The organism is Oceanospirillum sanctuarii, from assembly GCF_002150805.1.
Lineage (GTDB): Bacteria > Pseudomonadota > Gammaproteobacteria > Pseudomonadales > Halomonadaceae > Oceanospirillum > Oceanospirillum sanctuarii.
Genome location: NZ_MTBA01000008.1, coordinates 1 through 57,671 on the forward strand (window position 1 = coordinate 1; position 57,671 = coordinate 57,671).

49 protein-coding genes and 5 tRNA genes (1 of these 54 running past the window's edge) are annotated in these 57,671 nt (G+C 50.4%); 25 read left to right on the forward strand and 29 right to left on the reverse strand.

Features of this window, described 5'->3' with window-relative positions:
- Positions 1 to 75: 75 nt before the first annotated feature.
- The 5 genes from BV405_RS13985 to BV405_RS14005 form a co-directional block, all read right to left on the reverse strand.
- Positions 76 to 151 (reverse strand) — tRNA-Val (locus BV405_RS13985).
- Between the two features lie 46 nt (positions 152 to 197).
- Positions 198 to 274 (reverse strand) — tRNA-Asp (locus tag BV405_RS13990).
- A gap of 40 nt (positions 275 to 314) precedes the next feature.
- Positions 315 to 390 (reverse strand) — tRNA-Val (locus BV405_RS13995).
- A 16-nt stretch (positions 391 to 406) separates the two neighbouring features.
- Positions 407 to 483 (reverse strand) — tRNA-Asp (locus BV405_RS14000).
- Between the two features lie 37 nt (positions 484 to 520).
- Positions 521 to 596: transfer RNA gene (locus BV405_RS14005), tRNA-Val, on the reverse strand.
- A gap of 666 nt (positions 597 to 1,262) precedes the next feature.
- On the opposite strand from BV405_RS14005, the gene ccoN reads away from it, so the two are divergent.
- The 11 genes from ccoN (at position 1,263) to fnr (ending at position 12,573) form a co-directional block, all read left to right on the forward strand.
- Positions 1,263 to 2,681, forward strand: coding sequence for a cytochrome-c oxidase, cbb3-type subunit I (gene ccoN / locus BV405_RS14010; protein WP_086481516.1), 1,419 nt, complete (start codon positions 1,263 to 1,265; stop codon positions 2,679 to 2,681).
- A gap of 24 nt (positions 2,682 to 2,705) precedes the next feature.
- A complete protein-coding gene (gene ccoO, locus BV405_RS14015) occupies positions 2,706 to 3,314 on the forward strand; it encodes a cytochrome-c oxidase, cbb3-type subunit II (RefSeq protein WP_086481517.1) in 609 nt (202 codons plus the stop codon).
- 6 nt (positions 3,315 to 3,320) lie between these two features.
- Positions 3,321 to 3,506: a cbb3-type cytochrome oxidase subunit 3 gene (locus tag BV405_RS14020; protein WP_086481518.1), complete on the forward strand. Its 186-nt coding sequence runs from the start codon at positions 3,321 to 3,323 to the stop codon at positions 3,504 to 3,506.
- Positions 3,499 to 4,398 (forward strand): cytochrome-c oxidase, cbb3-type subunit III, encoded by a 900-nt coding sequence (ccoP, locus tag BV405_RS14025; protein ID WP_086481519.1) that lies wholly within the window; start codon positions 3,499 to 3,501, stop codon positions 4,396 to 4,398. Before BV405_RS14020 ends, ccoP begins: the two co-directional genes overlap by 8 nt.
- Positions 4,399 to 4,534: 136 nt before the next feature.
- A complete protein-coding gene (gene ccoG / locus BV405_RS14030; protein WP_086481520.1) occupies positions 4,535 to 6,001 on the forward strand; it encodes a cytochrome c oxidase accessory protein CcoG in 1,467 nt (488 codons plus the stop codon).
- A gap of 5 nt (positions 6,002 to 6,006) precedes the next feature.
- On the forward strand, positions 6,007 to 6,516 hold the full coding sequence (locus BV405_RS14035; protein WP_086481521.1) for a FixH family protein: 510 nt from the start codon (positions 6,007 to 6,009) through the stop codon (positions 6,514 to 6,516).
- Positions 6,517 to 6,531: 15 nt separating this feature from the next.
- Complete coding sequence (locus tag BV405_RS14040; protein WP_086481522.1) at positions 6,532 to 8,982, forward strand: heavy metal translocating P-type ATPase; 2,451 nt, start codon at positions 6,532 to 6,534, stop codon at positions 8,980 to 8,982.
- Complete coding sequence (ccoS, locus tag BV405_RS14045) at positions 8,979 to 9,218, forward strand: cbb3-type cytochrome oxidase assembly protein CcoS (RefSeq protein ID WP_086481523.1); 240 nt, start codon at positions 8,979 to 8,981, stop codon at positions 9,216 to 9,218. The genes BV405_RS14040 and ccoS overlap by 4 nt, the downstream gene beginning before the upstream one ends.
- A complete protein-coding gene (locus BV405_RS14050) occupies positions 9,218 to 10,087 on the forward strand; it encodes a sulfite exporter TauE/SafE family protein (protein WP_342743973.1) in 870 nt (289 codons plus the stop codon). The genes ccoS and BV405_RS14050 overlap by 1 nt, the downstream gene beginning before the upstream one ends.
- A 109-nt stretch (positions 10,088 to 10,196) precedes the next feature.
- Entirely contained in the window at positions 10,197 to 11,591 is a 1,395-nt protein-coding gene (hemN, locus tag BV405_RS14055; RefSeq protein WP_086481524.1) for an oxygen-independent coproporphyrinogen III oxidase, read from the forward strand.
- A gap of 196 nt (positions 11,592 to 11,787) precedes the next feature.
- Positions 11,788 to 12,573, forward strand: a complete 786-nt coding sequence (fnr, locus tag BV405_RS14060) for a fumarate/nitrate reduction transcriptional regulator Fnr (RefSeq protein ID WP_086481525.1) — start codon at positions 11,788 to 11,790, stop codon at positions 12,571 to 12,573.
- A 73-nt stretch (positions 12,574 to 12,646) separates the two neighbouring features.
- On the opposite strand, the gene ttcA is transcribed toward fnr, so the two are convergent.
- Complete coding sequence (gene ttcA, locus BV405_RS14065) at positions 12,647 to 13,489, reverse strand: tRNA 2-thiocytidine(32) synthetase TtcA (protein WP_086481526.1); 843 nt, start codon at positions 13,487 to 13,489, stop codon at positions 12,647 to 12,649.
- A 195-nt stretch (positions 13,490 to 13,684) separates the two neighbouring features.
- Here ttcA and BV405_RS14070 point away from each other — a divergent pair, with 195 nt between their 5' ends.
- The 3 genes from BV405_RS14070 (at position 13,685) to BV405_RS14080 (ending at position 16,555) form a co-directional block, all read left to right on the forward strand.
- Complete coding sequence (locus tag BV405_RS14070; protein WP_086481527.1) at positions 13,685 to 14,287, forward strand: DNA-J related domain-containing protein; 603 nt, start codon at positions 13,685 to 13,687, stop codon at positions 14,285 to 14,287.
- Positions 14,284 to 15,360: a polysaccharide deacetylase family protein gene (locus tag BV405_RS14075; RefSeq protein ID WP_086481528.1), complete on the forward strand. Its 1,077-nt coding sequence runs from the start codon at positions 14,284 to 14,286 to the stop codon at positions 15,358 to 15,360. Before BV405_RS14070 ends, BV405_RS14075 begins: the two co-directional genes overlap by 4 nt.
- A 241-nt stretch (positions 15,361 to 15,601) precedes the next feature.
- Positions 15,602 to 16,555, forward strand: coding sequence for a glutathione S-transferase family protein (locus tag BV405_RS14080; RefSeq protein ID WP_086481529.1), 954 nt, complete (start codon positions 15,602 to 15,604; stop codon positions 16,553 to 16,555).
- Between the two features lie 145 nt (positions 16,556 to 16,700).
- Here BV405_RS14080 and BV405_RS14085 read toward each other — a convergent pair whose 3' ends face one another.
- From BV405_RS14085 to BV405_RS14115, 7 genes are all read right to left on the reverse strand, one after another.
- On the reverse strand, positions 16,701 to 17,324 hold the full coding sequence (locus BV405_RS14085) for a 3'-5' exonuclease (RefSeq protein ID WP_086481530.1): 624 nt from the start codon (positions 17,322 to 17,324) through the stop codon (positions 16,701 to 16,703).
- A gap of 38 nt (positions 17,325 to 17,362) precedes the next feature.
- A complete protein-coding gene (locus BV405_RS14090; protein WP_086481531.1) occupies positions 17,363 to 19,198 on the reverse strand; it encodes a DUF294 nucleotidyltransferase-like domain-containing protein in 1,836 nt (611 codons plus the stop codon).
- A gap of 188 nt (positions 19,199 to 19,386) precedes the next feature.
- Entirely contained in the window at positions 19,387 to 19,893 is a 507-nt protein-coding gene (locus BV405_RS14095; RefSeq protein ID WP_086481532.1) for a hypothetical protein, read from the reverse strand.
- 110 nt (positions 19,894 to 20,003) lie between these two features.
- Positions 20,004 to 21,758 (reverse strand): sodium:solute symporter family protein, encoded by a 1,755-nt coding sequence (locus BV405_RS14100; RefSeq protein ID WP_086481533.1) that lies wholly within the window; start codon positions 21,756 to 21,758, stop codon positions 20,004 to 20,006.
- Between the two features lie 6 nt (positions 21,759 to 21,764).
- The gene (locus BV405_RS14105; RefSeq protein ID WP_086481534.1) at positions 21,765 to 22,025 is read right to left on the reverse strand and encodes a DUF4212 domain-containing protein; all 261 of its coding nucleotides are present in this window, start codon (positions 22,023 to 22,025) and stop codon (positions 21,765 to 21,767) included.
- 524 nt (positions 22,026 to 22,549) lie between these two features.
- The gene (locus BV405_RS14110) at positions 22,550 to 24,385 is read right to left on the reverse strand and encodes a sodium:solute symporter family protein (RefSeq protein WP_086481535.1); all 1,836 of its coding nucleotides are present in this window, start codon (positions 24,383 to 24,385) and stop codon (positions 22,550 to 22,552) included.
- A gap of 81 nt (positions 24,386 to 24,466) precedes the next feature.
- Positions 24,467 to 24,721 (reverse strand): DUF4212 domain-containing protein, encoded by a 255-nt coding sequence (locus tag BV405_RS14115; protein WP_086481536.1) that lies wholly within the window; start codon positions 24,719 to 24,721, stop codon positions 24,467 to 24,469.
- Positions 24,722 to 24,926: 205 nt separating this feature from the next.
- Here BV405_RS14115 and BV405_RS14120 point away from each other — a divergent pair, with 205 nt between their 5' ends.
- On the forward strand, positions 24,927 to 28,868 hold the full coding sequence (locus BV405_RS14120; protein WP_086481537.1) for a hybrid sensor histidine kinase/response regulator: 3,942 nt from the start codon (positions 24,927 to 24,929) through the stop codon (positions 28,866 to 28,868).
- A gap of 108 nt (positions 28,869 to 28,976) precedes the next feature.
- Here the strand turns inward: BV405_RS14120 and BV405_RS14125 are convergent, their stop codons facing one another.
- The 3 genes from BV405_RS14125 to BV405_RS14135 all read right to left on the reverse strand — a co-directional run bounded on the left by BV405_RS14125 (position 28,977) and on the right by BV405_RS14135 (position 32,671).
- Complete coding sequence (locus tag BV405_RS14125) at positions 28,977 to 29,639, reverse strand: LuxR C-terminal-related transcriptional regulator (protein ID WP_086481538.1); 663 nt, start codon at positions 29,637 to 29,639, stop codon at positions 28,977 to 28,979.
- Positions 29,640 to 29,801: 162 nt separating this feature from the next.
- Entirely contained in the window at positions 29,802 to 31,751 is a 1,950-nt protein-coding gene (acs, locus tag BV405_RS14130; RefSeq protein WP_086481539.1) for an acetate--CoA ligase, read from the reverse strand.
- A 344-nt stretch (positions 31,752 to 32,095) separates the two neighbouring features.
- Positions 32,096 to 32,671, reverse strand: a complete 576-nt coding sequence (locus BV405_RS14135) for a SprT family zinc-dependent metalloprotease (protein ID WP_217895669.1) — start codon at positions 32,669 to 32,671, stop codon at positions 32,096 to 32,098.
- 267 nt (positions 32,672 to 32,938) lie between these two features.
- On the opposite strand from BV405_RS14135, the gene BV405_RS14140 reads away from it, so the two are divergent.
- Positions 32,939 to 33,655, forward strand: coding sequence for a YecA/YgfB family protein (locus BV405_RS14140; protein ID WP_086481540.1), 717 nt, complete (start codon positions 32,939 to 32,941; stop codon positions 33,653 to 33,655).
- 134 nt (positions 33,656 to 33,789) lie between these two features.
- Here BV405_RS14140 and BV405_RS14145 read toward each other — a convergent pair whose 3' ends face one another.
- Positions 33,790 to 35,655 (reverse strand): ABC transporter ATP-binding protein, encoded by a 1,866-nt coding sequence (locus tag BV405_RS14145; protein ID WP_342743974.1) that lies wholly within the window; start codon positions 35,653 to 35,655, stop codon positions 33,790 to 33,792.
- 168 nt (positions 35,656 to 35,823) lie between these two features.
- On the opposite strand from BV405_RS14145, the gene plsB reads away from it, so the two are divergent.
- Both plsB and gvpU read left to right on the forward strand, forming a co-directional pair.
- The gene (plsB, locus tag BV405_RS14150) at positions 35,824 to 38,361 is read left to right on the forward strand and encodes a glycerol-3-phosphate 1-O-acyltransferase PlsB (RefSeq protein WP_176330170.1); all 2,538 of its coding nucleotides are present in this window, start codon (positions 35,824 to 35,826) and stop codon (positions 38,359 to 38,361) included.
- Positions 38,362 to 38,549: 188 nt separating this feature from the next.
- Positions 38,550 to 38,969, forward strand: coding sequence for a gas vesicle accessory protein GvpU (gene gvpU / locus BV405_RS14155; RefSeq protein ID WP_086481543.1), 420 nt, complete (start codon positions 38,550 to 38,552; stop codon positions 38,967 to 38,969).
- Between the two features lie 108 nt (positions 38,970 to 39,077).
- Here gvpU and BV405_RS14160 read toward each other — a convergent pair whose 3' ends face one another.
- From BV405_RS14160 to BV405_RS14180, 5 genes are all read right to left on the reverse strand, one after another.
- The gene (locus tag BV405_RS14160) at positions 39,078 to 39,926 is read right to left on the reverse strand and encodes a class I SAM-dependent methyltransferase (RefSeq protein ID WP_086481544.1); all 849 of its coding nucleotides are present in this window, start codon (positions 39,924 to 39,926) and stop codon (positions 39,078 to 39,080) included.
- A 33-nt stretch (positions 39,927 to 39,959) separates the two neighbouring features.
- Positions 39,960 to 40,757 (reverse strand): undecaprenyl-diphosphate phosphatase, encoded by a 798-nt coding sequence (locus BV405_RS14165; RefSeq protein ID WP_086481545.1) that lies wholly within the window; start codon positions 40,755 to 40,757, stop codon positions 39,960 to 39,962.
- Positions 40,758 to 40,877: 120 nt separating this feature from the next.
- Positions 40,878 to 41,585, reverse strand: coding sequence for a tRNA (adenosine(37)-N6)-threonylcarbamoyltransferase complex dimerization subunit type 1 TsaB (tsaB, locus tag BV405_RS14170; RefSeq protein ID WP_086481546.1), 708 nt, complete (start codon positions 41,583 to 41,585; stop codon positions 40,878 to 40,880).
- A 78-nt stretch (positions 41,586 to 41,663) separates the two neighbouring features.
- Entirely contained in the window at positions 41,664 to 42,434 is a 771-nt protein-coding gene (locus BV405_RS14175) for a hypothetical protein (protein WP_086481547.1), read from the reverse strand.
- Positions 42,431 to 43,642 (reverse strand): methyl-accepting chemotaxis protein, encoded by a 1,212-nt coding sequence (locus tag BV405_RS14180; protein WP_176330171.1) that lies wholly within the window; start codon positions 43,640 to 43,642, stop codon positions 42,431 to 42,433. The genes BV405_RS14175 and BV405_RS14180 overlap by 4 nt, the downstream gene beginning before the upstream one ends.
- A gap of 214 nt (positions 43,643 to 43,856) precedes the next feature.
- On the opposite strand from BV405_RS14180, the gene BV405_RS14185 reads away from it, so the two are divergent.
- Entirely contained in the window at positions 43,857 to 44,651 is a 795-nt protein-coding gene (locus tag BV405_RS14185; RefSeq protein WP_086481549.1) for a YdcF family protein, read from the forward strand.
- A gap of 87 nt (positions 44,652 to 44,738) precedes the next feature.
- Here the strand turns inward: BV405_RS14185 and BV405_RS14190 are convergent, their stop codons facing one another.
- On the reverse strand, positions 44,739 to 45,290 hold the full coding sequence (locus BV405_RS14190; protein ID WP_086481550.1) for a zinc ribbon-containing protein: 552 nt from the start codon (positions 45,288 to 45,290) through the stop codon (positions 44,739 to 44,741).
- 384 nt (positions 45,291 to 45,674) lie between these two features.
- On the opposite strand from BV405_RS14190, the gene leuS reads away from it, so the two are divergent.
- The 3 genes from leuS (at position 45,675) to holA (ending at position 49,886) form a co-directional block, all read left to right on the forward strand.
- On the forward strand, positions 45,675 to 48,125 hold the full coding sequence (leuS, locus tag BV405_RS14195; RefSeq protein WP_086481551.1) for a leucine--tRNA ligase: 2,451 nt from the start codon (positions 45,675 to 45,677) through the stop codon (positions 48,123 to 48,125).
- 217 nt (positions 48,126 to 48,342) lie between these two features.
- Entirely contained in the window at positions 48,343 to 48,858 is a 516-nt protein-coding gene (locus tag BV405_RS14200) for an LPS-assembly lipoprotein LptE (RefSeq protein WP_176330172.1), read from the forward strand.
- Positions 48,855 to 49,886 carry a DNA polymerase III subunit delta gene (holA, locus tag BV405_RS14205; RefSeq protein WP_086481553.1) on the forward strand — a complete coding sequence of 344 codons (1,032 nt, stop codon included), beginning with the start codon at positions 48,855 to 48,857 and terminating at the stop codon, positions 49,884 to 49,886. The genes BV405_RS14200 and holA overlap by 4 nt, the downstream gene beginning before the upstream one ends.
- A gap of 138 nt (positions 49,887 to 50,024) precedes the next feature.
- On the opposite strand, the gene BV405_RS14210 is transcribed toward holA, so the two are convergent.
- On the reverse strand, positions 50,025 to 50,312 hold the full coding sequence (locus BV405_RS14210; protein ID WP_086481554.1) for a CBU_0592 family membrane protein: 288 nt from the start codon (positions 50,310 to 50,312) through the stop codon (positions 50,025 to 50,027).
- Between the two features lie 177 nt (positions 50,313 to 50,489).
- Positions 50,490 to 50,855: a DUF2750 domain-containing protein gene (locus BV405_RS14215; protein ID WP_086481555.1), complete on the reverse strand. Its 366-nt coding sequence runs from the start codon at positions 50,853 to 50,855 to the stop codon at positions 50,490 to 50,492.
- A 332-nt stretch (positions 50,856 to 51,187) separates the two neighbouring features.
- On the opposite strand from BV405_RS14215, the gene BV405_RS14220 reads away from it, so the two are divergent.
- The gene (locus BV405_RS14220; protein ID WP_086481556.1) at positions 51,188 to 52,054 is read left to right on the forward strand and encodes a putative RNA methyltransferase; all 867 of its coding nucleotides are present in this window, start codon (positions 51,188 to 51,190) and stop codon (positions 52,052 to 52,054) included.
- Here BV405_RS14220 and BV405_RS14225 read toward each other — a convergent pair.
- The 4 genes from BV405_RS14225 to BV405_RS14240 all read right to left on the reverse strand — a co-directional run bounded on the left by BV405_RS14225 (position 52,051) and on the right by BV405_RS14240 (position 55,227).
- Entirely contained in the window at positions 52,051 to 53,016 is a 966-nt protein-coding gene (locus BV405_RS14225; protein ID WP_217895670.1) for an FAD:protein FMN transferase, read from the reverse strand. The two genes, BV405_RS14220 and BV405_RS14225, sit on opposite strands and share 4 nt — an antisense overlap.
- Before the next feature lie 129 nt (positions 53,017 to 53,145).
- Positions 53,146 to 54,483 carry a DUF3570 domain-containing protein gene (locus tag BV405_RS14230; RefSeq protein WP_245832341.1) on the reverse strand — a complete coding sequence of 446 codons (1,338 nt, stop codon included), beginning with the start codon at positions 54,481 to 54,483 and terminating at the stop codon, positions 53,146 to 53,148.
- Positions 54,470 to 54,691, reverse strand: coding sequence for a DUF4266 domain-containing protein (locus BV405_RS14235; protein ID WP_086481558.1), 222 nt, complete (start codon positions 54,689 to 54,691; stop codon positions 54,470 to 54,472). The genes BV405_RS14230 and BV405_RS14235 overlap by 14 nt, the downstream gene beginning before the upstream one ends.
- Before the next feature lie 11 nt (positions 54,692 to 54,702).
- Positions 54,703 to 55,227, reverse strand: a complete 525-nt coding sequence (locus tag BV405_RS14240; protein ID WP_086481559.1) for a TlpA family protein disulfide reductase — start codon at positions 55,225 to 55,227, stop codon at positions 54,703 to 54,705.
- A 161-nt stretch (positions 55,228 to 55,388) separates the two neighbouring features.
- Here BV405_RS14240 and dsbD point away from each other — a divergent pair, with 161 nt between their 5' ends.
- The gene (gene dsbD, locus BV405_RS14245) at positions 55,389 to 57,230 is read left to right on the forward strand and encodes a protein-disulfide reductase DsbD (protein WP_086481560.1); all 1,842 of its coding nucleotides are present in this window, start codon (positions 55,389 to 55,391) and stop codon (positions 57,228 to 57,230) included.
- 24 nt (positions 57,231 to 57,254) lie between these two features.
- A protein-coding gene (locus BV405_RS14250) for a response regulator (protein ID WP_086481561.1) crosses the window boundary here: on the forward strand, positions 57,255 to 57,671 show its 5' portion. The gene runs 249 nt beyond the window's last position; the window shows 417 of its 666 coding nt (coding positions 1-417); the start codon lies at positions 57,255 to 57,257; its stop codon lies off the right edge, out of view.

Below are 57,671 nucleotides of genomic sequence, written 5' to 3' on the forward strand. Positions count from 1 at the left end.
TGACAGGCCGGTATTCTAACCAACTGAACTACCGGTCCGCATATAAATCTGATCTCACTATCGCTTACGCGAAAGTGGTGGGTGGTACAGGGATCGAACCTGTGACCCCCAGCTTGTAAGGCTGGTGCTCTCCCGGCTGAGCTAACCACCCACGGGATATCTTTCGATATAGTTTTGCGCTCAACAAAGCAGCTTAATGGCGGACCGGACGGGACTCGAACCCGCGACCCCCGGCGTGACAGGCCGGTATTCTAACCAACTGAACTACCGGTCCACATATAAAGCTGTTTGCGTTGAAGCCAATTCAAATGAATTGGTGGGTGGTACAGGGATCGAACCTGTGACCCCCAGCTTGTAAGGCTGGTGCTCTCCCGGCTGAGCTAACCACCCAACGCAGCGATGAAATTGGCGGACCGGACGGGACTCGAACCCGCGACCCCCGGCGTGACAGGCCGGTATTCTAACCAACTGAACTACCGGTCCGCATATCATCAATCAAGTTACATAAGCCATTCGAAAATGGTGGGTGGTACAGGGATCGAACCTGTGACCCCCAGCTTGTAAGGCTGGTGCTCTCCCGGCTGAGCTAACCACCCCCGCAACTTGTGGCGCAAATTATAGGGAATTATCAAACCCTGTCAAATACTTTTTCAAAAAAATTTAAATTATTTTTCAGAGAGTTAGCTCACCAATAGACAGCCCTTCTAACAGCTCTTTCTAATCACTCAAAGCAAGACAGATATATAAAGCAGCAATAAAGATACTTCATCATCAGCGCCTCAAAGCGCTCTTTGCCACATTCATAAATTCACACCTTTCGTGGAACACCCGACACTCAGCCACGCCACCATCGGCATTACGACAAAGCACCAACCGAATATCCATATTCGAATTGCCCGATGAACAGCTAACCATCTACCTTCAGGTAAAAACCGGCCGCAAAGGCCAGACTAATAACAGGGTCATAATTGACGACTCAGATCAACAAACCCCTATCAGCACTAGGTTTTTACAACTTTCGGCTATGCCATCCCTATCTATTTGCTGTTAAAATCCCCCCGCCTGAAAGATTCGCTAGAGGAAGCGCTGACCTCAGGCATGACGCAAAAATATGTCTGGTTTTGCAACACAATCCAATGCCCACGGTACGGTGCGGCGGATTGTCGCGCATCCCTTGATATGCGTCATTGCCAAAAAAGCTGTTGTCCAAGAGACTTCGGCTGGATTCCTTCACTTAAACTCGCTGTTAATGGGAACCTGACATGAGCACAGCAACTGAACAACCGACCTACAATTACAAGGTGGTCCGGCAGTTCGCCATCATGACAGTAGTTTGGGGTATCGTCGGCATGGCCGTCGGTGTCCTGATTGCTGCTCAGCTGGTATGGCCGGCACTTAACTTTGATACTGCTTGGTTGAGCTTTGGTCGTCTTCGTCCACTGCACACTAACGCAGTTATTTTCGCCTTTGGTGGTAGCGCACTGTTTGCTACTTCTTACTACGTCGTACAGCGTACCTGTCAGGTTCGTCTGTTCTCCGACGGCTTAGCTTCCTTCACCTTCTGGGGTTGGCAGCTGATTATCGTTCTAGCAGCTATCTCTCTGCCACTGGGCTGGACGTCCGGTAAAGAGTACGCTGAGCTGGAATGGCCGATCGATATTCTGATCACTGTGGTGTGGGTTGCCTATGCAATCAACTTCCTGGCGACAGTTAAGATCCGTAAAACCTCGCACATCTATGTTGCGAACTGGTTCTACGCGGCATTCATTATCACTGTTGCAATCCTGCACCTTGTAAACAGCGCGGCTCTGCCAGTAAGCATGACTAAGTCTTACTCTGCATACTCCGGCGCTATCGATGCAATGGCACAGTGGTGGTACGGTCACAACGCTGTAGGTTTCTTCCTGACGGCTGGTTTCTTAGGCATGATGTACTACTTCGTTCCTAAGCAAGCAGAGCGTCCGGTTTACTCCTACCGTCTGTCTATCGTTCACTTCTGGGCTCTGATCTGTACTTATATGTGGGCTGGTCCTCACCACCTGCACTACACAGCTCTGCCTGACTGGACTCAGTCTCTGGGTATGGTTATGTCCCTGATCCTGCTGGCTCCATCCTGGGGTGGTATGATCAACGGTATGATGACTCTGTCCGGCGCATGGCACAAACTGCGTAACGATCCCGTTCTGCGCTTCCTGGTTGTATCTCTGTCTTTCTACGGTATGTCTACCTTCGAAGGCCCGATGATGGCAATCAAGACTGTGAACGCACTGTCTCACTATACTGACTGGACTATCGGCCACGTACACGCTGGTGCTCTGGGTTGGGTAGCGATGATCTCTATCGGTGCTATCTATCACCTGATTCCTCGCCTGTTTGATAAAGAGCAGATGCACAGCGTTAACCTGATTAACGTTCACTTCTGGCTGGCGACTATCGGTACTGTTCTTTATATCGCATCTATGTGGGTTAACGGCATCCTGCAAGGTCTGATGTGGCGCGCGGTTAACGCTGACGGCACCCTGACCTACAGCTTTGTTGAAGCACTGGAAGCAAGCCACCCAGGTTACCTGGTTCGCTGGTTAGGCGGTATGTTCTGGGTAGTTGGTATGCTGCTGATGGCGTACAACGTATGGGCTACTGTACGTAACGCTGAAGCCAAACCTGTTGCACAGACAGCCTGATGCTAAGGTAAGGAACGTATAGACATGAAACACGAAAATATTGAAAAGAACGTTGGCTTGATGATCGTACTGATCCTGGTAGCGGTCAGCTTTGGTGGCCTTGCCGAGATCGTGCCTCTGTTCTTCCAGAAGCAAACTACCCAACCTGTTGAAGGTCTGAAACCTCTGACTGCTCTGCAGGTTGAAGGTCGTGACATCTACATCCGTGAAGGCTGCTACGTATGTCACTCTCAAATGATTCGTCCGTTCCGTGCGGAAACTGAGCGTTATGGCCACTACTCTGTAGCTGGTGAGTCTGTATATGACCACCCGTTCCAGTGGGGTTCCAAGCGTACTGGTCCAGATCTGGCTCGTGTTGGCGGTCGTTACTCTGATGACTGGCACCGTGCTCACCTGTACAACCCACGTGACGTAGTACCTGAGTCTAAAATGCCTTCTTACCCTTGGCTGTTCAGCAACACACTGGATGGTCGCCTGACTGCAACTAAGCTGGAAACTCTGCGTTCTCTGGGTGTGCCTTACACCGATGAAGACATCGCAAATGCTAAAGCTGACGTTCAAGGTAAGACTGAAATTGAAGCAATGGTATCTTATCTGCAGCAGCTGGGTACTGTGCTGAAAGACAAACGGTAAGGGTTTATGGATATCAATGATTTACGCGGCGTTTCAACCATTTTCGTAATGGTTGGCTTCATTGGCCTGGTGATCTGGGCCTATAGCAAGCGTCAGAAGAGCAGCTTTGATGAGGCCGCCAATCTGCCTTTCGCCGACGAAGATACCCATAACTCGGGCAAATCAAAATTGGAGAATAAAGACCATGACTAGCTTTTGGAGCGCATGGATCATTGTTATCACTCTGGGTGTGATTGCAGGCTGCTGGTGGGTTCTGTTTGCCAACCGTGTCTCTGCCCCTAAGAGTGGTGATGTGAAGACTATGGGTCATAGCTTCGATGGAATCGAAGAGTATGACAACCCGATGCCACGTTGGTGGTTCATCATGTTCATCGCAACCATCATCTTCAGCCTGGTATATCTGGCGCTGTATCCTGGTCTGGGTACCTTTAAAGGTTTCCTGGGCTGGACTCAGGTGAACCAGTGGGAAGCTGAAATCAAGTATGCTGATGAGCACTACGCACCTATCTTCGACCAGTATGCAAGCATCCCAGTAACGGATCTGGCTCAGGACGAAGAAGCGATGAAAGTTGGTCAGCGTCTGTACGCGAACAACTGTGCACTGTGTCACGGTTCTGACGGTCGCGGCGCTTACGGCTTCCCGAACCTGACAGACACTGACTGGCTGTACGGCGGTTCTGCTGACGCTATCAAGCACACCATCGTTAATGGCCGTAACGGTCAGATGCCAGCTTGGGGTGAAGTACTGGGTGATGAGGGTGTAACCCAAATGACTCAATACGTACTGAGCCTGAGCGGTCAGGAAACTGACGCTGCTGCCGCTAAGACTGGCGGCGCAACCTTCACTGCGATGTGCGCTGCATGTCACGGTGCAGACGGTAAAGGCAACCAGATGCTGGGTGCCCCTAACCTGACTGACAACACTTGGCTGTACCTGAACCCTGAGTGGGGCGTAGCGAAGTCTGTTGAACAGTCTATTCGTCTGGGTCGTAACGGCCACATGCCTGCACAGGCTAAGTATATCGGTGAAGACAAAGTTCACCTGGTAGCTGCCTACGTTTACAGCCTGTCTCAAGGCAAGTAAACACCTGAAGGAATGCGACACAATGTCGCATTCCTTTTCCTCCCTCCCCCCCTAAAAATCCCGTAGAATCCCAGAAACCTGAACCTGTTATTTTTGGTTCCATCTATACCTATATTCAAAAAAAGGTTGGTTAGCGATGAAGGATAGAATTCCTACTCAGGACATCACGGACGCCGCCAAAAAGCGAGCCCACGCCGTTAAGTCTGCAAATGAGCGTAAAATCGAGAAGAAAGATGAGGGGGAAAATCTTTATCAGAAGCGTAAACACATCTATGTGCGTCGCGCGATAGGCTTTTTTACAAACCTGCGTACCTCTATTAACTGGGTTTTCCTGCTCGCCTACTTCTCTTTCTCCTGGCTGCAGTGGGATGGTAAACAGGCGATATTCTTCGACCTGCCGAACCGTCAGTTCCACGTTTTTGGTTTCACCTTCTTCCCCCATGACTTTATGCTGCTGTCGTGGGCGCTAATCATTGCCGCATTCCTGCTGTTCTTTATGACTGTTTTTGCAGGACGTGTCTGGTGCGGCTACGCCTGTCCTCAAAGTGTCTGGACCTTCTTTTATATCTGGGCAGAGCGTGTAACCGAAGGCTCCCGCAACCAGCGTGTGTCACTGGACAAAGCTCCGATGAGCGGCAATAAATTTGTCCGTAAAGCTGCCAAACACGCGATATGGCTGGTAATCGCACTGGCTACAGCTTTTGCATTTGTTGGCTATTTCTCACCGGTTCGCGACCTTGGGCCCCGCATTCTTGCAGGTGAACTAGGTCCATGGGAAACCTGGTGGCTGGTCTTCTTCACAGTAGCAACCTACGTCAATGCTGGCTGGATGCGTGAGCAGGTTTGTATGTATATGTGCCCATACGCCCGCTTCCAGAGTGTGATGTTTGACCGTGATACCCTTGTGGTCTCCTACGATGAGCAACGCGGCGAAGGCCGTGGCCCTCGTAAGAAAGGCGATGACACCTATAAAGAGCGCGGTCTTGGCGACTGTATCGATTGTGGTGTTTGTGTTCAGGTATGCCCGGTAGGTATCGATATTCGTGACGGCCTTCAGTACGAGTGCATCACCTGTGCAGCCTGTATCGACGGCTGTAACGAAATGATGGAAAAAATGGGCTATGAACGCGGTCTTGTTCGTTACACCACCGAGAATGAACTGGAAGGCAAGAAAACCCATATCATGCGTCCGCGCCTGATCGGCTACTTCGTCGCGCTAATGGCCATGATGATCGCTTTCGCCTTCGCAGTAACCGACCGTATCCCTCTGGAACTGGAAGTTCTGCGTGACCGTAACCAGCTTTACCGTATGGATGCGGAAGGCAATGTTGAAAACAGTTTCATCATTAAGCTGGCCAATATGGATCAGGTCACACGTTCCTACGAATTATCGGTAAAAGGCCTCAAAGGACTGGAACTGGTTGGCACAAAAGAAGTCTCAGTGAGCGCCGGTGAAGTGATCAACCTGCCTGTCCGTATGAAGATCAGCCGAGACGATATGTCTGTGCCAAGTGCAGATATCGAAGTCACCGTAAAATCCATCGACGGCTCAAACTATGAGCTGACTAAAGAATCACGCTTTATTGGAGCCGTACAGCGGTAATAACGATGCAGAATACCAATACAAAACCTACAGCATGGTACAAACAATTCTGGCCCTGGTTCCTTCTGGTGCCGCTGATTGTCACTGTGATCGTAGGTATGACTATGCTGACCTTCTCCATTCAGGTGTTTGACGGCACGGTTAACGACAACTACTACAAAGAGGGTCTGGCGATTAACCAGACCCTTGAGAAAGACCACAATGCAACCAAGCTGGGCATGGCTGCCGATGTAAAAGTTGATGGCGTGACCGGTGATGTGCTGGTTAGCCTGAGCGGTCAGCTGGACAGCTGGCCAGCAGAACTGAAACTGGACTTTATCAATCCGACCCGTGCGGCAAAAGACTACGGCATTACTCTGAGTCAGATTGCTGATAATCACTATCGCGGCCAGGTTGAAAAAGCACCTCTTAACCTCTGGTATCTGGATATCACAACGGAAGGTGGCAACTGGCGTCTGAAAGGCAGTGCTGAATTCCCTGTTGAAGAAAGCTTTACCCTGAAAGCTGGCCAATAATACCGGTGGATCGTTATGAGCTTATCCTGTTACCACTGTGGTGAGCCGGTTCCCGCCGGCTCTACCTTTTCTGTTGTTATTGATGATGAAAAACAATCCATGTGCTGCCTTGGCTGCGAAGCCGTAGCCCATGCGATTGTTAATGGCGGTCTTGAAAACTATTACCGCTTCCGTGAAGGTCCGGCGACACGACCTGATGATCTGACCGATGAACAACAGGCTGCTTTTGCCCTGTACGATCGTGACGATGTTCAGGAAAGTTTTGTCCGGGATCTGGGCAATGGAGTAAAAGAAGCTTCTCTTGCCATCGACGGGATCACCTGCGCTGCCTGCGTCTGGCTGATTGAACATCAGGTCAGTCAAAGCAACGGCGTCGATACCATTCGCGTGAACCTCAGTAACCACAGGGCGACCCTGCGCTGGTCTCCGGATAAGATCGCTTTAAGTAAGCTGATGGCGATGTTTGCTGCCATCGGCTTTCAGGCCTTCCCCTATCAGGCCGATGAACAACAGGAACGCCTGGTTAAGCAAGAGCGTAAAACTATACGTCGCCTGATTATCGCAGGCCTTGGCATGATGCAGGCGATGATGTTTGCCATCATGCTGTATGCAGGCGCCTTCGAAGAGATGGAAGAGCAGTATGTGCTTCTGTTCCGCTGGCTATCTCTTGTGGTTTCAGCACCTGTCATCCTCTACTCTGCACAGCCCTTTTTCAGAGCCGCCTTCCGGGATCTGAAAACCCGTCATCTGACGATGGATGTGCCGGTTTCTCTGGCGATTGGCGTAGCCTTTGCCGCCAGTGCCTGGGCAACCGTTACCAATAGTGGCGAAGTCTATTTCGACTCCGTCAGTATGTTTACCTTCTTTCTCCTCTTTGGTCGTTATCTCGAAATGCGGGCACGACATCGCATCGGCCGAAGCGGCAATGCACTGAACACTCTGATTCCGACCAGCACGACACGTCTTAAAAAAGATGGTGGTCAGGAACACGAAGAAGTTGTGCTGACACGTGAATTGCACGAAGGCGATATTCTGCTGATCAAGCCGGGTCACACCATGCCTGCAGACGGTGTCATCATTGAAGGTCAGAGCAGTCTGAATGAATCCGCCCTGACCGGTGAGTATATGCCGGTATCCAAAGCGGCTGGCGACAAGGTACTGGCTGGCACCATGAATGTGGAAAGTCCGCTGAAGATTCAGGTTGAACAAACCGGCCAGAATGCCCGGGTAGCAAATATCGTGCACCTTCTGGATCGAGCCTTTTCTGAACGCCCGAAAACCGCTGAAGTCGCTAACCGTGTCGCACACTGGTTTGTTCTGGCTGTGCTGGTATCTACCTTTGGTGTTGGCATGTACTGGTGGCAGCACAGCCCGGAAGATGCCTTCTGGATTGTACTGTCGGTTCTGGTAGTAACCTGCCCTTGTGCCTTGTCTCTGGCAACACCAACAGCGCTGACCACATCAACCAACGCTTTGCGTGAACAGGGCATTCTGGTAACCCGGGGGCATGTGGTTGAAAGTCTTGCTCAAGCGACGCGAATCGTCTTTGATAAAACAGGCACCCTGACCGAAGGCCGCCTGATTCTGACTCAGACCCGAACCCTGAATGATTCAGTTGACGAAGAAACAGCACTTAAACTGGCTGCAGCCCTTGAGCGTTCATCGGAACACCCTATTGCCCGGGCGTTTGATGAATACCGCGGCTTTTATATGGCCGAAGAGGTTCAGTCTGTACCAGGACAAGGGCTCAGCGGTGTGATTCTGGGTGAAAGCTATCGTATCGGTACGCCAGCATTTGCTACAGACGGCGATAATGCTCCGGCATTGCCTGACGATGGTCAGTGGTTACTTCTGAGTAAAAATCTGCAGCCTCTGGCCTGGTTTGCCATTGGTGACCGTATCCGACCGGGGGCAGAAGAAGCGGTTAGCGCGCTTCAGGCACTGGGACTTCAGGTTGATCTTCTCTCCGGTGACCAATCCGGCGCCGTCAATGCCGTCGCTCAGGCAACCGGTATCCGCAATATCCGCTCCGGTGCCTCTCCTGAAGATAAACTCAGCCATATCCGCAAACTGCAGGAACAAGGCGAGCGCATCATCATGGTCGGTGACGGTGTGAATGACATTCCGGTACTGGCAGGCGCTGATATCTCCATCGCTATGGGTAATGCCACCGATCTGGCGAAAACCAGCGCCGATGCCATTCTGATGTCAGGTCAGCTGCAACGCATCGCAGAAGGTATTACCCTGACCCGCAAAACACGACGGATTATTCGTCAGAACCTGGCCTGGTCAGCAGGTTATAACCTGACAGCTCTGCCACTGGCTGCAGCAGGTATTATCCCGCCTTATCTGGCAGCGATAGGAATGTCAGCAAGTTCTCTGATTGTCGTACTCAACGCACTGCGACTTAATGCTAAACTACCGCGTCTGAAATCTGCTGAGCGCCGCGAGGAGTTGCACGTATGAGTATTTTGTTTCTACTGATCCCACTGTCCCTGATTTTATTGGGCGTGGCGATCTGGGCATTCTTCTGGGCGGTAGACAGCAATCAGTTTGATGATCTGAGCGGCCCTGCTTACAGCATCCTCTACGATGATGATGTTAAGGCTGACAAAAAGCCGTCAGCTGCTGCTACCAAAGATCATCAGTCCGATGTTCAGCAGAGCACCTCAGCGGACTCTGAGGATTCAAAACAGGCGTAATGGACTCCTCTAACCTGCTTCACGTTATGGGGGCTGACTTCAGCCCCATGACTCTCCTTGCCGCTTTTGTTTTTGGCCTTATGGGCAGTGCCCATTGTCTTGGTATGTGCGGTGGCATCATGAGTACCCTGACACTGGCTCGTTCCCCCTCAGGTTCAGGATTCTCCCGACTTCTGGCCTATAATTCCGGGCGTATTTTCAGCTACACCACGGCAGGTGTCATTGTCGCATCCATTGGCTCTTTGCTCAGTGATAGCCTGCTAGTCATCGCCGATGTGATGCGGGTCGTTGCCAGCCTGATTCTGATACTGATGGCGTTTTATATTGCTAACTGGTGGAAAGGACTGGTCTATATCGAAAATGGCGGACGCTTTTTATGGCGCTATCTGCAGCCATTTGCCTCACGACTGATGCCGGTTCGGAACACCTCTCAAGCGCTGGCATTAGGATTGATCTGGGGCTGGCTGCCCTGCGGTCTGGTTTACAGTGTACTGATCTGGGCACTTTCTGTTGCACATCCGCTACAGGGCGCTGCCATTATGCTGTTTTTTGGTCTGGGAACCCTGCCCGCGATGCTGCTTACTGGCGTTTTAGCGAGCCAGATCAAAGATTTAAGCCGTTCATCTGGTGTACGCTCCCTCGCGGCTATCACGATCATAATTTTTGCGCTCTGGCAGCTCGCTCCCTTGTTTACCGGAAGCGACCATCACGGAACTCACAATGCCGGCGCAGACGTTACTTATCCGACAGGTTCGGCAACCCACGAACCTTCCGCTATGGAACAGCTATCGGATGACAGGGCACATTCAGGTGATCACGGTTCGGCAATGCCGAATGACTCAGAAGAATCATCCGCCCACCAGCATTAAGGTTCTGTTTCAGCAGCCGCTGGAACATTAGTGACGGGCCAAACCGAACTATTTTACAGATACCGCATTATCAGATGCACTGCACGGCGATGCCGAATAGGTTTTAACTATGAATACACGGACTCAGATCCAGTGGGATCACGACCTTATCCAGCGTTATAACATCTCTGGTCCCCGCTATACCTCATACCCAACGGCGGTTCAGTTTACCGATCAGTTTGGTGAAGCTGAGTACCGTGCAGCGGCACAACGTAGTGTTGAAGCAGACGGCCCGCTGTCGCTTTATTTCCATATTCCTTTCTGCGACACCATCTGCTTTTACTGTGGCTGCAACAAGATTGCCACCAAAGACACCGCCAAAGCAGAGCCTTATCTGGAACGCGTGTACAAAGAGATCGAAATGCAGGCGGCTCTGGCCAATGCTGAAAACCGTCAGGTAAAACAGCTGCACTGGGGTGGCGGTACGCCAACCTTCCTGAGCCATGACCAGATGCGTCAGCTGATGGCTAAAACCCGTGAAGCCTTCAATCTGCAAGGCAATGACGAGGGCGATTTCTCCATCGAAATCGATCCCCGTGAAGCAACCGGCGAAACCATGGAACTGCTGCGCGAGCTGGGCTTTAATCGTGTCAGCCTCGGCGTGCAGGACTTCAACCCAGCGGTACAGAAAGCGGTTAACCGCATCCAGTCTGAAGAGATGACTCAGGATATTCTGGATCACTCCCGTCGCCTGGGCTTCCGCTCCCTGAATATCGACCTGATCTACGGCCTGCCACTGCAGACTGTAGCGACTTTCAGCGAGACGCTGGAAACCATCATCAAGATGAGCCCGGATCGCATTTCGGTATTCAACTACGCTCACCTGCCAGAGCGCTTCAAGCCTCAGCGTCGCATCAAAGACGAAGAGATTCCTGAGCCAAGCGTAAAACTGCAGATTCTGGAACATACCATCAACCGTCTGGTTGAAGCAGGTTATGTTTATATCGGTATGGATCACTTCGCCAAGCCGGATGACAGCCTGTCCATCGCTCAGCGTGAAGGTAAGCTGCACCGCAACTTCCAGGGTTACACCACGCACTCTGACTGTGACCTGATCGCCATGGGCGTTTCCTCTATCAGTCAGCAGGCAAATACTTACAGCCAGAACTCCTACACTATCGACGAATACGAAGGCTTTATCGACAACGGCAAGCTGCCGGTTATTAAGGGGCTGGAACTCAGTGACGATGACCTTCTGCGCCGCAGTGTGATCAATCAGATCATCTGCCACTTTGAGCTGGATGGCGATGATTTCAGCCGTGATTTCAACATCGACTTTGACGCCTATTTCAAAGAGGAACTGGAGTTCCTGCAGCAGCATCACCGGGATGGTCTAATCGAGTTATCCGGCAACAAGCTGAAGGTGACCCCCGCTGGCCGCCTGCTGGTACGTGCCGTTTGTATGGCCTTTGATAAGTATCTGGATAAGAAGGCTCTGACTCAGTCTTACTCACGCATCATCTGATTTTTTAAATGCATAAAGACTAAAGGAGAAGGCTAAGGCTTCTCCTTTTTTTGCTTCAGATCAGATATTCTGGTAAATCTGATATGCATCAAAAAAACTTTGCGTAGTTAAGCAAAATGTTCATAATGAGCTACAGCCTTTGAATTTTAGAGGCGTCCGTGAGCCATTTCGTAAGTCATTAGCCCGGAGTTCTGATATGCCAAAGGGGCAACTTAAGGGAATATGTTTTCACCCAAGCAAGGAAACTAAGTGTGTAACCTGCAGCCTGAGTTCACTCTGCTTGCCAATCTCACTTAACTTTGAAGACATTGACCAGCTGGATAAAATCATCAAGCGACGTCAGCCGCTGAAAAAGGGTGAGCACCTGTTCCATCAGGGCGATCGCTTTGATTGTGTTTACGCAGTACGTTCCGGCAGTATCAAAAACTACGCCATGACCAATGATGGCGAAGAGCAGATCACCAATTTCCATCTGCCAAGTGAACTGGTTGGTTTAGATGGTATCGATTGCGAAACCTACCCTGTTTCAGCAAAAGCGCTGGAAACTACCACCGTTTGCGAAATTCCGTTTGCTCGCCTAGAAGAACTGGCGAAAGAACTGCCAGAGCTTCGTTCTCAGGTTCTGCGCATCATGAGCCGTGAGCTGCGTGATGATAAGCAGATGATGATGCTGTTAAGTAAGAAGAATGCTGAGCAGCGTGTTGCGACCTTCCTGACGAATCTCTCAACCCGCTTTAAGCGTCGTGGTTACTCGCCCTTTACTTTCCGTCTGCCGATGTCCCGTAACGAGATCGGTAACTATCTGGGCCTGGCGGTTGAAACGGTAAGTCGTGTCTTTACCCGTTTCCAGAACAGCGATCTGATCGCCGTAAACGGTAAAGAAGTTCATATCCTGAATATGGATGATCTGAGCGCTCTGGCCGGTTTGCCGGATCAGGAACAGAAGATTCCTCAGGAAGCGAAGTTGGCCAGCGAAGGCTAAACTGACGCAAAGAAGAGAATAAAAAAGAGAGCCTAGGCTCTCTTTTTTTATTCTATGGTCAGGTAAAACCTGATCAGCCTGCATCAACAATATCGATACGCTGCGCCATCATCTTCAGCTGCTTCTGCTCCAGATTTTTGAAATCAAACAGCTCAGTATCACCCAACTGGGAAGGCGCTACATTCTGCATCGCGCGGAACATAGTATCCAGACGCCCCGGATGCTGTTTTTCCCAGCTTTGCAGCATCTCTTTAACCACCTGACGCTGCAGACCATCCTGCGAACCACACAGATTACACGGAATAATCGGGAACTCTTTCAGCTCAGAGAAGGCTTCAATATCTTTTTCCACACAATACGCCAGTGGACGGATCACAATGTTCTTACCGTCATCGCTCAGCAGCTTCGGCGGCATCGCCTTCAAAGTACCGCCATAGAACATATTCAGGAACAGGGTTTCCAGCATGTCATCACGGTGATGGCCAAGGGCAATTTTGGTTGCGCCGATCTCTTCGGCAAAACCGTACAGAGAACCACGACGCAGGCGTGAGCACAACGCACAGGTGGTTTTACCTTCCGGCACTTTCTCCTGAACAATGCTGTAGGTATCACGCTCGAGAATATGGTATTCCACGCCGATAGACGCCAGATATTCCGGCAGCACATGCTCAGGGAAACCCGGCTGCTTCTGATCCAGATTCACCGCAACCAATTGAAAATTAACCGGCGCACTCTTCTGCAGACTCATCAGAATATCCAGCATGGTGTAAGAGTCTTTACCACCGGACAAACAGACCATCACCTTATCGCCTTCCTGGATCATGTTGTAGTCGGCAATCGCCTGTCCGACATGACGGCGTAAACGCTTTTGCAGTTTGTTAAACTCGCGTTTTTCTTTCGGTAATAGTTCCTGCATGGGGTCTCCTGTGGCATGGGAAAACTGAGGGGGTCTTTTACCCAAAATACGCAGACTTGTAAACTCGAAGCCGCGATAAAAAAGCACAAAAAATGACAACACTTTGATGTTTAAAGCGTTTATGATGATCTTTAATTTTTATACGCTTGGATAAGGTCCATCCCGGACAACAATGGATGACAGGTAAGGCGTTAGATGAACACTCTGCAGAGATCCCGTCTGCTGGATACGATTCAGCTGGTTCTTGAAGCTCACCCTCAGGGTCTGAATGAGCACGCCCTGATCAAAGCTCTGGGCGAAACCGGCGTTATTGAGGTAACTCCGGCAACTTTCTCCGATACCATGACGCTGTTCCGAACCCATTTTCTGGTCTATAACGCACTCTATGAACTGAAAGATGAGCTGATCAAAAAAGCTCACTGGATCATGGAGATCTCAGCGGTCAATATTCAGCTTCACCCCTACGAGTTCGGTCATGATCTTCTCGAAGAGAAAGATCCGATGCGCGACTATTATCTTGATCTGACAGCCCTTCAGGAAACCACTGAAGAGGAACTGGACGATATGTTGCGAAACTTCTGGAAGAAGATCGATATCGAAGAGGAAAAACAGGTCAAACGCGGCCTGAGCCAGCGGGCTCTGGAATGCCTAGAACTGTGCGAACCCATTACCTTTGCAGAAATTAAACAGCGCTATCGCAAGCTGGCGATGCAGCATCATCCTGACCGGGGCGGCGATCCGATAAAAATTCAGGAAATTAATGAAGCTATGGCGATTTTAAAGGCAGCTTTCCAATGAGAAAACTCACCGCACTGACATCATTTTTATTTGCAGGTCTGTTGCTGATTCAAAGCCCACTGAGTTTTGCAGCTAAACACGCAGTCGTACTTCAATACCAGCATATCAGTGACAGAACCCCTCCCAGCAAAAGCGCCAGTGAACGTGAGTTTTTGTCCCACCTGCGGTATCTGGAAACCAATGGCTTTAATGTCTGGCCATTAGAGAAGATTGTGGATCGCCTGAAGCGCAAGCAAACTATTCCGGATAAAACAGTGGCCATTACCTTTGACCACGCTTATATCAGTGTTTATGACACCGCCCTCAAGCATCTGTCGGCCCGCAAAATGCCCTTCACCGTTTTTGTAGCTGCAGCTCCGATCATGAAAGAACACCCTCTCTATATGAGCTGGCAACAACTACGGGAAGTACAAAAGGCTGGCGGAACCATCGGAAGTATGGGCATCACCTCCAGCAACCTCGCCAAAGGCCTGCCTGATGAGCGCCCGGAACAGCGCCAGACCCGAATCGCTAAAGAGATTGACCTGAACCAGGCCGCTCTGCAGAAATTTCTGGGGGTCTCACCAAAACTTTTTGCCTACGAAGAAGGTCAGGCCGATGAGATTGCCCGCAAAGTCATTCGCTCCAAGGGCTTAGCAGCCTTTGGCCTGCATCAGGGCCCAGTCAGTCGCTATACCAGCACCGATTACCTGCCTCGCTTTACCGCTACCGGCTCAGCCAGCAATGTGAATAATCTGTCAGTCAAACTGACCAGCCTCCCTTTGCCGGTGCGAAAGGTAAAAGCTCAACCAACCATTCTGGCAGCAGACAACAAACGACCTCAGGCACAGGTTGAGCTACTTTCCGGAAGCTATCAGCTAAGTGGCCTGCGTTGTAAAAATGGCGATGGGCTACCGGTAAGCACTTACACCAGCAGTGAAGAAGGTAAGCGTCCGGTCTTTATGATGCAGAGTAAACTCGGTGAAAAAGTGGGGCCGATCGAATACACCTGCCTGGCTCCTCACGATAAATCGACCCGTTTCTATTGGTTCTCCCACACCTGGATTCTGCCTAACCAGAAAGGCTACTGGTGATCAGAAGAGCACCTTACCTGACATTCAGAAACCGGAGTTCAGCTCCGGTTTTTTAGCTTTATCTCCAGCTGCACCTCCCCCATAACCCCTTCAAAAACCTACTCTCAAAACAAAAGAAGGCTTGGAGACTGTCAGCAACATTTCGACTTAATCGACAGAAAAACCCGGTTTCTTGTGCTTTTTATTCTCAGTTAAACGATTATTCTGTTAAGCGTTAATTTGAGAAGAAATGAGGTTGAAGATGGGCTTACTGGTTGAAGGTCAATGGCAGGACAAATGGTACGATACGAAAAAGAGCGGCGGACGCTTTGTTCGTGAAGACGCTCAGTTCCGTCATCAGCTCGGCGGGGATCAGCACTCTGCTGTAGACAACCGATACCACCTTTATATCTCTCATGCCTGTCCCTGGGCACACAGAACCATGATTGTCCGACATCTCAAGGGACTCGAAAACCTGATTCCTTTCACTGCTGTTTCACCCGATATGCTGGAAAACGGTTGGGTGTACGATACTCCGGAGCCAAACTACGGATATCAGTTCCATCACCAACTTTATACTCACGCCAAAAAGGACTATACCGGCCGTGTTACCGTGCCCGTATTATGGGATCTGAAGCAGGAAACGATCGTTAACAACGAATCCTCCGAGATCATTCGCCTGTTTAACACCGCCTATAACGCAGTTACAGGCAATCATATTGATCTTTACCCGGAGCATCTCAGGGAAGAAATCGAACAGTGGAATGAGCTGGTTTATCCCAATATTAATAACGGGGTGTATCGCTGTGGTTTCGCTACCACACAGCAAGCTTATGAAGAGGCCTTTACACCACTGTTTGAAACTCTGGATAAGCTGGAAGCCAGACTTGAAGAGACACCTTACCTGACAGGCGAATACCTTACCGAAGCAGATATACGTCTGTTTACAACGCTTATTCGCTTCGACCCTGTGTATGTCGGTCATTTTAAGTGCAATTTACGCAGAATAGCTGATTACCCGAATCTTTGGGATTACACCAAGGCGATCTACCAGTTCAAAGAAATTCGCGACACCGTGCATTTTGATGAGATTAAGCGGCACTACTATTTCAGCCATGCCAATATCAACCCAACTCAGGTTGTCCCCGCAGGGCCGGATATGACATCACTGAATACACCTGTTAAACGGCCTGCTCCCAAGCTGTTTCAGAGCTGAACAGCCAAAGTCCAGTTCACAATCTCACTCTTAAACAAAAAAGGCCTGCAATCATTATTGCAGGCCAACTCTACAGAGTAGCACTTGTCTAACGGGGAACCTGAAGCCGGGGTCGGCTTAATTCTTCATTAAAGAGGTCGGCACCTTAACTGGTTGGAACCGGCCCTTTCAGCAAACGAACGTACATCAGTGCTGTCGTGATCGCATCGCCCAAAGCACTGTGACGCTGACCGACCATAGGCACACCCAGCTTCTCAGCAATCGTTTCAAAATGCAGATCGGGTTGCAGCTCAGGATTAGCCCGCTTCACCTTAGTCAGATAGCGGTGAGACAGCTCAATGGTCTTATTCGGCAGACTGAAACCAAAACGAGGACGGATAAAACGGTTCAATACCGTAATATCGTAATCGATGTAGTACCCCATAATCGGACGATTGCCAATAAACTGCAGCAGCTGCTCCAGTGCATCCGGTAATACTTCACCGCCCCTCAGATCAACACCGCGAATACGGTGGATCTTTATAGAGTCACCAGTCAGGCTCTCAGGCTTCTGTAACTTGATATCCAGCTTGTCACTGGTCAGCACCTGAGTACCTTTAATTTTAACTGCAGCGATAGAAACCAGCTCTGCTTTTTGCGGATCAAGATCCGTCATTTCACAGTCCAGAGCGATCACTTCATCACCATCATAAGGCTCAAACATAAAGGCATAATCACCATCTTTATGAGCCCATTTATCGGTAGCAGTTCTTATTGTTTTTAAAACCATGTTGCTTACCTCACACGACGAATTTTTAAATTTTATTCTTATCTTTCAAGATGGTATCGGTGTGACATTCTCGATTTAAACTCTTTTACCATGTGCAGGGCTTCCCTGAGCAGATCCCGGTCAAGCTTGTTCAGCCCAACAGCACTGACCAGATTTCCCTCGCTCGCCGCAGCCTGACCATTAGCAACCTTAAGTTGCTGCTGAAGTCTCAGAGTGCTCAGCACCGCCAGAGCTTCAGCCAGATCATCGGCGAATTTGCGCTTCATCACACGCTTTTCTACCAGAGCCTCAATACGTTGAAAGGTATTGGTCTCTTTAATTTTGAACTGCAACGCCATCGTACGGATGCCATGAACAATCGGGAAAATCCCCCCCTTCTTGATATCCATACCATCTGAGTCTTTCAGGCCACCAAAGAAGGTCAAAGGTGTGCTGAAACGACGCAACGGCATTGCGAAGTAGGAATAAAACACTTCATTACCTTCCAGAGTCTGGAAGAGTTTATCCCTTAAATTGCTAAACAGGCGCTCATCACCGGCAACCGCATGAGCATCAACAAAGATCGCCAGATTCATCAGACCAGTGCCCTCAACGGAGCTGGTCCAGTGATTTAACGTCTTGCGCCATTCGGACTCACGCATCACCCACTCAGGGTTGGATACCATGATATTGCCCGGGCAAAGCGGATAACCAAAGTCCAGCAAGGTACTGGTGAACTTCTCCATCACCTTGCTGCATTCATCCCAATCCAGGTCGTCCGCAATAATCAGGGCATTATCCTGATCGGTTTTTAAAACCTGTTCACCGCGACCTTCACTACCCATAACAAGCAAGCAGGTCTTTTTACGTATCTCTTCCGGAACCAGTTGTTCGTAGGCCTTGGCAATAATACGGCCATTCAGTGCGGCCAGCAGGTCCATCGCGAACCGGACTTTGACCCCCTGCGCCACCAAGCCATTGATCAGCTCTGTAGTACCTTTCGCTGCTCGAGCCAGCTCTTCCAGATTACTGGCTCGCTCAATCTGCAGACCAATTACGTGAGACTGACTGGAGAAGAAACTCAGTACATCCGTCAGCTCAACCAAACCCGCCAGTTTATTGTGATCAAAGACCACAACACGCTGAATTTTGTGGCGGGTCATCAGTACCAGTGCGTTAAAGAGAAAATCATCACACTGAACCGTTAACAGGTCATAGCTGGCCAGGTCACAAATATCACTGTCCAGCCCCATATCCTGAAGTACAACACCTTCGAGAAGGTCCGTACGGGTTACCATGCCGTACTGACTGCCCTTCTGTACTAAAAGACAGTCAGAATGCTGTTCACGCATGGTACGGGTTGCTTCCAGAATTGTGGTTCCGGACTGCAGAATAACCGCTTCCCGTAAAACCGAACTCCCAACCTTCGCCAACATAAACGACGACATATCGCCGCTGCCCAGTTTTTCACTGCGGCGCTGTTCCAGCAGTCTGGCCTTTTCCGCCAACGTATTCTGAAAGTAGGCAGCAAAGGCTTCATTGGCCTCCATCAGGCCAAGAAAGACCTCTTTCGGTAACAACCAGGCTATCGTCTCTTCAAGGGTCTTGAAGGTATAGCGGCTGGAACCATTGATAATGCTGATCGCGCCAAAAAGATCTTCATGTGCATATTCGCGGATTACTCCGCCATCCGGGTCAGTATCTTTAGCTTTCGTGTCCAGCTCGACCACAGCCCCTTTAAGGACAACATACACTGACTCAGTAACCTGCCCGGCATCGATAATGACCTCATCCTGACCAAAGTAGCCAAGATCAAGACGGGATATCAGAAGTTGCTGCTCTTCCGTGGTCAGCAAATCAAAAGGCGGGTGAGAAAGATCAAACTCATTGCTCATAGATTTTTATCCTTGTTATCAGAGCTGAAGATCAGGGATGACACTTTCCGAATATGTACGCTAACAGCATTACCATTTATACGGTTAAAAAATGTTATGAAATGAATCTAGCAGACCCGCCAGTCAGCTGTAAGCCGTACTTTAGTTCAACGCTACAGCTGACGGGGATTTAAGTAATGAGGGGGGATTTATAAGCAAGCCTGAGACAACAGGCGGTCGCTTTGTAACAGTAGTTGCTTTTTATCGACTTCGAGGGCGCCTTTATCACTCACAGGTAAAAGCTCACGAGTATCACAGTTAAGTACAAAATGGTTATTTGCCACACGATCGGTGTAGTGCTTCTCAAAACGATACAGAGCAAATTCAGCAATACGCTGGTTTTCAATCACTCGGGTATTCAGAGTCTTACTGTCCAGCACAGTAAAGGCTGAAGTCATTGGAAAGATATAAGTCCATGGACGCCAGATCTTTCCCGGGGCTTCTGAAGACACAACAACAGATTCTGAAGGTAACTTTTCAAGCTTATGGCCGTACCAGCCGTAATCCATATTAATTTGATAAGCCAGCATTCCTGCACCGGCAAAAGCGGGAACAAACCACTTTGGAAGTTTTCCACGGCTAAGTTTACGTAGTATCAAAGCGATACCTGCGGCTGCCAAACCGGCCGAAAAAGCGGCTAATAAATGCCAGATCATAAAAAATCTATCCTCAAAATCTTATCCTGAAAGTAAAACGGGCTTCCTGTTATCCAGGAAGCCCGCTCTCACTTTATTTCCTTCTGTAGAAAGAGTCTACATCCGGGGAATTAGTGATCAACTGCAGCGCCAGCACCTTTAGGGTAACGAACGCTTTCTACCAGATCCTGAATCTCTTGTGGTGGCTCTTCAGTAGCAGAGGACACAACATAAGCAACTGTGAAGTTGATGATTGCACCGATTGCACCGAAGGACAGAGGAGAGATACCCATGATCCAGTTATCAGGATTATCAGGCAGGTTTGCAGTGCCTGGGATGAAGAACCAACCTTTGTACATGAAGATGTAAACCAAGGTTACGATCAGACCAGCCAGCATACCTGCAACCGCACCTTTATTGTTGATGCGCTTGGAGAAGATACCCATCATCAGCACTGGGAACATGGATGCCGCAGCAATACCGAACGCCAGAGCTACTACCTGAGCCGCGAAGCCAGGAGGGTTCATACCCAGATAAGTTGCAATGATAATAGCGACTGTCATAGAGGCACGAGCCGCCATCAGTTCGCCTTTCTCAGAAATATCAGGGTTGATAGAGTTCTTAATCAAGTCGTGACTGATTGCAGAGGAGATTGCCAGCAACAGACCTGCCGCAGTAGACAGTGCCGCAGCCAGACCACCAGCAGCGATCAGACCGATTACCCAACCCGGAAGCTGTGCAATTTCAGGGTTAGCCAGTACCAGAATGTCACGGTTATAAGTCAGCTCGTTACCGTTCCAGCCACGATCAGACATATCAGCCTTGTCGTTATAGAATTGGATACGGCCATCGCCATTCTTATCTTCAAACTTGATCAGCTTGGTTTCTTCCCAAGTCTTCATCCAGTCAGGACGGTCATCGTACTTGATGGACTCAGCCTTAACACCATCAGGGTAAACAGTGTTGATCAGGTTCAGACGTGCCATAGAAGCTACCGCAGGAGCAGTCAGGTACAGCAGAGCGATGAAGATCAGCGCCCAACCAGCAGACCAACGAGCGTCAGCAACTTTAGGTACAGTGAAGAAACGGATAATTACGTGTGGCAGACCTGCAGTACCGATCATCAGAGTCAGAGTAAACAGAACCATGTTCAGTTTATTCGGAACGTCAGCGGTATAGGCAGCAAAACCAAGATCTACAACGATCTGATCCAGTTTAGCCAGCAGAGGCATACCAGAAGCAGAGTGCTCACCGAACAGACCAAACGCAGGGATTGGGTTACCGGTCAGCTCCATAGAGATGAAGATCGCAGGAATGGTGTACGCGATGATCAGTACAACGTACTGAGCAACCTGAGTATAAGTAATACCCTTCATACCACCCAGTACGGCGTAGAAGAATACAACAACAGATGCGATAACCAGACCAGTGTCTTTATCTACTTCCAGGAAGCGCGAGAACGCGATACCAGCACCAGCCATCTGGCCGATTACGTAGGTTACAGAAGCAACGATCAGACAGGCTACTGCTACCAGACGAGCAGTTTTGCTGTAGAAACGCTCTGCGATGAAATCTGGCACAGTGAACTTACCAAACTTACGCAGATATGGAGCCAGCAGCATCGCAAGCAGTACGTAACCACCTGTCCAACCCATCAGGAAGGAAGAGTTAGCGTAACCACCAGCAGCCAGCAGACCAGCCATGGAGATGAAAGAAGCTGCCGACATCCAGTCCGCCGCAGTTGCCATACCGTTAGCAACCGGGTGAACACCACCGCCAGCTACGTAGAATTCTTTCGTTGAACCCGCACGGGCCCAAATTGCGATGCCGAAGTAAAGTGCAAAGGATGCACCTACAAACAGCAGGTTGATATAAAACTGATCCATTGCAGATTACTCCTCAAGTCCCATGTCACGATCCAGCTTATTCATTCTCCATGCGTAGTGGAAAATGATGCCGATGAAGGTAAGAATCGAACCTTGCTGAGCAAACCAGAAGCCCAGATCAGTTCCGCCTACTGTGACACCAGCAAGCATAGGACGCAGAAGGATTCCAAGGCCGTAGGACGCAATCGCCCAAACAACCAGACTGCCAACGATCAGACGAAGATTCGCCGACCAGTAAGCAGCTGCTTTGGATTTATCATCTACCATAGTGATGCTCTCCGTTTATTGTTATTAAGAGTTCAGGATAAAGCCTGAGCAATTATGAGAGGCCCGCAGCAGGTAAAGATCGACGACACTCATTGTCATCTTAAGCGATCGATACATGCCTTTCGCTTCGCCCTCACTTTATTGTTATTAATAATCCTGTTTTTCAGGCCTGATCGATTTTCAAAAATATCCCTTCCGATGTAATCCCCGACATTAGTAGTAGAAACAATACTCTTTGGTCACAAAAACAAAAAAACACTTATAAAACATAAAGATAGGATTTTATTTCGAGAGCTAAACGACTGTTTTTTTTTGCTGACTACTATAAAGGTCTAATAGTCCGCAGGCCTAAAAAGCCTGCTTCGGGACCCCTTGGTCACAGGAATGAAACCTAAGAGAGACAAAAGGCCACAAGTATTAATGCCCCTGCCTCTTTTTTGCTGCTTTGCATATAAAAAAAGGATGAGCTAAAGCCCATCCTTTTTACTATTCATACAAAGGGTATGACTTAATAACACTTCAAATTAGTGGTTCTGCGCAGCCCCCGCACCACGAGGAATTCGAATATCGTCCACCAGGGCCTGAATATCCTCAGGCGGCTCAGCAGTCGCGCTGGAGACGATAAAGGCCACCATAAAGTTCATCAGCATTCCCAAGGTACCAAAACCTTCCGGAGAGATGCCCATAAAGAGATCCTCTTTAGCGCCCCCCATAAACTTGAAGTAAACGATGTAAGCCATGGTTGAGATCAGACCAACCAACATACCGGCTATCGCCCCCTCCCTGTTCATACGCTTAACAAAGATCCCCATAAAGATCGCCGGGAAGAAGGTTGCAGCGGCCAGACCAAAGGCCAAAGCTACCGTTGCAGCGACATACCCCGGTGGATTCAGCCCGAAATACCCTGCGATACAGATCGCCGCAACAGAAGCCATGCGAGCCGCAACCAGCTCCTGCTTCTCGTTAATCTCAGGAAGCAATGTCTTCTTCAGCAGATCGTGGGAAATAGCAGTGGAAATCACCAATAGCAGACCGGCAGCAGTAGAAAGCGCTGCAGCGACGGCACCTGCGGCCACCAAAGCAATAACCCAGTCCGGCAGATTCGCAATTTCAGGATTGGCTAAAACCAGAATATCCCTATCGACAAACACCTCATTAGCGTACGGCTGCAACGCGGGATCAAAGCCAGGTGAGGCTTCTGTATCTATCATCGGATTAGCCGTCAGCCGCTGACCAAGGTCACCATACTTATCCGTCAGTACCGGCTTCCCCCCTAGGAAGGCATCGCCAGACGCATACTGAACGCGACCGTCACCATTACGATCATTCCAGGCGATCAGACCTGACTGCTCCCAGTTCTTAAACCACTGCGGCATCTGAGGATAAGGCGTCCCCTCTCCCTGCTGACCATTGATGGTATTAATCAGATTAAGCTGACCAACCGCACCCACGGCAGGAACTGTCAGATAGAGAATAGCGATAAACATCAGTGCCCAACCGGCTGATGCACGGGCATCCCTCACTTTGGGCACCGTAAAGAAGCGCACAATAACGTGTGGCAGACCCGCTGTACCCGCCATCAGGGCAGCAGTAATAAAGAACATATCAATTGTTGAACGGGTACCTGTGGTGTACTCATGAAAGCCGAGATCCTGAACAATTTCATCCAGCACAAAGAGCACCGGCTTACCCGCCCAGACAGGATTAACCGACTCCTGAATCGTCGCACCCAACCCTGTTTGAGGCAGGATATGACCCGTAACCTGCATCACCAGAAAAACGGCTGGTACGGTATAGGCAAAAATCAGAATGCAGTATTGAGCCACCTGCGTATAAGTAATCCCCTTCATACCCCCCATCACGGCATAGAAGAAAACAATCACCATACCGATCAGAACGCCGGTATCGATATCCACATGCAGGAAACGGGAGAAAACAATGCCCGTCCCCCGCATCTGTCCGGCGATATAGGTAAAGGAGATAAAGATCACACAAACCACAGCGATAGTTCGTGCGGTATTGGAGTAATAACGATCACCGATAAAGTCAGGAACAGTAAACTTACCGAACTTTCTCAGATAGGGGGCCAACAGCATTGCCAGCATCACGTAACCGCCGGTCCAGCCCATCAGATAGCCGGAGGCATCATAACCGGCAAAAGAAACAATACCGGCAAGGGAGATAAAAGAGGCTGCAGACATCCAGTCCGCAGCTGTCGCCATACCGTTTGCTGCCGGATGAACACCGCCACCTGCGACATAAAATTCCTGCGTCGACCCCGCCCGTGCCCAGATTGCGATGCCGATATAAAGAGCGAACGACAAGCCCACAAAGAGATAAGTCAGAACATCAAGGTTCATAGTGGGGATAATCCTCTGTATTGGTTCTTATTGTTTTAACGGACGTTGGTTTTCTGAAATCAAGTCTTTCCGCAGAAAGGCTTATTCATGCACGTCGTATTTGCGATCCAGCTTATTCATGCTGCGGGCGTACATCACCAGAAGGGCAAGGAAGATAAAGATAGAGCCTTGCTGCGCAAACCAGAAGCCCATCTTGAAGCCAAAGAAGTGGATTTTATTGAGTGCATCCACAAAGAGAATGCCGCAGCCATAAGAGGCCACAAACCAGATAATCAGGTAACGGATAATAAGACCGATATTTTCACGCCAATACGCGACCGCTTGATCTTCTTTCATAACACAACCTTACTTTTTTCTTGTTATTGATTTTTCTTATTATTCACAGAGAAACAGTCAATCTGACAATCTAACAAATCTGAAGGCTTTAAACCCTTAACTTTAGTCTTATCCGATTAAATCCTTCATAAAAAGCATATTTTGCCTTGATGACGACTGACAGCTACATGACAATGTTGCCTCATTTTCCATCAGGTGATCAGGTATGTTCCAAGGCTGGGTTTTAGTTGCTATCTCACTGATCTATATCGCGATTCTCTTTTCCATCGCCTGGTGGGGAGATGCTAAAGCCAAACGCAGCAAGGCACGGCTTACCTCCCGCCGCCCCTTTGTGTACAGCATCGCCCTTGGGGTGTACTGCACATCCTGGACCTTTTACGGCACGGTAGGGCAGGCAACCCATAGCAGCTGGACCTACCTCAGTATCTTCCTTGGCCCTATTATTATGTATGTACTGTTTTCCGGGCTGATCCGGAAAATTATCAGGGTCAGTAAAAAACAGAACATCACCTCCATCGCCGACTTTATCGCCTCCCGTTACGGCAAGACCCAGTCGTTGGCAATTCTGGTTACCCTGATTGCTCTCGTCGGTACTCTGCCTTATATCGCATTGCAGCTTAAAGCCGTGACCATGTCATACAATGTGATCACCAGTTACCCGGCACCCTTGACGGAAAAAAGCGTTGAGCTGTTCAGCGATACCGGCTTCTATGTCGCCATTATGATGGCAATTTTTGCCATCATCTTCGGCACCCGTAATGTTGATGCTACCGAGCACCATGATGGCCTGGTACTGGCGATCGCTTTCGAATCTATCATCAAGCTGCTGGCCTTTATGGTTGTTGGCGCTTCCATTACCTATGGCATGTTTAACGGTTTTAACGACCTCCTGACCCATGCCCGCTATTACCTTGAGATCGAAAAAGAGCTCAATAAGGACCCCATCAGCAACGGCTTCCTAGCCCAGACCCTGCTAGCGATGCTGGCGATACTCTGTCTGCCCCGACAGTTTCACATGGCGGTTGTGGAAAACACCCATGTGGAAGATGCCCGCACATCCCGCTGGGTGTTTCCGGCATACCTGGTGGCAATCTCTTTCTTCGTACTTCCCATTGCTGCAGCAGGTTTGCTGATATTCCCCGATGGTACGGTAGAGCCTGATACCTTTGTGCTGACACTACCGATGGCTGCCCAGCAGGGCGGCCTGACGCTACTGGCATTTATTGGCGGTTTCTCTGCTGCGACCAGTATGGTGATTCTGGCCACCATCGCCATCAGCATTATGGTGTCCAACGATATTGTAATTCCGTTGCTGCTTAAGTTCCGCTGGAGCGGTAACACCTCCCACCATGATTTTGGCCAGCTGGTCTTGCGCATTCGCCGGATCACCATCGTCGGTGTGTTAGCACTGGCTTACCTCACCTACCTTGCCATCGCTGAATTTAACTCTCTGGCTGCAACTGGCTTGCTCTCCTTTGCAGCGGTTGCTCAGTTCGGACCGGCAATGATCGGCGGTATGTACTGGAAACGGGGTAATCGCTTTGGCGCACTGGCAGGAATGACCAGCGGCATCCTGATCTGGGGCTACACCATGATGCTGCCAAGCCTTGCCAATGCAGGCTGGATTCAATCCAGCATCTTTGTTGACGGCCCTATGGGTATCTATTGGCTGAGACCTGAAGCACTCTTTGGAGCGGATCTGGACTTCCTTACCCACGGTGTTCTCTTCAGCCTAGGCATCAACCTGATCTGTTATATCGCGGTGTCCAACATCACCCGCCAGCGGGTAATCGACCGCATTCAGGCGTCTGCTTTTATCGACAGTATCGATACCCGTAACACAAAATCTGCGCGCCCCTGGATGGGCTCCACTTCTGTGGGTGATCTAATGGCGCTGTGTGAGCGCTTCCTTGAGCCTGATGCTGTGGATAAAGCCTTCTCGGACTACTTCCTCCGCAACGACAAAGACTCCTTTCGCCCGGATGACAGAGCCAGTATCGAGGTAATTCAGTTCACTGAGCGCTTACTCACCGGTGTTCTGGGAGCCTCCTCCGCCCGCATCGTGATCAACTCAGCACTGCAGGGTAAAGAGATTCAGATCAGTGATGTGATCTCCATTGTCGATGAAGCTTCTCAGGTACTGGAATTCAACCGGGCACTGCTACAGGCCACGATTGAGAACGTCAGCCAGGGGATTTCAGTTGTGGATCATAACCTGCGCCTGGTGGTCTGGAATCAGCACTATCTGGATCTGTTTAACTTCCCGGACAACCTGATCCGGGTTGGCGAACCGATCGAAAACATCTTCCGCTTTAACGCCCAGAATGGTGAGTACGGATTGGGCGATCCGGAAGAGCAGGTTCAGCAGTTGCTGGACAATATCCGCTATGGCGAACCTCACCGCTACGTACGTTACCGCAAAGATGGCACTGTGCTCGATGTGGAAGGTAACCCCATGCCCGGCGGTGGTTTTGTATATACCTATCAGGACATCACCCAGCAGAAGCAAACGGAAGAAGCTCTGATTCAGAGTGAAAACAACATTCGTATCTATACCGATAACGTACCGGCTCTGATCGCCTACTTTGATACGGAACTGCGCTACCTCTTTACCAACAAGGCCTATGAGGAAGCGATGAATGTCGACCGGACAACCATTATCGGCCAACCCATCTACAAGGTGCTTACCCTCAGTCAGTACGAAGCCCGCCGCCCCTACATTGAACGGGTTTTAAGTGGCGACCGAACCATCTTCGAGCTGGAACACATGCTTGATAACGGCCGCATGCGCTATGGGCTGGTGACTTACACGCCACACAAAAATGATCAGGGTGAGATTCTTGGTTTCTTCTCTCTTTATCAAGATATTACCGAGCGCCGTAAAGCGGAGATCGCCCTGAAAGAAACCAACGAGACGCTTGAAGAACGGGTAAAAGAACGTACTCAGGAACTGTCGGATCTGAACCAGGATCTGATGCAGGCCAAGCAGACGTCGGAACAGGCTAACGCGTCAAAAACCCGTTTCCTTGCAGCTGCTTCTCATGACCTGCTACAGCCTCTGAATGCAGCCCGCCTGTTCACCTCTGCCCTTGCGCATCAGGTTAAGGAAGAGAACCCGGATCAGTATCGTATGACCCGGAATATCGACAGTTCACTCAAGGCTGCCGAGGAGCTGCTCAGCACCCTGCTGGATATCTCCAAACTGGATGCCGGTGCCCTGCAACCCAACCTCAGCACCTTCCGACTGGCGGATATTCTGAAACCGCTGAAAGCCGAGTTTGGTGTCATGGCCAATGACCGGGGGCTGCAGTTTGACGCCGTCAGCAGCAAAGCGATTGTTCGCAGTGACAGCCAGATGCTGCGCCGTATCGTTCAGAACTTCCTCTCCAATGCTGCTCGCTATACCCAACACGGCAAGATTCTTTTAGGCTGTCGTCGCATTAGCGGCGGTGTCCGTATTGAGGTTTGGGATACAGGACCGGGGATTCCGGAAGAGAAGCTTTCAGAGATCTTCCAGGAGTTTAAGCGCCTCGATCACCCGGAGCGTCACAACAAAGAGGGTGAAAAAGGTCTGGGGCTTGGCCTCTCCATTGCCGAACGTATGACCCGGGTACTGGATCACAAACTGCAGGTTCGCTCCTGGCCGGGTGAAGGCACTGTATTTAGTGTCGAAGTTCCTTTCGGCAAAGAGGAAGACCTGCCTCAGGAACAAACCGAAAAGAGCACGAGCACTTCCGGTAAGCGCCAGCGGAATAATCCGCTGGCAGGGCTGCATATTCTCTGTATCGACAACGAGCCCCTGATTCTGGAAGGTATGGAAGCCATGCTTAGCAACTGGGATTGCCGGGTCAGTAAAGCCACCACTATCGGTGGCGCAAAATCCGCTCTGCGTAATTCCGGTATTCCGGATATCGTTCTGGCGGATTACCACCTGGATAACGATGTTACCGGCGTCATGGCGCTGACCGCATTGAACGAAGTCGTTGAAGAACCGATTCCGGGCATCATGATCACCGCTGACCGGACAGAAGACGTTGCGGAAGAGATTAAACGGGAAGGTTATACCCTGCTGCACAAACCGATTAAACCGGCACCGTTACGGGCAATGGTGACCCGAATTCTGAAGAGCCATAAGCTGAAGCAGTAAGCTTTTACGACTCATCTAAAAGCATTTACTCAAAACCAAAAAAGCCGCTGAGATTCAGCGGCTTTTTCTTATCATAATCGCAACAGAGCACTGCCGGATTCTGATTGGTTAGTCAGCAACCTTAGGTGGCTCAACTTCCAGCTGTTTAGCGGCAATTACAGCCTGAGTACGACTGTGTACACCCAGCTTACGCAGAATAGCAGTCACGTGCGCCTTAATGGTCGCCTCAGAAACATTCAGTTCATAAGCGATCTGCTTGTTCAGAAGACCTTCGGTCAGCATATTCAGAACGCGGAACTGCTGAGGTGTCAGGGTAGACAGCGCTTCAGCAAAACGAGCCTGCTCTTCACTTACTTCACTAAGGGTTTCAGAGATCTCTGGCGGCAACCAGACCTCACCGTTAAGTACCTCTTCAATCGCTTCCGCAATTGTCTCCAGAGAGGAGGACTTAGGAATAAAACCGGATGAACCGAAATCGATTGCGCGCTGAATAACTAGAGGCTCTTCAGTACCGGAAACTACGATCACAGGAATTGCGGGACACTGTCCGCGCAGGAAAACCAAACCGGAAAAGCCATGGGCTCCCGGCATGTGCAGATCCAACAGGATAAGGTCTGCATCGGAATTGTTACTGGCTGCGGTCTGCACAGCCTCCATATCTTCGGCCTCAACAATCTCGGCTTCAGGTGCGACCTGTTTAACCGCTTGCTGCAGCGCGGCACGAAATAATGGATGATCGTCAGCAATAATGATCTTCTGTGCTAATGCCATTAATCTCCTCCAACTCCCTGCTAGTCTTATATTTTTTACTCTTATTTGCGGGTCAATAATACCTTATTGTTGACACTTTTGCCTGCAAAAAAAAACTCCCATGTGGCATTCACACGGGAGTTTTTTATTATTCAGCTCACGTTTAACGGGAGCTTAGTCCTATCAGCGGTTCAGACGGGACTCGATCAGGTTGTCAACAACACTTGGATCAGCCAGTGTTGAGGTATCACCCAGACCGTCGCACTCGTTCGCTGCGATCTTACGCAGAATACGACGCATGATCTTACCGGAACGGGTCTTAGGCAGACCGGCAGAGAACTGGATTAGATCCGGTGTTGCGATCGGACCAATCTCTTTACGTACCCACTTAACCAGCTCAGTACGCAGATCATCAGACTCTTCTACACCATCGTTCAGAGTGATGTAGATGTAGATGCCCTGACCTTTAATGTCGTGCGGGTAGCCAACAACCGCTGCTTCAGCAACGTCTTTGTGAGCAACCATCGCGCTTTCGATCTCAGCAGTACCCATACGGTGACCGGATACGTTGATCACGTCATCAACACGACCAGTGATCCAGAAGTAACCGTCTTCGTCACGACGTGCACCGTCACCAGTGAAGTAAGTACCTGGGTAGGTGCTGAAGTAAGTCTGGAAGAAGCGCTCGTGATCACCCCAGATAGAACGAGCCTGACCAGGCCAGCTGTCTTTCAGGATCAGACCACCTTCAGTTGCACCTTCCAGCTCAGTACCCTGACCATCAACCAGCGCAGGCTGTACACCGAAGAATGGCAGCGTTGCAGAACCCGGTTTCAGATCAGTTGCACCTGGCAGTGGAGAGATCAGAATGCCTCCGGTTTCAGTCTGCCACCAGGTATCAACGATAGGGCACTTACTGTTACCGATGTTCTTGTAGTACCACTCCCAGGCTTCCGGGTTGATTGGCTCACCCACAGAACCCAACAGGCGCAGAGAATCACGCTTGGTGTCACCCATTACGTCATTGCCCTGAGCCATCAGAGCACGAACGGCAGTCGGCGCAGTGTACAGGATGTTTACGTTGTGCTTGTCTACCACGTCACCGAAACGGCTGTGGGATGGGTAAGAAGGAACACCTTCAAACATCAGAGAGGTTGCACCGTTCGCCAGAGGGCCGTAAACGATGTAGCTGTGGCCGGTAATCCAACCTACATCAGCAGTACACCAGTAGATCTCACCTTCTTTGTAATCAAATACATACTGGTGGGTCATGGATGCATAAACCATGTAACCACCGGTAGTGTGCTTCAGACCTTTAGGTGCACCAGTAGAACCAGAGGTGTACAGAATGAACAGAGGATCTTCTGCATTCATCTCTTCCGGCGGGCAAACTTCAGAAGCACCGTCGAAGATATCGTGGTACCAAACGTCACGGTGATCGTGCCATGCGATGTCGCCACCAGTGCACTTAACTACAACCACTTTCTCAACAGTTTTAACCTGTGGATTGGTCAGAGCTTCATCAACATTCTCTTTCAGAGGAACCGCTTTACCACCACGACGACCTTGGTCTGCAGTGATCACAATGCGGGAGTCAGAGTTGATGATACGACCAGCAATCGCATCCGGGGAGAAGCCACCGAATACAACAGAGTGAACTGCACCAATACGAGCACAAGCCAGCATCGCAACAGCTGCTTCAGGAATCATTGGCATGTAGATAGTTACTACATCGCCCTTACGAACACCCTGACCTTTCAGAGCGTTAGCGAACTTACATACACGGGTGTACAGGTCACGGTAAGTGATGTTTTCAGACTGCTCAGGGTTGTCACCTTCCCAGATAATCGCAACCTGGTCACCACGGGTTTCCAGATGACGGTCCAGACAGTTAGCACTGGCGTTCAGAGTGCCGTCTTCAAACCATTTGATATCTACATCGTGAGAATCAAAGCGTACGTTTTTAACTTTGCTGAACGGTTTGATCCAGTCGATACGCTGACCGTGCTCAGCCCAGAACGCATCTGGCTGCTCAACAGACTGTTTGTACATCTCTTCATACTTAGCTTTGTTGATCAAAGCGTTTGAAGCTACGTCTGCTGGTACTGGATAAACTTTTTGTTGTTCGCTCATCTAAATCTTGCCTCTGTGCCTGTGAGGGAAAGAAACCCCGGGCGCTTTATTTTTATGATGCGGAGGTTTTAAAAAAATAACCTCACCCGGAATACATATTCGATGCAAAGTTATACTGGGCTGACGACTGCGAAAACATTAGACCTTGGTAGCAGTATTTTTTCCTTTAAAATCAATAAGTTATAAAGATCTTTTATATTTATGACCAATCAGACACTTCTGGTTTCATTCTTTCGCAGATGCACAATAGCCTTTCATTCGACTTTCGGGTCATAAAATCTGCTGTATAAAAGAATAATTTTGGCTTTAATAACTGCTTATATTGAAGCGAATATAAAGCTTTATTAATTTATATCAGCGCCTCTTTCCCCTTCAAAAACTAACTCCTGCTGACAGCTGCGACATAAATATCTGATTCCCTGAGCAATTTTGTTATGACGGCGAATAGTCAGGCCATGAATTCGTTCAGGACAGCCACAACGATATAAGTAATTTTGTTTCGCTGTTGTACTGACATCATATTGATGCGTTGTTTTTGCCGGTACACCTAATACCTGCTCCATCACCCCCTGCCATTCACGACCGTGGGGCTTAATCCGATGGCCAAATTCACGAAAGGCCACCAGATGCGCCAGCTCATGGGGAACCACATTGAGCATAAAGTCCTGATAGTTCTCCGCCATTAGCGTCAGATTGAAACGCAACTTCCACTTTTGCAGATACGCCTGCCCCGCACATTTGCCTCTCAGGCTGAGATCCAGTTCAGGCACCGGGTAGGTTTTGCCAAAAAAGTCTTCGACCCGCTTCATCCAGTAAATCAGCCCAAAACGCAGCGCAACTTCAGACTGCACCTTATCGTTAGGGTCAGGACAAACCGGCATAGCATCAGGGTGCTTTTTCAGCAGAGTTTCAGTATTCACGGCGTAGTCTTCAGGCTTCTGTGTTGGCGGATCATAAAAACGAAACGGGATGGTGGCAGTTTGTCGGTAAAATCTCAATCCGGCCCTATCGCAAGCATGAAGACCAAGGTAGATTTCATCATCAAGATTACCGCGGCCACTTCTAACATCAGCGCGGGGACGCTGGTACAATGGCGACAATTTTGAACCCTGCCGCGCATATAAAGATTATGAGTATGCCGTACCCATCAGGGCGAACCTGTTGCAGGCACCTATTCAGAGGTAGTTATGAAAGAAGAATCCATCCCGGTAGCTGTGATCGACGACGAAATTCTGGATCAGCTGTATGACTTTCTGGAGTCCGATCAGGTCGATCCTGAAGCACTGGATGTTATTGGCCTGCACGGTTTTATGGTGGCGCTGGCTGTATGTCCTGAGCCGGTTCCGACTGGTGAGTGGTTACCGGTTGCTTTCAACGGTATGCCTCGTTTTACCACCGACAACTCGAATGAGTTCAGCGAAGACAGCGTTATCGGCTGGCTGGAAACCATGCTGGAGCAGACCCGCACCGTGCTGTACCGCGGCCAAACCATCGAACTGCCATTCGAGCCGGAACTGGAAGAAGATGAAGTTCTGGATGACAGCGAAGTCAGCGCCTGGTGTGCCGGTTTTATTGAAGCGGTAATGATGCGCGAAGAGATCTGGTTTGGTCAGCACGAGCAGGACGCTGCCGAACTTCTGCTGCCCTTTATGGCGATCTCCTGCCTATTCCCGGATGAAGAGCTGGATGATATCGTTGCCGATCTGGATACCACCAACCGTCTGGCGGCTCAGCTACCGGAAATTCTGGTGGATCTGTACCTGCTGTTCCACGCTCCTGCTGAAAAGCCATCCACATTCCCGGGCAAGGGTGGCCCTAAAGGCAACGCTGGAAAAGGTAGTGCAGGCAAAGGCGGCAACGGTAAAAAAGGTGGGAACAACCGCCGTGGTGGCAAGCGTAAGTAACCTTAAGCTGCCTCTATAAGTCAGACCTAAAAAGCAGGAGACCCGGAACGGGCTCCTGCTTTTTTATATTCTCTGCTTTTGCCCTCTACCCTTTTATCTCCTCAACTATTTTTCTACCGTCAGCTCTGGCGCTCTTAGTGCTCCTGCCGCTGGCCATAAAGCCTGTGGTAAACCCCTTGTTGCTCCAGCAGCTCGTCATGACGACCCTCTTCGATGATATGACCATCATCAAACACATAGACCCGATCCGCCTGCTTCACCGCGCTTAAACGGTGAGCAATGATCAGAGTCGTACGTTGTTGCAGGAACTCCGCCATCGCTTCATGCAAACGGGCTTCGGTTTCGGTATCCAGCGCAGAGGTGGCTTCATCCAGAATCACCACCTTAGGTTGCGTCAGTATCATACGGGCGATGGCCAGACGCTGTTTCTGTCCGCCGGAAAGCCTCAGCCCCTTCTGGCCAACAAGGGTATCCAACTGCTGATCCAACTCTTCGACGAAGTCTTTCAGCTGGGCAATCTCAAGAGCATGCCAGAGCTCTTCATCAGCGTGCGTCTGTCCCAGCGTCAAATTGTCCCGAACTGTGCCGTTAAAGAGAGCCGGATGCTGCAAAACCGTGGCGACATTATCCCGAACCCGCTGCAGCCCGATTCGCTCAATTGTGGCATCGCTATAAAACACCTGACCGGATTCCGGCTGATACAGCCCCAATAACGCCTGTACCAGCGTGGATTTGCCGCCACCGCTGGTGCCAACCAAGGCCACTTTTTCACCGGGGGCGATGGCAAGGTTCACCCCTCTTAATACTGGCTCATTGTCGCCGTATTTCAGGTGCAGATCCTCAATACGGATGCCTGTGGTAATACAGCCAGTAAAAGGATCTTCCTGCTCCGGATACTGGGGCTCCTGCTGCAGTTTGAGCAGATTGTTTAACCGTCCGGTAGCAGCTTTGGCGGCAAACCAGGCGTACTGGATCCCCAGTACCTCCTGCACCGGCCCCATCATAAACCAGAGATAGCCAAACACCGCCAGCATCTGTCCCACCGTCAGGTCAGAGTAAAGCACCATCAGCATCGACAGGGCGCGGAAGATATCAAAGCCAAAAAGAAAAACCAGAAAGCTGAGTCGGCTTACTGCATCACTTTTCCACTCAAAGCTGGCGGAATGCTCTTTAACGTCAGCAGCCTTGCGGATCAGACGCTTGATGTAATGCTCTTCTCTGTTGCTGGTTCTCAACTGCTGAACCACATCAAGGGTTTCACCCAATGCCATCTGAAAGGCTTCAAAAGCGGAGTTCTGGGTCTTTTTCAGGCGTTTAACATGCTTGCCCAAGCGCATGGTGGTCCAGATCACCACAGGGTTGAGCAGCAAGATAAAGAGCGCCAGCTGCCAGTGCATCCAGAACAGAATCACCGCAGCACCGATCAGGGAGAGAAACGCCACCACAAAACGGCTGACGGAACTGCTGATAAAGCGGTCGATGGTATCCACATCAGTTACCAGATGGGAGGCAACCGAACCCGCCCCCAGCTGTTCATACTCCGCCATGGAGATACGCTGCAGATGACCTAACAGCCGTTGACGGAGCTTAAAGACGATATCCTTGGAGATCAGTGTAAATTCACGGGTCTGCCAGACATTCAGTATCAGAGCCGCTCCCCGCATCAGCACAGTTGCCACCAGAACAACACCGATATAAACCGCCGGAACCTGCCACTCCACCGAAACAAAATCATTGATGAAGGCTGTTATCTGTCCCGGCTGATTCAGTAACACCTCATCCACCAATAAAGGGATCAACAGCGGCAGAGGCACGCTGAACAGAGTCGCCGCAATAGCGATCAGGTTCGCCAGAATCAGTGAGCGTTTATGTTGTTTCACCACCAGCCAGAGCGCACGGGGCGTAATCTCATCCTGCATAAAAGCACTTTGGTTAAGCCCTCCCTCAGTAGGCAAGGCTTCTCCATGGGCTTGGCTGACGTTGATCGACTCAGATTTCAAACCTTATCACTCCCAACATTTAACCAGACACTCCAACCCGAACAGGTCTGGCAAAATAAATAATTACCCACTGATGACACGCAAATTAAAATCCAAACAGGTCAATCAGTTATAATGCGTTCTAAGCTAGGTACAGATATCAGCATAAAAGAAAAAGACAACAGGAACATGCGAACCATGATCTATCCGGCCCGCGTCCGACAACGAGCAGACCGACTCAGGCACAAGATCGTCAGACTTCTGATGGTTTTGGCGGAACGCCTGATGCTACTGTTTATCCGCATCAGTTTTCACCGCAACCTGCCAGCCTTGCCTGAAACAGAAGGCCATTACTGCTATGCACTGGGCAATAAAAGTCTGACAGGTCGTTTGCTGCTAAGCCATATCAGCCGTAAACAAGGGCTGCCATGGTCTGAAGAAGCCTGTTCTGAGCTGGAAGAAAGCGCCCGCTATATCGCTTTGCACAATACTCATTACGGCCTGAAAGGGCTGGCGGAGCACAGGGTTTCTCCCCGTTTGGTACGTATGATGGCTTATCTGCTGGAACATCCGGAAGAGGATATCCGACTCGTGCCCGTGACTATCTTCTGGGGCCGTGCACCGGGACAGGAAACCCATTGGTTAAACCGTTTTTCCGATCAGCGCGGCTGGCTGCGCCAGAGCCTGCAGCGCCTGAAAGATATCCTGATTCATGGTCGTCATACCCTGGTGCATTTTGCCGAGCCGGTTTCCCTGCGGGAACTGATTGCCACCAGCCCGGAATCTACCCTGATCAATCAGCATGTGCGTAAAACAGCCCGCCTGCTTCGGGTGCATTTCCGCCAGACCCGTATCGGTGTCACAGGTCCGGAACTGCCGGATCGTAAACAGCTGATCCGCCAACTGATCCGTAGTCCACGGATTCAGGCGGCGATTCAAGAGGCGACTCAGGCTACTGATGGTCAGACTCCGATGAGCAGCCAGAAAGCCAGAGATAAAGCCGAAAAATACGCCGATGAGATCGTAGCTAACGTCTCCTACAGTACACAGAAGCTGTTTGATGTCTTGCTGAGCTGGCTGTGGAACCGCCTCTACGACGGTGTGCAGATTCACGGTATCGAACAGGTTCAGGAAACCGCCAAACACAGTACTGTGGTTTACGTGCCTTGTCACCGCAGTCACATGGATTATCTGCTGCTCTCTTATGCCCTATACAACCATGGGCTGACACCACCCCATGTGGCAGCGGGTATCAACCTCAACCTGCCAGTTGTAGGGTCGCTGCTGCGTCGCGGCGGTGCGTTTTTTATCCGCCGCAGCTTCCGGGATAACCCGCTCTATGCAGCGGTATTTTCTGAATACCTCTTCCTGCTGCTGAACAAGGGTTACGCCACGGAGTACTTCGTTGAAGGTGGTCGCAGCCGAACCGGTCGTACCCTGCAGCCCAAACCCGGCATGCTGTCGATGACCGTTCAGGGTTATCTGAGAAACCCACACCGTCAGATCCGTCTGATTCCGATTTATATCGGCTATGAGAAAGTGGTTGAAGGCCGCACCTATCTGGGCGAACTGCGTGGCAAGGCGAAAAAAGGCGAGTCGATTCTGGGCCTGCTGAAAGCGGCAAAAACATTAAAAGAGCACTTCGGTAAAGTGAGTCTGGCCTTTGGTGAGCCCATCGACTTGAAGAAAACACTGGATCAGACCATTCCTGAGTGGCAGCAGGCTGACGGCGGTATCAATGATAAACCTCAGTGGTTGCCGGATGCTGTCAGCGCCCTGTCTCAACAGGTAGCAACCGGCATCAACAACAGCGCCACACTGAACGGGGCTAACCTGTGTGCCCTCGGCCTGTTAACGGCCCCAAGCTTTACACTGGAATCCAGCAGTCTGAGCCACTTTATTCACTTCTGCCAGAAGCTGCATAACCAGCTGCGTCATGCCGGTGATGCGCCGGTCAACCACCAGACCACAGAGCAACTGATTGCAGAAGCCGAGAAACTGGAGCTGATTACCCGCCTGCCCCATACCTATGGTGATCTCTTGCAGCTGAACGAGCAGCAGGCGCTGCTGATGACCTGGTATCGAAACAACATCCTGCACCTGTTTGCACTTCCATCTCTGGTCGCCTTCTGTTTTAACCAGCAGAGCCAGTACACCCGCAAGCAGCTGCAGGATCTGGTCAGGACTCTCTACCCGTTTGTCAGCAAGGAGCTCTATCTTCCCTGGCAGGGCAAGACGCTGAACGATCAGATCGATGCCATCGTACGTTTCTTTGTTGAACAGCAGGTGCTGGTGGATGATGGTGAACATCTGGTTAGGGTCAGCCCTTATCAGGAACAGGGAGCTCTGCTGACTCTACTGGCACGCCCGATTCAGCCGAGTCTCGAACGGGGTTATCTGATGGTGGCGCTGCTGCTGCACTTTGGCAGTGGCAGCTTTACCGCAGAAGCACTGGAAAATGAATGTCAGGTATTGGCCCAACGTCTGTCGATTCTGCACGGTCTGAATGCACCAGAGTACTTCCACAAACCTCTGTTCCGGCAGCTGACCGAACTGCTATTGGAGTTGGATTATCTGCAAGTTTCTGAGGATGACCACCTCACCTTTGGCCAGACACTGGAGTGGTTCTCAGTTCAGTGCCGCCCCCTGTTTGATCCCGCGCTCAGACACAGTATCCGCTTACTGACTCATCAGCCGAAACTGGCACAACAGGAGCAGGATCAATAATTGATCTTCCTGCCAGTGCAGGACTTACAGGGAGAAACATTAAGCTGACACAGGGCTGGTTTTTTTAACACTGCCCTGTGTTAGCATCTGACCAGCTTACCGTTCTTGAGACGTCAGCTCAGGCTCTGGTTCCGGAGGGAACCCGCCAATCAGGATGACAATAAATGAGTCAATTACAGGAATTAAATATGAGTCAGAACAAAGACTGGTTTTTGGAAAATCTGGTAAACACCGTTAACAACAGCGACATCGAAATCGGTATTACCCTACAGATGGATGGCTTTCTGGTATCCGGCCATATCGTCAACGGCCGCAAATACTTTGATGGTTTCTCCGGTGAGTTTATCTCAGAAACATCCGTAGCCTTCGGCAACAAAGAAGCGCTGGAAAATATCCGCGAAGCGTTCGATAAATACGCCAGCCTGTATGACGGCGAAGCATCTGCTGACGATAATGGCGCAAGCTTTATCCATCTGGAAGGTGCCCGCTTCTTCAACACCAACGGTGCTCCAATCCCGAACAACCGTGGCATGTGGTGGCGTGGCCGTATCTCAGAAGTCAGTGGTTTTATTCTGGGTACACTGAATGCCGAAGTGGTTGAAGATTAAAGAAGCGGTTGAGGACTAGAACCAGACGGTTTAAACCTTTTCCACAAAAAACGGGAAGTCACTTTTAAGTAAGTGCTTCCCGTTTTTTTATAACTCAGCTAAATCAACTCACTCATCATCCAGCTTACGCTTGGCGTAAATATCGTAGCGGCTGGATTTGCCTTCCAGCACATAGGTCGGGGCAACACCTTCAATTGCAGGGGCTTTCCGGGGGCGTTTAACCACAACCCGGTGGCTGGCGAGCTCTAAAGCAGTCTCCAGTAAGTCGGCCTCGTCGGTATCAAAGCCCACCAGCTGGTGAAAGAGTTTCATCTCTTTTTTGACTGAAGCACTTTTCTCCCGCGCGGGGAACATAGGATCAAGGTAGATCACCTGAGGGGAAAAGCCGGTATCGGCAATCGCCTGTGCCATGCTTTCTGTCGAGTTGCCGGGTACGAGCTTCATACGGGACGCGACATCTGCAGCTTCCGGATCAGACAAAGCGCGCTCCAACCCATCCTGCAGCAGAGCTGCCACCACCGGATGGCGCTCCATCATCAACATTTCGCAGCCTAAGCCTGCCAGAACAAAAGCATCACCACCAAGTCCTGCTGTGGCATCGAGAACGCGGGGTTTTACGCCGGTTTTAAGGCCGACTGCTTTGGCGATCATCTGGCTTTTGCCACCACCATACTGACGGCGGTGAGCGGCCTTACCGGAAGCAAACTCAACCTGAATCGGCTTAGGCGCTTTCTTGCCGGTCTCACCCAACGAGATACCCTGATCATCGACATAGAGCACCAGAGCGCCAGCCTCGCGGGGCAGCTCAGAGACAATTGAAGCCGTAAGATGCTCCGGCAGATTTGCCTTCAGTTCCGCCAGTAACACCTCGGCCTGAGCCTGATAGCGCTCGCTCTGAGGATAAAGAAAAAGCGGTGTTACCACTTTTGGTTCAGACAGCGAAATAGAATCAGTCATAGCAGAACAACCTTGGCCTGAAAGAAATTGACCTTAAACGAAAAACGCCAGCAGGATAACACCCAAAAACAGACGATAGATGACAAAGGGCAGCATGCCGATCCGATCCAGCAAACGTAGGAACAGATGGATACAGGCAAGAGCAGCACCAAAGGCGATCAGACCGCCGATCAGAGTATGACTGATCTGGGCTTCGGTACCGTTCTGATACAGCTCCGCCCCTTTGAGCAGACCTGCCGCCATAATCAGCGGAATGGATAACAGAAAGCTGAAGCGGGCTGCAGCCTGACGGGTAAGCCCCAACATCAAAGCAGCAGTGATGGTGATACCGGAACGGGATGTTCCCGGAATCAGCGCCAGCGCCTGAGCCAGACCGATCCAGATCGCATCTTTCATGGTGAAGTCATCTTCACCACGGTTACGGCGACCTTTAACATCAGCCCACCAGAGCAGAGCACCAAACAGCAGCGTCGTAATCGCAATTACCAGAGAAGAGCGCAGATTACCTTCAATAAAATCATTCAGCAGAATGCCAGCCAGACCAGCAGGAATCGTCGCCAGAATCACCGACCATGCCATAAAGCTGTCCTGAGAGTGCTGACGCTTAAAGACACTGGCCAGCCAGGCCAGAATCATCTTGCGGATATCCTTGTGGAAATAGAGCATCACCGCCAGCAAAGTGCCGACATGCACAGCGACATCAAAAGCCAGTCCCTGATCTGCCCAGCCAAAAATTTGTGCCGGAAGAATAAGATGCGCTGAGCTTGAAACCGGAAGAAACTCTGTCAGGCCCTGAACCAGAGCCAGAAATGTCACCTGAAACCAATCCACCTTGTCTTTCCTTATACCAAGTCGCCTCGTAGCTGAGGTCAAAATAAAAGCTGAGGCCAAAAATAAAAGCCGAAGCCTGCCAGCTTCGGCTTAAGAGTTTATTGAGATCACCGAACGTATTTACTTCGCCTGATGCGGGCCTTCGCCCTTCTTGAAAGCAACATTGTCCCGCAGATAAACAGGGATCGCTTCTTCTGCAGAAACCGTCTTACCCTGCTGCCAGTAGAGTTCCGCCAAACGAGCGATATCACCAGCCTGAGGCAGGAGATCCGGATAGGTTTGCTGTACCAGACTCTGCATCACTGGGGAGAACTGATCCAGCAGCTGCCAGCCATTACCGGCACCAACCCAGTCTGCATCCTCAATCGGATTGATCAGAGAAACCTGATCCGGCGCGATCACCTCTGGCTGGGCGATGCAATCAAAGCCGTTGCCATTCCAGTGATAAGCCGCCCAGTAGACTTCACCCATGCGGGCATCCAGAGAGGAGATGATGTAGTGCGCAAAACGCTCGCGGAACAGCGTGAAGGCCATGGTTTCCAGTGTCGTTACCGGAATGACCGGCAGATCAGCACCAAAGGCCAGTCCCTGAGTCACACCGGTTGCGATACGCAAGCCAGTAAAGGAACCCGGACCATTGGCAAAAGCGATGGCATCCAGCTGCTGCAGTTTGACACCCGCTTCGGCCAGAATCTCTTCCACCATGGGTAACAACAGCTGGGTATGCTTACGGGGCTGAAGCTGAAAATTCTCCAGCACCTCGTCATCCAGTTTAAGCGCTACAGAACAAGCTTCTGTGGAAGTGTCTAAGGAAAGAATACGTGCCATCGATCGTCTGCCTGGAAACAAAAAAAGCGATTATACGCATTTCAGACCGACAGAACGAACCCCTGAGCACAGATAGTTTCAGGCCAGCTGCCGAAGCAGCTGACGGGTATGTCCGGAATAGCTTTCGATAGCCTCCGTTGCCTGAGAAAAAAGCTCTGCCGCAGGTACCTGAATCCGATCCATCGACAAGATCTGCTGCTCTACTCTGAGGATAAATTGCTCGGCGGCTTCCCTTGGGTAATCACCCCGGGACAGGTTCTGCATCACCTGATCAGACAGATACACCAAGCGCAGCCGCATCGCCGCACTGCAGCGCCCCTGACTGGCAGTTTGTGTACTTAAGCCGCGCATCTGCCCTAACAGTTCCACCAGCGCGGGCAGAACACGTAGCGCCTGAATGGATCGCTTCCGGTAGGCTCTGTCATGATGGGTTGCCAGCTGGAAACGCTCCGCCACGGACCAGATCTGATCCAACAGGTTTTCGATAGTTGCCGAATGCGCCTGAAAGCTTTCTGCCGGTGTTTCAAAGCGTTGAGCGATCAAAATCTCCGGCGTGCTTCCGGTCCCGTCGGAAGAAGAGACTTTCAGACCGGATCGGCTTAACTGCTGTAGCAAGAGATCCAGCTCACGATTCAGCTCATCAAGGGGCTGAGCAAACTGTTTATCTCCACTCAACAAAGACCCCATCATGCCGCGCCGTTTTTGCAGCAACAGCAAGAGATCAAAACTCTGCTGACACCAGTTAAGCGCCTGTTTTCTTAAACAGTTGGCTTTGGTCTGATCCTGCTTTCGTCCACCCCAGATCAGCAGTGCCCCTACAGCTAACAGAACAATAGGCAAATAGATCATGCGACACGCCCTCCGATGCTGTTTTTCTCATGGCTTTCCTGACTGGCCAATTTACCCGCTACCTGCTCCAGATATTCGACAATCTCCAGAGCATCGCAGACCTTGTGATGATGGTCTGCGCTGATATCGCTGATCGCCACCATACGCTGGTTGATGCTTTCGCTGGCGGCTTCGTGCTCACGACTCGCCTCTTCCACCTGTGCGATCTGCACTTCAATCTGAGAGGAGAAATCGGCGACATCCAGCATGGCAGATTTTAGCGTTGCGCTTTTGGTGACCCCATCGCCTAAACGAGCAAGACAACGCTCAAAGGAGGTTTCGGTCAGGGCGACCGCATTCTGCGTGCTTTTAATGAGTTGGGTAATCTGTTGAGAGGCTTCTGAGGTTTGAGAGGCAAGCCCCCGCACTTCATCGGCAACCACAGCAAAACCACGCCCGGATTCACCGGCTCGTGCTGCTTCAATGGCAGCATTCAGCGCCAGCAGATTAGTCTGGTTAGCCACATCATCAATGGTGGAGATAAAGTTATCGATTAGTTGAGTTTCTTCCCGAAGACGCACCATAAATCCCTGAGCCTCCTGAAAGATCTGCTGGCAAGCGGCCAGATCGTCTTCCAGTTGCCTTGCATCTTCATCACCGGAAACACTCATTGAGCGCAGCTGATTGGCCGACGTCAAAATCTCGCCAATCGAACGACCGATCTGCTGAACCGTGACCGAACTTTCTTCACTGGCAGCGGCGATGGAATCCAGCTGCGACTGTTGTTCCGAAGCACTATCCACCAACTTACGGGATACTTTATCCAGCTCCTCTGCAGTGAAATCCACTTCACTGGCGGCGGAATTTAACTGGCTCAGAAGCCTTTCCTGAAAACGCGCCAGCTCATTCATGGCAATCAATTCCGGCTGATGCTGTCCGGTCACCCAGCGGGTATCGGATCGTCCGCTCGCTAACAGCTGACAGAACCGAATCAGCTCAGCTGAACGCTGCTGATTCAGCCGATCCAACCGATAGAAAATACCCAGTGCTATCAGGGCACAAAAAATCGTACTCCCCAGCATCCATAGAAAAACCTGTGATGTGATCAACAACAGAGCAAGTGGCGCGCTGAAGCTGACAACACCTAAAAGCAGCAGCCTGCGGGTATGCTTTGTACCCCATGATTCTGCCGCAGAGATATGGACTTCATTCATGTTAACGGTCGGCATAGACACTCCCCCGTAGAAATCCCCCATATCAGCCTAAGCACAAAACCTGCCAGCAGCCGTAACTCTAAACACCAACTAGTCTAAAGACGACTGGAAACGGAATCTGCTATGGTTAGCGCCGCATTATTGATCACTAAACCATGACACTAGTCTTCAATTTCGCTCTTTTTCTGTGCACTGATGGCCATTTTTGGTTCACGCCTCCGGAGATTCCATGCTGCTAAGAGCCACCAAATATCTGCTGCTGCCACCGGCGATTAACATTCTGCTAATTCTGATCGCCTGGTTTCTGATGAAACGCTGGCCAAAACTCAGACTGGCTACGCTGCTAAGTTCGATACTGTCACTTTGGCTGCTGAGCACACCTTTAGTTGCGATCTCTTTGGCTGACCTGCTGCAAAACCGATATCCGGCACTGTCTATCAATGAATCGCTAAATCAGTCCCAGCAATTAGGCTTTGATGCTGTTGTGATTCTGGGTGCAGGTCGCGATTATCGGGCGGAAGAGTGGCAGGGCTTAACCGGAAGCGCTATCAGCGAAATTAAATCTCACACCGTGAGTAGCTATGGCCTACAGCGTTTGCATTACGGGGCAGTTCTGTCGAGAGTATCGGGCAAGCCGATGCTGCTCACCGGAGGTCGTGTTTATGGAGAACCGCTTTCAGAAGCAGAGCTAATGCAGCAGACACTGCAACGGTGGGGACAGGAAGCTCAGTGGCTGGAAACGGAAAGCCGGACCACCGCTGAAAACGCCCTCTTCTCTGCCAAAATGCTGAAAGATGAGAATATTAAACGTATCGCACTGGTTACCCATGGCTGGCATATGTCGCGTTCCGTCGCCATCTTTGAAAAAGCGGGCTTTGAGGTTGTTCCGGCTCCTACCGCGTTTTACGCCATGCCGGAGAGCCTCTGGTTACAGCTGCTACCGAAAAGTAGCAATCTTGAGGTCTCCAGTCGTATGCTGCATGAAGTACTGGGACAGATCTGGTACAGCCTGCGCTATCGTTAAAAGCAAACCGATAAATAACCGACCACAAAAAAAGCAAAGCCCTGTAACAACAGGGCTTAGATCGAGCTTACGTTCAAGAGTAGCGATTTACTCTTTTGCGCCATGAACCTGGCTGACGCGGTGGAAAATATGGTTATCACAACGGTGGCAACGCTCTATCGGACGGGTATGAGTCACAACCACCATCTTGTCGCATTCAGTGCAGGAAAAAGTCCCCGCCGTAGCCAGTTCGCCTTCAATGTAGGTGCCCGGATCACTCTCCAGCTTCTGTTCCAGCTCCAGTTGATCAATCCTGGTTTTATCGGCAACCGACTGCAGAGCACGGGCCAGTGAAATCTCCAGAGCCGAAAGATCGATATTCAACCACTCGCCTAAACCCCGGCCGGTTGAGCTGACAAAGCGTCCCAGATCCTGCAGGTCGCGGTTTAACCAGGTGGTCAATAGAGCAACTTCATCCTTGGTCAGACGCTCTAAATCCTGCTCAAACTCAACCGCTTCACGGATCTCTTTCTGCAGAGTATCCAGCGTATTGTGCTCCGCCTCAGCAAGACGTTTTTCGATTCGGGTCAGAGCGCTGTCATAGTGACGGGCCAGCTTGTCATTGCTGTCCGGGCGGTTTTCATTCGGTTGATCTGACATAACGTCTCCTTGATCGGGTATCACTGTCGAAAGTTGCACTGAGTGCAGAATAAAGCGCACTCATCACCTTGTTATCCTTGAGTATTTACCATCCTGCAGCCGGTGTCACGGACCGAGGTCAGTAAAAATTAACTCTCACTGATCCACCAATAAACTCCCTGGGGATGGAGACAGCATTTTCCGGCCGTTTTATCTGCCTTTTCTACGCTTTTTCTCGTTGGAGCCCCTACCTGTCAGCCAGTCTGTAAGGTAGAATCGAGTGTTTAACACCAGCGTTACGCCTCAGGCCCCTGACGCCGCTGTCCTGTCATCTATAGACAGCAGATCTGGCCCAATTTGTTAACCCTTCCGGCCCCCCGGAACTGGCAAGGTAACCAAGCGATAATGGACGTTCAGTACACTCCCCACAAAATCGAACAGGAAGCTCAGGCTTTCTGGGAAAAGAATCAATGTTTCAAAGCTGTAGAAGACGCAAACCGCGAAAAATTCTACTGCCTTTCTATGTTCCCGTACCCAAGCGGCCGACTGCACATGGGTCACGTGCGTAACTACACCATTGGTGATGTACTGTCCCGTTATCAGCGACTGCGTGGCAAAAACGTGCTGCAGCCTATGGGCTGGGATGCGTTTGGTCTGCCAGCAGAAAACGCAGCGATCAAAAACAACGTAGCGCCAGCGAAATGGACCTACGAAAACATCGATTACATGCGTGACCAGCTGAAGCAACTGGGTTTTGCTTACGACTGGGATCGTGAAATCGCCACCTGCCATCCGGAATATTATCGCTGGGAACAGTGGTTCTTCACCCGCCTGTTCGAAAAAGGCCTGGTGTACAAGAAGACATCTGCTGTTAACTGGTGCCCGAACGATATGACCGTTCTGGCCAATGAGCAGGTTATCGATGGTTGCTGCTGGCGTTGTGACACTGAGGTTGAGCGTCGTGAAATTCCTCAGTGGTTCCTGAAGATTACTGATTACGCCGATCAGCTGCTGGACGATCTGGACAAGGTTGACTGGCCTGAGCAGGTTAAAACCATGCAGCGCAACTGGATCGGTAAATCCCGTGGTGTTGAACTGCGTTTCGGTCTGAAAGATCGCTCCGAAGAGCTGGAAGTATTCACGACCCGTCCGGACACTCTGATGGGCGTGACCTATGTGGCTGTTGCTGCTCAACACCCACTGTCTCTGGAAGCGGCTCAGAACAATGCGGAACTGGCGGCTTTTGTTGAAGAATGCAAACACACCAAGGTTGCTGAAGCCGATATGGCCACCATGGAGAAGAAGGGTATGCCAACCGGCTTTACCGCTCTTCACCCGCTGACCGGTCGTGAAGTACCTGTGATGGTCGCGAACTTCGTACTGATGGATTACGGTTCAGGTGCTGTTATGGCGGTTCCGGGTCACGATCAGCGTGACTGGGAATTTGCAACCAAATACGGCCTGCCGATTGAGCAGGTGATCGCCGCTGCTGAAGGCGACGAAGTGGATCTGAGCAAAGAAGCCTACACCGAAAAAGGTACCCTGGTTAACTCCGGTGAATTTGACGGTCTGGACTTTGAAGCCGCTTTTGACGCCATCGCTGCCAAGCTGGAAGGCGAAGGTAAAGGCAAGATCACCATCAACTATCGTCTGCGCGACTGGGGTGTATCCCGTCAGCGTTACTGGGGCGCGCCAATCCCTATGATCAGCTGTGACAGCTGTGGTGACGTTCCTGTACCGGAAGACCAGCTGCCGGTGGTACTGCCGGAAGATGTTGAATTTGACGGCGTAGGTTCTCCAATCAAGAAGATGCCGGAATTCTACGAAACCACCTGTCCTAAGTGTGGTGGCGCAGCAACCCGTGAAACCGATACCTTCGACACCTTTATGGAGTCGTCCTGGTACTACGCCCGTTACGCTTGCCGTAACCAGGGTGAAGCGATGCTGGATTCCGAGGCGGATTACTGGACGCCGGTAAACCACTACATCGGTGGTATCGAGCACGCCATTCTGCACCTGCTGTACAGCCGCTTCTATCACAAGCTGCTGCGTGACGAAGGTCTGGTTAACTCTGACGAGCCGTTCCAGCGTCTGCTGACTCAGGGCATGGTTCTGAAAGATGGCAGCAAGATGTCCAAGTCCAAGGGCAACACCGTTGACCCTCAGGAACTGATCCAGAAATACGGTGCCGATACCGTACGTCTGTTTATCATGTTCGCGGCACCACCAGAGCAATCTCTGGAATGGTCTGATTCCGGTGTGGAAGGTGCAAACCGCTTCCTGAAGCGTCTGTGGAAAATGGTACAGAGCCATGTTGAAGGCGGTGAAGTTGCAGCCCTGAACCCTGCTTCGCTGAACGACAAACAGAAAGAGCTGCGTCGTAAGACCCACGAAACCATCGCTAAGATCAGCGATGATATGGAACGCCGTCTGACCTTTAACACCGCTATTGCGGCTGTTATGGAACTGACTAACGCCATCACTAAAGTGAATGACGATAGTGCAGAGATGCGTGCCGTTCAGCACGAAGCGATTGAAGCTTGTGTACTCATGCTGTCACCTATGGTGCCACACATCGCCCATACTCTGTGGCAGATGCTGGGCCATGAAGATGCAGTTATCGATGCCAGCTGGCCGGTTGTGGATCAGGACGCCCTGACCCGTGATTCCATCCAGATGGTGGTTCAGGTTAACGGTAAAGTGCGTAGTAAGCTTGAAGTGGCTGCCGACGCACCAAAAGATGCAGTTGAAGAACTGGCAAAAGCCGATGAGAAAGTGGCTAAGTTCCTGGAAGGTGTCACCATCCGCAAAGTGATTGTGGTTCCGGGCAAACTGGTCAACATTGTGGCGAACTAATCTTTCACAGATTTAACTGCTATCCGAAAACAGGCACGGTGGAAACCGTGCCTGTTTTTGCAGGTCTACTGTTAAAGCTGATTTAAAAGTTCATTGGCTAATTCGCTCGCTGATGAATGCGTAATAACAACCCAAATCAAAGAATCGTACGTTAATGCCTGAAAACGGCCTTAACTTAGCAATCGGAAGTCAGATGAAGTTGCAAAAGACAAACACCTTGTCTAGTTTTAAGTGGTTAGGCGCAGTTTTACTGGCAGTTCTCGTCAGTGGCTGCGGCTTTCAGCTGCGAGGGACAGCCGGTTTTCCGGCTGAGCTCTCGCCACTTTACCTCTCTGAACAATCCTCTGTTTTTTATAACACTCTGGCGACGCAGCTGACTCAGGGCGACGTTGTACTCCTGAAAGGCAAAGATGGTGCCCGCTGGCACCTTTGGCTGAGTCAGGTACGCCACCAGAAGCAGCAAACCACCTTTACCTCAGGCTCAAGCAGCTACGACCTCTATGCCGAAGTCGATTTCCAACTGCTGAACGCAGAAGGCAAACCGGTTGCACCGCAAAGCACGCTCAAAGCCAGCCGCACCTATACCAGTAGTGACAGCCTTTACAGCGAAGCCAGCGATCTGGCATCACTTCGCTTTGAGATGGAGCGTGATCTGGCCAGCCGTGTTGCCCGTCAGTTAAGCCGCATCACACTTCCGGTGACCAAAGGGGTTACCGGCAGCCAGCAACCATGAAGGTTTTTGCCGATAAGCTGAATGATCAGCTTAAATCGGGTCTTAAGCCGATCTATCTGATTGCCGGCGATGAACCCCTTCAGATGCGCGAAGCCTCCGATGCAGTTCGCGCTGCCGTGCGTCAGGCCGGAGCTGAAGAACGGGAAGTCCATCATGTGGATAACAGCTTCAGCTGGTCTACGCTGCTGGAAGCCAATGCCAGCATGAGCCTCTTCTCCAGCCATAAACTGATTGAACTACATATTCCTAGCGGTAAACCCGGGCAGGAAGGTAGTCAGGCGCTGCAGGCTTATGCGCAGGAGATCTCGGATAATCGCGGCCAAAGCGATAATACCCTGATGATTATCTCCGGTAAGCTCGAAGGCTCATCCACCAACAGCAAATGGTTTAAAGCGCTGGATGCTGTCGGTGTTTTTGTTCCTGTCTGGCCGCTGGATCAGCAACGCCTGCCGGGCTGGATCACCCATCGATTAAGAGCAGCAGGTTTTCAGCCAACACCTGAAGCCGTCTCTCTCCTGGCACAGCGGGTTGAAGGTAACCTGTTAGCCTGTGATCAGGAGATCCAGAAACTGAGACTGGCGTATCCGGATCAGAGCCAACTGGATGATCAGGCGATTCTGGCCGCTGTACACGACAGTTCCCGCTATGATGTTTTCAATCTGACCGATGCCCTGCTGGCCGGAGATCCGGTTCGCACCAGCCGTATCCTGACAGGGCTACAGGGCGAAGGGCTGGAACCACCGATTATTCTTTGGGGCATCACCCGGGAGTTGCGCCAGCTGGTCAACCTGAAGCACAGAGTCGATCAGGGGCAATCCTTCGATCGAATCTGTCGGGATCTCAGAATCTGGGATAAACGAAAACCGGTCTATCAGAAAGCGATTAAAGCTCATAGCAGTAAACAGCTACATCAACTGATTCTGATGGCTGAGCAGGTGGATCAGAGGGTAAAAGGTATTGAGAAAGGGAAGAGCTGGCCAATGCTGAGTCAGTTGTGTCTGAAGTTCAGCGGATTGAATGTGCTCTGATCAGATCCCGAATCGCTGATGCAGGATCAAATACTGTAAAGCCGTAACCTGCAGGCCTGGATAAATCCTCTCAGGATCCGGCCTTATGGTATGCGGCTTTTTTTGTCAGCTTATAACTGACGGGAAGCGAAGTCAGACTCAGACAGCTTCCGGTGAGTTCTGCGTGCCCTTACCACCTTCACTTTTACGGGTCAGGTGCTTGAAGATACCGATCAGACTGATACCGATCCAGAACAGTTCGATGATTACGGAAGACAGGTTCCAGTTGAACAGCAGGGAGATCAGTAACAGAATCGCCCCGGTCAGATTCAACAGTGAGTATCGGATATCCCGGCTGGTAATACGCTCTGTCTGTAACAGATAGAATGCCAACACCACCAGAAAAACACCGATATTGCCTACCAGATCAAACCACGTATAGCTCATCACTTTTGCCTCTGCTCTTGCCGCTTTTTAATCCACAAACCGAAAACAACAGATCCATGAATCAAAAACAGCAGACCGAAAAAAAGCCTCCCTACGCTTATGCGTCAGGAGGCTTTTACATGTTATATCTGAGGCCCGTCGCGATTGCAAGCCAGCACAATTAATCAGTTGATGGTATCAATCAGCATCAACACCGGCCAGTGCTTCAGCAAGCTGCAGCGGCTCGATTTCAAGACCTTCAAGCTCGACATTCCAATTAGCACCAACCAACACGCCATCGTTATCCAGCTCCGGCAGCCATTCCTGCACAAAGTCTTCTATCTCTACTTTACTGATCTGATAGTCCGCCCACTCTTCAACGCAATGAGCCTCGGCATCTTCTTTGTCAGACCAGAAAGGGATAACGTCGGTATCCTCGAATTCCTGAGAATCAACCACAACCCAGCCATCTTCTGACTCAATACCCCAGAGCTCTCCATTGAAACGGATCTCCTCAATAAAGAGGGAGTAGTTGTCATCAAGGTTATCTGTCAGGCGTGTCATAATAGGATCACCAAAATCAAATCAGTTAGAAGCAATATGACCGTTTATCGTCAGCGTCGTGCTGAAAGGTTAATGTCTTTCAGCACTCTGAGACCGTAAACAATCACTGCTACATTCAGGGCTGCCAGATTATCACGGCCAACAGGAATTGCTATCTAAGATAGATCAATTTTTGCTAAAAACGAAAATTTCCCCATCATAAGAACTATTTTCCCGACACAACTTGACCCTACCGGCAGTAAACCGCAAGATGGCGCGCTCCTGACCTCCGGTCGGTACATCCGAACACGTTATCGATTTCTGAAGCACTTTATCAAACGAAGCATCTGACCATGGCAAAATTCACCTCCTCAGCACACCTTATCTGTCCACTGGATCAGCAATCACTGACGCTGGAAGAACGAACTCTTAAATGCCCGTCAGGCCACAGCTTTGATATCGCTAAACAGGGTTATGTAAACCTGCTGCCGGTGCAGAAAAAGAAGTCAAAAGACCCCGGTGACAGCAAAGAGATGATTCAGGCCCGTCAGCGATTCTTGCAGGCAGGGCTGTATCAGCCGATCTCAGATCGGTTGAATCAACTGGTTAGCCAACAGCTGACTCTGTCTGATAATGAGCCTGTGACTATTTTGGATGCCGGTTGCGGTGAAGGTTACTACCTGAGCCGCTTAGCGACGGAAAATAATCTGACAGAACAGGAACAGATTGAATTGCTGGGTGTGGATATCTCCAAATGGGGTGTACAGGCAGCGACCAGATATCAGCTGCCAATCACCTGGATCGTTGGCACCAATGCCCAGCTACCGGTTGAACCCGCTTCCGTGGATCTGATTATCTGCATGTTTGGCTTCTGGCAGCCAGAGTGGTTTGCCAAGGTGCTGAAACCCGGCGGTAAGGTGATTCTGGCGGAGCCTGGTGTTGACCACCTGATAGAGCTCCGCGAAATCATCTATAAGGAGGTGCACCGCAAAGACGTACCGGAACTTAAAGGTATCGAGGAAGTCGGCTTCACTCTGATCGATCAGCAACAGCTTGAGTTCCGACCTGCCACACTTAATAAAGAACAGGTTCAGGATCTTCTGGTAATGACCCCCCATCTCTATCGCGCTAACTACGAAGGTAAGCAAAGCGCCCAGCAGCTGGAACAGCTGAATCTGACCGCTCAGGTTGTCTTTCGGATTCTGGAATTTAAGGCTTAGGCGGGCACCAACCAGTAACGCAAACCCGTCGCTCTGAGAAAATCTTCTGCCTTATCCCCCTGGAGCAAAGCCAGAGTGGCAATTAACCCACTCTGAACACAGCTTGGGGCTGCTACGGTAATGGAGCGCGGGGCATCCTGAATCGGCCATCCGGTTTTAGGGTTCAGCACATGACTGTAACGTACGCCATCTTTCAGCAGAAAACGCCGACTATCCCCGGAGGTAGCCAGCCCGCCTCCGGAAAGGCTTAACAAGGCCAGAGAGCTTTGCTCGCTATCAGGTCGCTCGATCGCTACCTTCCAGCTTTCTCCGTTTTGCCTCAGGCCACTACAGGCCATATCTCCGCCCAGATTAACCAACACAGAGAGCGGTGTTCCATCAGCCTGCGCCTCTGCCAGCATAAGTCCCAGAGCGCGATCGACGGCATACTCTTTACCGATTCCGCCAAAATCCAGCTCCATGCCCTCAGGCAGAAGTAACTCAGCCTTGTTACCGACGGTCCGATAATCCAGTTTTGACCAGCCGATATCCGCCAGTAATGCTTTAACGGCTGTAGCCTCCGGTAGCTGATCACCACCATTAAAAGACCAAACCTTTCTCAGCACACCTGAAGTCAGATCAAAAAGGCCATCAGAAATCTGCCACCCCTGATCAGCAAACTCCAGCAAACGGTACGTTTCTTCATCAATCTCCTGCCAGTGACCGGAGTGCTGATGAATTCGGCTAAAGGTATTTTCCTGCAGGTAGCGACTGTATTTCTGTTCAATCCGCCAAACTTCACGTATCGCAATATCCGCCAGATGCTTAACCATCCCGACACGGTCTTCAGGCAGATCGATCAGAAGCTCACAATCACTGGCCATCGACTGAAATGAGACCTGAAAAAATCCCTGCTGAAATGTCAGTTCCGGTTGGGGATGTGACTCATGATGAAGAGGAAGTTGCTGAATGTTTTTGGTCATTCCATTACCTGCTTTTATAACTTTACAGCAGCAAGATAACCGATTGAGAAATGAAAGGCATTGAGCCAGAGAGGCTGAAAACTAAAAAACTCCCCGCAAGCAGGGAGTTTCTCGTCCAATTCAATCGGATCAGAAACGATAACCAACAGTCACCATGGTGGCTGTTGTATCAGGATAAAGTTCCTGATCTTTCAGTTTACCGAATCCACTATCACCGGAACTGGCCTGCTGATAGAAGGATACACGCGTATACAGTTCAGAATCCTGGCTCAGGCGATATCCATAACGGAAACCAAGGGTATAGGTATCGAGATCCCCCAAACGATAATCCGCACTGACTTCATCTAACGCCTGATAGTCACTGGAGGTTACATAACGCTGATAGAAGTCAGCGGCACTTTGGGTATACAAGCGCAATTGCGGTTCAATATAGTGCTTGCCCAGATCCCAGCGATATTTCAGATCAACCGTATGGGAGTTAACTCCCCAATCATCGAACATAAAGCGATAGCTCAGGTCGACAATATCACCGTTGTCCAGCTGACGTTTGCCCTGCCAGAAAAGCGCATGCTTCAGACGCGAGTCAGGACGCTTTTCATAAAGGTAGAGGTTCGAGCCATCCTTAACAAAATTTCCGCCGTAATTTGCACCAGCATTGTCATCGATTACTGAAACAATTTTATAGGGATCATTAAGATAGCCGGAGCTGGAGCTGAGCGAATAATTAAACTGCATCAGAGTCTTACGATCGATGACCTGAGTAACGCCAAGTACGACATCAACAATTTGCTTATTATCGGATGAACCATCACGACTGTTGCTCAGATCAGTACTGAAAGTACTGCTACCGGGTACAGGAGCACGGCTCAGACCAACAGGTAAACCACCTTCCGGATTCAGACTATCCGCCGACAGATTAAGCCCAAAGGTCAACGTCGTATTCTTCTGATTCAGGTAACGTGAAAGGGTACCGTTAGCCCCCAAGGACTGGTAATCATGTTCAGAAGACAGATATCCACCAGCACTGTATGCCCAGTCCCTGCCAAGAGGAGCTGACCAGGTTGCAGAGAAAGCTCCGCGAGAATCGCGGAAAGTATCATCCAGAGGCTGATCACCGGCAGAGGTGGTATAACTTCCTTTACCTGAGGGTCTTGCAAATGTCTGCGCCTGATCAGACGGGGTTGCTCCATTTGGAGATGCGCCCGTCAGAGTATCAAAAGCCAGTTTAAGGTTTAGCTTGGTTTCGCTGTCAAAGTTACGGGTAGCATTTACCACAGGCTCAAAAGCGCTGACACGACTATCGCCTTCTGCATAAATTAAAGCTGCCGTATCAAAATCCCAGTTATCCAACTCTGCAGCCCGAGACTGAGTTGGCAGACCTGCCAATAATGCACAGCCTGCAGAAGCTAACATCGCCTTTAGTGCCCGATCATTTTGGGCGATTTTCTTGTGTTTAGTTACAGCCACAACCGCCACCTCCAAATCCGCGTCCGCCACTGGTCGCTTCTTTACTGAAATAGATATGATCATCCAGTCCTGCTTCAACAGGATCGGCAATCAACTGCATCTCTTCTTTCGCAAGAACATCGCGCTCCCAGGGTTTCACCCCAAGATCAGAACAACCGGTGAGCACTAAGCTGCTTACGATGGCTGATAAAAAAATCACTTTTGTCATCGTCTTGTGCCTCACTCAGCCAACAGTGCTTTGATGGTGTCTTCGTAGTCTTTGACCCGATCACTATGAAAACCAATGTGCTGCGCCCGGATTTTGCCATTCCGGTCAATCAGATAGCTTGATGGCATCCCCATCACACCGTATTCCCCTGGCAATTGAGCATCCGTATCAAGCAGGACCGTGAATTGAGCAGGTACTTCCTGAAGAAATTCAGCAGCAAGGTCAGCTTCCTGATCCAGATTGATCGCAACAACCTCAAGACCGTCCGACTTATACTGGTTCTGCAGTTGATTCATCCAAGGGAATGACTGACGACATGGGCCGCACCAGGAAGCCCAGAAATCCACCAAAACAACCTTGCCTTTAAAATCCGCTAGAGAGGCAAGCCCACCTTTTACATTTGGCAGGCTTACCTGAGTCATTGGAGCCAATTGCGCCTGTTGAGCGGGCTTAAGCTCAGAGGCAGCAGCCTGAGCACTTAATACGGTTAACGCAATACCTGCCGCTACGAGCTGTTTTTTAAATGAAAACGACATGTTCGTACTCCCTGATTTTGCGATTGAGCATTGATTGCTGAGCATCTTCTCTCAGAAAACTTAAGACTTTCTTAAGTATGCTCACCGGTTACTTAAGCAAACCTTAAGTTTCCTATCCGAAGATAGCCTCAACATCTCAAGGGATTAACGAGGGCAAACTCATGTCTCAAAATAAATTCACCAGCTTTCGGGCCGGACTAAAGCATCTGGCAGCTTTAGTTGTGATCGCACTCACGACCAGTCTTAGTCTTAATGCTTTAGCTGCCTCTTCAGCACAGGAGGAAGAATTCCTTCCGCCGGAACAGGCCTTTCGATTTGGGTATGAACAGTTAAGTGACGGAACGGTAAAATTACATTGGGATATCGCTGATGGTTATTACCTATACCAGAAACGGTTAAAACTGACCGATGAAAACAAACAGCCACTAACTGATGTTGCCTTTCTGACTCAGGCTGAAGAAAAAGATGACCCGAATTTCGGATTAGTTCAGGTATTCCATCATCAGCTTGATGTTGAGGCTTTGCCCGCCAGCAAAATGCTGACAGTCAGCTATCAGGGCTGCTCTGAAAATGGTCTCTGTTATCCCCCCCAGAGAAAAAAACTGGATGTTGAGCCTGTTTCTGGAGTGAAAACAGCCCCTGCATTGCCTGCCGAAGGTCAGCTGCTTCCCGCAAATAGTCAGGAACTCGCGGTTGAAGAAGATGCAGGTGCCATTGCCGCTATGCTGGCTAATGCGGAAGGTTACTGGGTTGTACTAACCTTTTTTGTCCTTGGTTTAGGCCTGACCTTTACTCCCTGTGTACTACCTATGATCCCAATTCTGGCGGGTATCATTGCCGGACAAGGGGAAAACATCACCATGCGTCGCGGTATAGGGCTATCCACAGCGTATGTTCTGGGTATGTCACTGACTTATACTCTGGCTGGTGTTTTGGTTGGTTATTTCGGTGCCAAAATGAATCTTCAGGCATCACTGCAGAGTCCGACAGCCCTGATCATCTTCTCTGCGCTTTTCATCGCGCTGGCGATGGCCATGTTCGGCTTTTATGAGTTACAGCTACCGTCATTCCTTCGCGACCGCTTAGACCGTATGGGGCAAAACAGCAGTGGTGGTAAATATGCCGGCGTAGCACTCATGGGACTGATATCTGCGCTTGTCGTATCGCCATGCGTATCCGCCCCTCTTGCTGGAGCTCTTGTTTATATCAGTACCACAGGCGATGCCCTATTAGGTGGGGCCTCTCTTTTCGCATTAAGCCTCGGTATGGGTATGCCTTTAATTCTGGTTGGAGCCGGTGGTGGAAAATGGCTGCCCAGAGCAGGCGGATGGATGCTGGAGGTAAAGGCCTTCTTTGGTGTGTTACTTCTGGGTGTAGCCATCAGTTTGTTGGGCAGACTATTGCCCGGTAATGTCAGTATTCTCCTGTGGGCCTTGCTGGCAATTGTATATGCTGCGCATCTGGGCAACTTCGGCCAATCCGAATCCCTTAACAGTTGGGGCAAAACCCGACGGGGGCTATCCATTGCTCTCATGGTTTACGGTATCAGCTTGCTACTGGCGGGTCTTGCCGGACAAGATGACCCATTAAAACCACTTGCCTTTGTCTCTGCCCCTGCTCAATCAACCAGCGTTGCACAAAAACCTCTGTTCGTCCGCTATGATTCAATTTCCGCCATGGAAGCAGCAATGCGTGACGCGAGTGCAGCAGGACATCCTGTCGTTGTCGACCTGTACGCTGACTGGTGTGCCAGCTGCAAAGTCATGGAACGGGAAGTCTTCAGCAGAAATGACGTTCGAGCATTGGGAGAAAAAGTGACCTTTATTCAACTGAATATGACAGACAATACCCCGGAACAAAGTGCTTTTCTCCAGAGTCATGGACTATTTGGACCACCGAGCTTACTGTTCTATAAAGCGGATGGAAGTGAGCTGACCGCAGCAAGAGTTCAGGGTGAACTTGGTCCACAGCAGTTCATCGGACAGGTTAGTAAGCTTCTCTAAGCAAATACGATTTAAGGAAAGACTATGCGTGTTCTTCTGGTAGAAGATGATTCGGGTTTGGGCTCAGGTTTACAACAAGCTCTCAAACCTGAGGGGTATACGATCGATTGGCTGACAGACGGCGTACAAGCACTACAAGCTCTTGAAACAGATCCGTTCGACCTGGTAATCCTCGATCTTGGTCTCCCCAGACTGGATGGTATATCTGTTTTAAGACAAGTAAGAGCACAGGGGATGAACACTCCTGTTCTTATTCTAACCGCCAGAGATGCCGTTCAGGATCGAATCGATGGACTTGATAGTGGTGCGGATGATTATCTGATAAAGCCTTTTGATATGACCGAACTGAAAGCCCGAATTCGGGCTTTACTTCGCAGAAGTTCCGGCAGAGCACAACCAACAATTCAGTTACGTGGCATTGAGATTGATCCATCAAGCCAA

Coding starts and splice junctions, on each gene's coding strand:
- ccoN (WP_086481516.1), top strand. CDS start 1,263: ATGAGCACAGCAACTGAACAACCGACCTACAATTACAAGGTGGTCCGG.
- ccoO (WP_086481517.1), top strand. CDS start 2,706: ATGAAACACGAAAATATTGAAAAGAACGTTGGCTTGATGATCGTACTG.
- BV405_RS14020 (WP_086481518.1), top strand. CDS start 3,321: ATGGATATCAATGATTTACGCGGCGTTTCAACCATTTTCGTAATGGTT.
- ccoP (WP_086481519.1), top strand. CDS start 3,499: ATGACTAGCTTTTGGAGCGCATGGATCATTGTTATCACTCTGGGTGTG.
- ccoG (WP_086481520.1), top strand. CDS start 4,535: ATGAAGGATAGAATTCCTACTCAGGACATCACGGACGCCGCCAAAAAG.
- BV405_RS14035 (WP_086481521.1), top strand. CDS start 6,007: ATGCAGAATACCAATACAAAACCTACAGCATGGTACAAACAATTCTGG.
- BV405_RS14040 (WP_086481522.1), top strand. CDS start 6,532: ATGAGCTTATCCTGTTACCACTGTGGTGAGCCGGTTCCCGCCGGCTCT.
- ccoS (WP_086481523.1), top strand. CDS start 8,979: ATGAGTATTTTGTTTCTACTGATCCCACTGTCCCTGATTTTATTGGGC.
- BV405_RS14050 (WP_342743973.1), top strand. CDS start 9,218: ATGGACTCCTCTAACCTGCTTCACGTTATGGGGGCTGACTTCAGCCCC.
- hemN (WP_086481524.1), top strand. CDS start 10,197: ATGAATACACGGACTCAGATCCAGTGGGATCACGACCTTATCCAGCGT.
- fnr (WP_086481525.1), top strand. CDS start 11,788: ATGCCAAAGGGGCAACTTAAGGGAATATGTTTTCACCCAAGCAAGGAA.
- ttcA (WP_086481526.1), bottom strand. CDS start 13,489: ATGCAGGAACTATTACCGAAAGAAAAACGCGAGTTTAACAAACTGCAA.
- BV405_RS14070 (WP_086481527.1), top strand. CDS start 13,685: ATGAACACTCTGCAGAGATCCCGTCTGCTGGATACGATTCAGCTGGTT.
- BV405_RS14075 (WP_086481528.1), top strand. CDS start 14,284: ATGAGAAAACTCACCGCACTGACATCATTTTTATTTGCAGGTCTGTTG.
- BV405_RS14080 (WP_086481529.1), top strand. CDS start 15,602: ATGGGCTTACTGGTTGAAGGTCAATGGCAGGACAAATGGTACGATACG.
- BV405_RS14085 (WP_086481530.1), bottom strand. CDS start 17,324: ATGGTTTTAAAAACAATAAGAACTGCTACCGATAAATGGGCTCATAAA.
- BV405_RS14090 (WP_086481531.1), bottom strand. CDS start 19,198: ATGAGCAATGAGTTTGATCTTTCTCACCCGCCTTTTGATTTGCTGACC.
- BV405_RS14095 (WP_086481532.1), bottom strand. CDS start 19,893: ATGATCTGGCATTTATTAGCCGCTTTTTCGGCCGGTTTGGCAGCCGCA.
- BV405_RS14100 (WP_086481533.1), bottom strand. CDS start 21,758: ATGGATCAGTTTTATATCAACCTGCTGTTTGTAGGTGCATCCTTTGCA.
- BV405_RS14105 (WP_086481534.1), bottom strand. CDS start 22,025: ATGGTAGATGATAAATCCAAAGCAGCTGCTTACTGGTCGGCGAATCTT.
- BV405_RS14110 (WP_086481535.1), bottom strand. CDS start 24,385: ATGAACCTTGATGTTCTGACTTATCTCTTTGTGGGCTTGTCGTTCGCT.
- BV405_RS14115 (WP_086481536.1), bottom strand. CDS start 24,721: ATGAAAGAAGATCAAGCGGTCGCGTATTGGCGTGAAAATATCGGTCTT.
- BV405_RS14120 (WP_086481537.1), top strand. CDS start 24,927: ATGTTCCAAGGCTGGGTTTTAGTTGCTATCTCACTGATCTATATCGCG.
- BV405_RS14125 (WP_086481538.1), bottom strand. CDS start 29,639: ATGGCATTAGCACAGAAGATCATTATTGCTGACGATCATCCATTATTT.
- acs (WP_086481539.1), bottom strand. CDS start 31,751: ATGAGCGAACAACAAAAAGTTTATCCAGTACCAGCAGACGTAGCTTCA.
- BV405_RS14140 (WP_086481540.1), top strand. CDS start 32,939: ATGAAAGAAGAATCCATCCCGGTAGCTGTGATCGACGACGAAATTCTG.
- plsB (WP_176330170.1), top strand. CDS start 35,824: ATGCGAACCATGATCTATCCGGCCCGCGTCCGACAACGAGCAGACCGA.
- gvpU (WP_086481543.1), top strand. CDS start 38,550: ATGAGTCAGAACAAAGACTGGTTTTTGGAAAATCTGGTAAACACCGTT.
- BV405_RS14160 (WP_086481544.1), bottom strand. CDS start 39,926: ATGACTGATTCTATTTCGCTGTCTGAACCAAAAGTGGTAACACCGCTT.
- tsaB (WP_086481546.1), bottom strand. CDS start 41,585: ATGGCACGTATTCTTTCCTTAGACACTTCCACAGAAGCTTGTTCTGTA.
- BV405_RS14175 (WP_086481547.1), bottom strand. CDS start 42,434: ATGATCTATTTGCCTATTGTTCTGTTAGCTGTAGGGGCACTGCTGATC.
- BV405_RS14180 (WP_176330171.1), bottom strand. CDS start 43,642: ATGCCGACCGTTAACATGAATGAAGTCCATATCTCTGCGGCAGAATCA.
- BV405_RS14185 (WP_086481549.1), top strand. CDS start 43,857: ATGCTGCTAAGAGCCACCAAATATCTGCTGCTGCCACCGGCGATTAAC.
- BV405_RS14190 (WP_086481550.1), bottom strand. CDS start 45,290: ATGTCAGATCAACCGAATGAAAACCGCCCGGACAGCAATGACAAGCTG.
- leuS (WP_086481551.1), top strand. CDS start 45,675: ATGGACGTTCAGTACACTCCCCACAAAATCGAACAGGAAGCTCAGGCT.
- holA (WP_086481553.1), top strand. CDS start 48,855: ATGAAGGTTTTTGCCGATAAGCTGAATGATCAGCTTAAATCGGGTCTT.
- BV405_RS14210 (WP_086481554.1), bottom strand. CDS start 50,312: ATGAGCTATACGTGGTTTGATCTGGTAGGCAATATCGGTGTTTTTCTG.
- BV405_RS14215 (WP_086481555.1), bottom strand. CDS start 50,855: ATGACACGCCTGACAGATAACCTTGATGACAACTACTCCCTCTTTATT.
- BV405_RS14220 (WP_086481556.1), top strand. CDS start 51,188: ATGGCAAAATTCACCTCCTCAGCACACCTTATCTGTCCACTGGATCAG.
- BV405_RS14225 (WP_217895670.1), bottom strand. CDS start 53,016: ATGACCAAAAACATTCAGCAACTTCCTCTTCATCATGAGTCACATCCC.
- BV405_RS14235 (WP_086481558.1), bottom strand. CDS start 54,691: ATGACAAAAGTGATTTTTTTATCAGCCATCGTAAGCAGCTTAGTGCTC.
- BV405_RS14240 (WP_086481559.1), bottom strand. CDS start 55,227: ATGTCGTTTTCATTTAAAAAACAGCTCGTAGCGGCAGGTATTGCGTTA.
- dsbD (WP_086481560.1), top strand. CDS start 55,389: ATGTCTCAAAATAAATTCACCAGCTTTCGGGCCGGACTAAAGCATCTG.